Consider the following 57,671-nt stretch of genomic DNA (forward strand, 5'->3'; position numbering starts at 1 on the left):
CCATTAACGTAGCCAGTTCAGTTTCAATGGCTTGAGCTAATAACGCTTGTGCCCCTTTTTTTAATAGCTCTTCTAACGGATTGACTGGTGTCTCAATAGAAATAACATTATCATTTTTAGTCATTGCGATGTTCCTTTTGTTAATTGTTGATCGGCCAAGATCAATTAACAGGTTACATCGCAATGCTTTATCCTCATACACCAGAAACGACTATAGCTCGGTAAGGTTTCGCTATGCCCAATAACAATGGATGGGCGCATAAAATAGTAGTCTAGTCCACTTTTATAATGGGCATTGTTTTGATTATCATTCATATTAATTCCTTGAATGTAAACCGGTTAATTTATCACTAAAACAAGATAATCGAGTTTATTTCATGGGATTAACAACAGCATTGCTGTTGCATGGCAGAATCTTTATTATTAAACCCTGCGACATTAAGCATTAATTGGCTGATGACTTCAGGTTCAACGCCTGCTTCATCTAAGGTTTCCATATACCTATCTAAGGCATTTAATCTTAACGTATCGAAATCAAGGCCGATTTCTTCAGGGCCGAAGGAGCCACATTCAACGTTCATTTCGCCACATAAAGAGTCACAACCATTACGTATGAGGTTATAAACTTGGGGTAAGACTCTATCATTAACTTCATGCAATTTTTGATAAGTCACTTCTTTATTCAGGCTTAAATTTCTCTTAAGATAAGTGATGCCTGAATCGACATGCTCTAATTCATCAGCCAAAATACGCTTGCTAACTTTTGCTGTCAGATCGTCGACTTCAGAACCCTCTCCTGACATTGTTTGATATAACACGATAGCCATACTTTCTAAGACAATTTCTTGTGCGAGAAAGCAACTCATATAGTCGTTATTATTGGCTTTTTCTTGGATAAAATTGAGTATGTTTTTCCACTCAGGCTCTATGATGCGATTGACAAAGGGGACATTGAGTTGCTTAGCTAATTTTTCTAACATGTCGGCATGCATTAATTCTTCTTGGCCTTCTTTTAATAAGGCTTTCATTTCAACTCTGTCATCAGTTAAAAGAGACATTTGTGCATAGGCTTTAGCGGCAACGATTTCACCTGCGATGGCACTTGAAATAAGATATCCAATCAAGTGGCGATATTTTTCTTTTGATAACATTTCTTGTGATAATATTGCTGAATTCTCTTGGGTATTCATTTCAACCTCCAAATGACTATCTTAAATAGATATTACGAGCTTTAGCACTTTGCTATTTTATAGCTTTACTAACTCAATTAATTAGCAAAGGTAAGATATGGCTAATGTAAAAGGCATGCAGTCACTATACATTAAAATAAATGTGCAATCTTGAGTTGATATTGCTTTAATACTCATTTTAATACTTGTCTAATACTTATCTAATACTAAATGAGGGAGTGCAAACATAATAAATGTAAAAACTAATACTAAATTAATACCAAAACGATGTGGATAATTATAAAATCATACTTTATCGATGTTTTATATAAATTGTGGATATTGGTCTCTATATATTGATTCTATTAATTATTAATGTCAGTTTTGATTGTTGAGTGATAAATGATGAGGCTTGATAATATTTTCTATAAAACTAAAATGTAATATCTGTTAATACATTGCATTTATTATTCATGAAGTATTTTTTAGTGTTTATTTAATGAGTGTTTTACAATAGATGTGAGTATATATCAAGTGCTTATAGAGATGATTTCGTTCTCTTTATTTTATTGATATTGACATTCTTATATTGTAATAAGATTAAGGGGTTCATATTATGTATGAGGAAAAGAGCGATACTCATCAAAAAATCATAAAAGAAGCTTATTCTAAAGCGGTGACCTCAGATGCTCCTTATGTTAATGGAGAACAGATCATGGCGACTGACAGCGAAGCTATTTTTGCGCTGGCGGGTTATTCTCTTGAGGGATTAGCTGAGATTGATAGTCACATTTTAGAACATAATTTTGCCTGCGGAAACCCCATTGATATTGCTAGGATAAATCAAGGCGAGACCGTGCTGGACTTAGGTTGCGGCACCGGACTTGATGTTATCCTTGCTGCTGAGAAAGTGGGGTATTCTGGGCGAGTTATCGGCATTGATATGACGGATGAAATGCTGACTATCGCTCAGACAAAAGTTGATAGCTTACATCTTGATAATGTTGAACTTAAAAATGCCATGATTGAATCTATTCCATTAGAAAATAGCAGTGTCGATAAAGTGATTTCCAATTGTGTGATTAATCTTTCTTCGGATAAGCGCCAAGTGATGGATGAGGTTTATAGGGTATTAAAGCCTGGAGGCAGTATTTCGTTTAGTGACATTGTGATTGGGGATAATATTCCTAAATGGATTTTGAAACAAGCCGCATTATACGCAACGTGTGTTTCAGGGGCTACTCAGTTAGAGAATTATTTACACATAATGAAATCAGTAGGATTTAAAAATATTAAAGTGGCTGGTTTTAAAACTTATACCAAGGAGGAAATATTATCTGTTTTAGATTTAGAAGCGACAAAAATAAAAGAAGGAGTGGGTGAGTTCTTTTTTAATCGTATGCTAAATGCTGTGTCAGGCAGTATTCATAGTGTGCATCTCTATGCTGATAAATCATGATAAATATTGGACATTTATTAAGTTATATATTTATTTTATTAGTGTAGGAGGGATGATGACAATGAAACGATTAACCTTAACTATTATAACAATGAGTTTTATTATTCTAGGTTGTCAACCGAAAGATGATAGTGCGCAAGAAAAGATTATTATTACAGGTTCGAGTACGGTCGCACCTTTGATCAGTTTGATTGCTGAGGCTTATGAAAAGCAACATCCTAATGTGTACATTGATGTGCAAACGGGAGGGTCGTCTCGTGGGATCGCAGATGCGCGTTCGGGAATGGCTGATATTGGCATGGTGTCAAGGCGGTTAAAATCAAATGAAGCTGACTTAGTGGCATACACTGTTGCTCTCGATGGTATTGCGATGATTGTTCATAAAGATAATCCTATTTCATCTTTGAATGATCAACAAATTCAAGCTATTTACACCGATCATATTAATAACTGGTCGGATGTGGGTGGGAACAATCAAGCCATCACTGTGATACATAAAGCGGCTGGCCGTTCGACTCAAGAGTTGTTTCTTACCTTTTTTAAATTAAATGAAAAGAGTGTGAAAGCCGATCTTATTATTGGTGATAATCAACATGCGATTTTATCTGTTATGCAATCTAGGCAAGCGGTAGCGTATGTTTCTATCGGTGCCGCTCAATTTGAAATCAATAATGGTACGCCGATTAAGTTACTGCCTATGAATGATATTGAAGCATCAATTAGCATGCTTCAAAATCATGCTTTTCCCATTATACGAGAACTGAATTTAGTGACTTTCGGAGAGTCTTCTTTGGCAACACAGAAATTTATTCAATTTTCCCAATCATCAATGGTTATGCCGATCATTAATGATCAATTCTTTGTTGCGGCTCATTAATGAAACGGCCTTGGATGTTGACATCAATCTTGAGGAGCACTGCTTGGATATCGGGCAGTGTTCTGCTTTTTATTGTTATGTTTTTGGCATGGGAAAGCGCAAAATTATTTGTCACTATTTCTCCTTCACAGCTGTTTTCTGATGAAGGGTGGTTTCCTTCTAGCCAACATTTTAATTTAGTGCCCATGCTAGTTGGGAGCTTATATACTGCATTAGGCGCTGTATTGATTGCGATCCCTTTTGGTATCGCTCTGGCTGTTTATGTTCGCTTCTACGCGCCTAAATTGTTTGCTCATTTTTTTCGGATGGTGACCGAATTATTAACCGGTGTGCCTTCTGTTGTTTTCGGGCTGTGGGGCTTACTTGTTATTGTCCCTTTTATTAATCAAATAGCGCCTCCTGGCGCCAGCTTGTTAGCTGGGATTTTGGTTCTTGCCTTGATGATATTACCTTTGGTTGCAATAACAACGGATAGTGCATTAGAAGCGGTACCGAAAGAGTACTTCATTTCAGCTTACGCTATGGGTTTACCCCGTTACAGCATTATTCATCGCATTATTTTACCCTCTGCTTCATCAGGTATTATGTCAGGCATTATATTGCATCTTGGACGGGCATTAGGTGAAACCATGGCGGTGTTGATGGTGTGCGGTAATGTCGTGCAAATACCGCATTCTATTTTTGATCCAGTAAGAACTCTCACGGCAAATATTGCTTTAGAAATGTCTTACGCTATGGATGTACATCGCTCTGCATTATTTGTGAGTGGTTTTATCCTGTTATTGACGACCAGTTTTTTGGTTATTGTTGTGAGCAGATATAAGCATGAATATACAAAGAACGCATAAAGTCAATTGGTTAGATGTTTTTTGGACCGGCATGATTTGGTTTATGGCTGGGTTATGTCTCTTTTTACCTTTCATGCTTGTCGTGGATATTCTATATCGAGGTTTACCGTCTTTAACGCTGAATTTTTTATGGGACGATCCGATGAGTGCAGGAAGAGAAGGGGGCATTTATTCCATCATTATATCGACTTTTTGGGTTCTCTTGGTGTGTTTTTTAGTGGTCATTCCTATTGGTCTTGGTAGTGCTTTGTATTTGAGTGAATGTGTCAAGCTTAACAGTAAAAGAGGGCAGATAATCCGCTTAAGTTTGCGTATTTTATCTTCGGTACCTTCTATTGTGTTTGGGTTATTTGGTTACGCTATGTTTGCGATTTATTTAAAAATGGGATTTTCAATTTTATCCGGTGGTTTGAGTTTAGCCTGTATGGTTTTACCTTTATTTATTTTGATTTCAGAGCAAGCTTTCCAGGCTGTCCCTATTGCTTATAAACAGTCTTCACTCGCGCTTAATATTTCTCAAGGTGCTTATATGGTTAAAATATTGCTGCCGATGAGCAGTTCGGGTGTGGTGAGTGCACTGATTATTAGCATTGGCAGGGCGTTGGCTGAAACCGCTGTGTTGATCTACACGGCAGGATATGTGACGCGGATGCCGGGAACACTTTATGATTCAGGCCGGGTTTTATCTGTTCATATTTATGATTTATCGATGAATGTTATCGGTGGGCAGCAAAATGCCGCCACGACGGCGGCTTTCTTATTAATCTTATTAATACTCTTAAATGTATTGGCAAGAAGAGTGAGTCATCGATTAACGCGATATGCAAGATAAGGAGTTAGTTATGGGTTTTTTGTATCGAGTGACAAAGCATGATGAGCCTTTATATTGTCAGGCTCAAGCAGCAAGGGTTGACATTAACCAGTTATCGATTAAGTACAAAAACAAGCAGGCTATTAATAATGCTTCTTTGGTTGCTCAGCCTGGGCAGATCACCGCGCTTATCGGGCCTTCAGGTTGTGGGAAAAGTAGTATTTTGAGTAGTATTAATCGCATTCACCAGTTAGTGCCTGATTGCTGTGTTGAAGGAGAGATTAAACTGGATGGCGTTAATATCAATGAGATCCCTGATAGGTTACTGCGGCAACGTATCGGTATGGTATTTCAGCAGCCTAATCCTTTTCCACTTTCCGTAGAGGAGAATATTCGATTTCCTTTACGTCAGTATGGCATCTCAAACAAGCAAGCCTTAAAGGAGAGAGTCGAGAAAGTATTGCGGGAGGTAAACCTTTGGGAGGAGGTTAAACAAGATTTAAAAGCCAGTGCTTTTTTACTTTCAGGTGGGCAGCAACAAAGATTATGTATCGCGCGTTCACTTGCTTTAGAGCCTGATATCTTATTATTAGATGAACCTTGCAGTGCACTTGATCCTATCTCAACAGCTAAAATTGAAAGTTTATTGTTAGGGTTGAAAGACAAGATCACCATTATTATAGTGACACATAATTTGGCACAAGCTAAACGTATTGCCGATCAGATCTCTGTTTGTTGGGTGAATGATAAAGGGGGCTGTATTGTTGAAAGTGGTGGCATTGATAAAATATTTAATCATCCGACTCACCCAACAACACATTTCTTTTGTAATGGTTTACAGGGGTAGATTATGAATATTCTCGTTGTTTGTACTGGGAATGCTTGTCGTTCACAAATGCTACATGGTTTTTTAAAACAATATTTAGGTTTTAATGTGTATAGTGCCGGTATTGAAACACATGGTGTTAACCCCATAGCGATTCATGTTATGAAAGAAATAAATATTGATATATCGAGTCATACTTCTAATTTAATCCATGAATATAGTGATGTGACTTTCGATTATTTAATTACTGTGTGTGATAGGGCGAATGAATTCTGTCCTATCTTTTCTAATAATATTAAGAAAATTCATCAGAGCTTTGACGATCCGGGGTCGTGTTTAGGTACCGAGAATCAAATATTAGCGGAGTTTCGCCGAATTAGAGAGCAAATTAATCTTTTTTCAAATCAATTACACCAAGCGTTAATGCTACCGGCTTCATAATGTTATGTTGTGAATCCTATCGTGTTTTTATTTTTGTCTGTGGGATCCTTATTTACAAGGGTATGCTTATGTTGTAGGGTAAAAAATCATCTTTAAAAAATAAGATAAGGGCTGAGTCTTACTTTTTCTGGCAGGGTTGTCATGATTTGAGGGGCGCGGTCAAAATGAATACGTTTGAGTCATCGATATCTTATATCCCCAAAAAATTTAAATCTGCAGATTATCAATTATTAGATAAAATTGGCCAAGGTGGATTTGGGCAAGTTTATACCGCTATGCAAGTGAACACTGGCCAAATCGTTGCAATAAAATTTTTGACATTAAATCCTGATTTTGATGAAGATAAACGTCATCGTTATATTGCTCGCTTTCACAGAGAGACCCAGCTAAATAGTCGACTTTCCCATCCGAATATTGTTCGCTTATTGGATAAAGGTTGTGTTGATAACGATTTGATTTATGCGGTTTTTGAATATATAGAAGGACAGTCTTTAAAAGAAATCCTACTTGAAAAAGGCGCATTAAGACCAATACAGACAGTTAATGTTATGTCTCAAGTTCTTGATTCATTGGCTCATGCTCACGATCGTGGTGTTATCCATCGTGATCTTAAGCCGGCTAATATCATGTTGATGACATCTGATGTCAATCACCATGTCAAAATTCTCGACTTTGGCATTGGGGCTTTAACCAATGAGGCCCGTCAGGCTGATGACCAAAGTATAACATTAACGCAAGAAACCTTAGGAACGCCTTCTTATAGTGCGCCAGAGCAATTACGGGGAGAGCCACCCACCGTTAAAAGTGATTTATATGTGTGGGGGTTGGTTTTTCTTGAATGTTTGACGGGCCAGGCTGTGATGGCTGGGTCAAATTTAGCCTCAATTTTTCACAAGCAACTCAGTCAGTCTAATGTACCGATCCCAGCAGTATTAGCGGGACATCCTGTGGTGAGCTTATTACGCCGCGTGTTGAATAAAAAAGTACAAGACAGGGCTGGGGTTGCGATTGATGTTTATCATGAATTAAATAAATTAAATTTTTCGTCTTTAGTAGGGGATTTTAATGGATTAAATCATGACGATCGACGAGGGGAATTGACGCCGACAGTGGCACGGGTGTTTAGCAATGATGAAACGCAAATTAACCCTGATGCATTTGCTATCAGTGGATTTATTGAGCGTAAACAAATTTCAGTATTGTGTTTATCATTGAGCATTCGAGCTGTTAATGAAGGCGGAATTGACATCGATGTTATTGACGCTATTCATCGAGATCAACAATCACAATGTAGCGATATTGCGGTGAGTTATGGTGCTTTCCATGTGGGTAGTTTAGGTGACACTCAGTTATTTTATTTTGGTTATCCAAAGGTGAGTGATAATGATAGCCGCTTATGTGCCCGGACGGCATTGGAGATAAATAGTCGATTAAATAAATGTAATGCATTATTGAAATTGAGCGTTGGAATAGAAGTGCAAGTAAGAATGGGGATGAATACTGGTATCGTTACGCATTATCGGGATTCAGCACCTGAAGGTGACACGGCTAATCTTGCTATGGAATTAATGCGTCATGCCCAGCCCCAGCAGATATTATGTACTCAAGCCAGTGAGCGATTATTAGAAAATCATATCGAGTTTACCGCGTGTGCAATAACAGATAATCATTGTTTCATAAAAAGTTTACTGCTTTATCAATTTGTTGGTGAACGAAAAGTCGAAGCGTTTTGCTTTTTACGTGTTAACCGTACTCATCATGATTTTATCGGACGCAGTCAAGAACTCGAGCATTTGTTAGCTTTGCTAAAGCAGAATGAAAATAATGGCGCTTTTGTGTTTGGTGAAGCGGGTATGGGGAAATCTCGGCTCATATTTGAATTTAGACAACGTGCAAAAGGGCATCTTCACTTAATCGCTCAGTGTTTACCAGAACACCAGTTCAATGCTTTATACCCTATTCTGTCTTTACTTAAAGATCTGTACTCAGTGGAAGATTCATCTTCGAATACACTCATTGAGCACTTTACTTTGATATTAAATAAACACAGTAATATTGATACAGAGCAGGGAGTATCGGTGTTGTGTATATGGTTAAATTTACCTTTGCCTGAAGATATATCAATGATGGCCTTGATACTCGAACAGCAGAAAAAAATACTCTTTGAAGTGTTGGTTATATTGTTATTTATAACGGATGAAGACAGCGATAAAAAAAATGTGTTGTTTGTATTTGAAGATTTACATTGGATTGATCCCACCAGTTTAGAATTTGTTTGTTTTTTACTTCATCATTCACTGTTTAAGTGTGGAAAAGTGACGCTAGTCATGACCTCTAGAGTAGCCTTACCTCAACTATTGAAGGGGTTAATGATCACGCCTGTGAAGTTAATGGGATTAGCGCAAGTACAAACGTATCAAATCATTAAAAATATGTTTGAGCATCAAAATGTTGCATTGAGAGTATTAGAGTTAGTGTGTACTCGCACCGATGGTATTCCTTTATTTATAGAAGAGCTGGTAAATATGCTGCGCTATAGAAATTGGGTACAAGTGCTAAATGGTCAGGTTGATTTTGTCAGTGAAGCGGTCTTACTAGAGATCCCCAATACGTTACTTGATTCCTTACAACAAAAATTAGATGCCTTAGTTTATGCAAAAGAAACGGTGCAATTGGCGGCGTGTATTGGTCGAGAGTTTGATTATCAATTATTAGTTTCGACGTCTAATCGCACCGAAGAAAAAGTGCAGAATGATATTGTTGAGCTGCTTAGTCATGAATTGGTCTATCAACTTAGGCAAGTCAAAGGAGATCGTTATATTTTTAAACATGCATTAGTCAGAGAGGCGGCTTATGCCAACATTGAAAGTCGAAATAGAAAACTTTTTCACGGTTTAATTGCACATGAATTAGAACAGAGAGATGAACATAATGTCATGGAAGTGGCGCTTCATTTTTCTTATGCGGAGCACTTTACTCAGGCGACTCGTCAGGGGATCGTCGCGGTGACACAGCTTGCAACCGCTGGCGCGAATGCCGAAGTATTGAGCTTCGGGGAACGGTTATTGCAGTGGGTGGAAAAGATAGAAGCACCTATTATACGCGATTGTTCGGCATTGGCATTCTATCAGATGGCGATTTCTTCTGAGCTTGTTGTGAACAGTTATACCTCTGAAAGAGCCCATGAATGGAGCCAAGCTATTCGGGCTATTTTATTACGTCTTCCTGATGAGGTAAAACGCAATGAAAAGGTTTTATGCCATAAACTTAAGGTTGTGAGCGAGTTTCTCCGTTTTTTACATTTACACCATTCATCGCAATATCAAGCAGCCAGAACGTTAGGTGAAGCCCTATTAAGCCGTTATTCAAAAGAAGAATATCAAGAATATGATGTTCCCACGTTATGTTTTTTATCTCAAAATTACCAATTAACAGGGCACTTTCATCATTCGATTGAAGCATTTGAAAAAGCACTCTATCATTATGGAGTGGCTCCACAGCAATTATTCATGGAAAATAATACCGACTTTAAGCCTTATTGTTTGGGAATGTTAGCCCTATCGTATTTACATATTGATCAATTGGATAAAGCCATTGTATTAGCCCAGTCCGCAGTGAGTTTATCCGATCAAGGCCAATATCAGGTGTCTTGTATCGCGTCCCATATTTTTTATGCGCTTTGTATGAGTTTTAAAGGGGATGATGCTCAGGTGATCCGCATTTGTGAGGGGTATTATCAACAGTATTTTAATCCAGACAATCCAATATTTTATACCATTTACATTGATATTTTGCTGGAAACCGCACGCGATAACTTAGATAAGGCTAAGCAAAGAGTCATAGAGTTATGTGACTCTGATTATGATTTTGCAACCGGTTGGTATATCCATTTTATTGCCAAGAAAATGGTCAAAATGTCTCGTGTCGATGAGGCATTATCTTTAATGGAGTTGTCTTATAAAAAGTCGATTAAAAATAATGAAATGGCAGCATTACCGATAGTAAAAAATGCGTTAGCCTGGGTACTATTCGAAAAAGAAAAAAGTGCCACACCGAGAGTGATTGCGCTTTTACAAGAATCACAGACGTTAGCAAAAAAGCAAAAAGCGTATTTATTTGTCAAAGAAGCGCAGTTATTACAAGATAAAATACACGAAAATGTATAGAGCTGTAGATGTAATCTAATAATATCATTAAGTTAATATTAAGGTGGCACTATGAGTAATACAATTTTAAGTTTTAAAACGGCATATTTATCCGCGGTCGCTAAATCATGGGTTGATAAAAATTTTGAAGAAGACTTTCATCGAGAGGGTGAAAATAATCTTCTCACATTCTTGGAGGAACATTCAGGTTCCCCTAAGCAATTTATTAATCCTTGGAAAAATTTAACTATTAACTTTTTAAAGGATAAAAAGTCCGGTACTAACTTTTTAGAGGATGGTTTACATTGGGATCCGATTAAAACCGGCCGTTGGGTCGGTGATGATGATAGGCTCACTATTTATTTACCAAGGGATCCAGAGGATCCATTATTAAAAAATAATAATGTTCCAAATATGATTGATAACCGAGTTGAAGCCTTGGCTAAATATAATTTTATTTTTCCGACTTTTATGGGAAAAATAAAATCGAATTTTGAAATGTTGCTTAATGAAAAAAACCAACATGAATTTATTAAGTTACTGATTGAAAATGAAGTTCCTATTCCGAGCATATTAACCATGGGCGTGGCCGATTTTGATTTACTGGACTTTTCTGCCACAGTATTACGGGCCATATCGCTTTATTGGGAAGATGACACCTTTAAAACCAGTATTATTAATGTTGATGATAATTATTCGGATAAAACGCCGATTTTGTCGAAGTGGTTTGGTTATAATAACCCATGGAATTTTATTATTAATTTCAAAAAATGTGACTCTTTTTACCTGCTTAAAGCCAATGAGGCTCAATATCCCGCGAATGTTATTTCATTAGGTAAACCGAAAAAGCCACACAACCCCAATGGAAATCAAAATGATAAAGCTGTGCTTCCTATTGCGTTAGCGGCGTACAATGATGATGGTAATTCGTATCCTTTTACCTGCTGTTAATCATTACACCTTGAGACTCTTTTTTTGATTGAGCTTTTTGATAGAAAAGAGTCTTTTATTTGCTTTAAATCTGCTAAGTAACGATAAGATAAGGATGTTATCGCGATGAATATCTATGATGCTGATCGACATTTAATTGAGCCGATTGGAATATGGGCGCAATATGTTGATGAGGTGATATTTAAACAATTTCCGATTCATTTGATTGATGATGCATTTGAACGGATTACAGTGAAAAACGAACAAACCATGTCTGTGCTACCGACTTATGCCATCGGGCCTTTTCCTTTACTTTTTCATTGGGGTAGCGCACTTAAAATTGCCAGTAGTCAGCGCAATGCGCTGACGATGGCACAGCGAAAAAAAGCCATGACGCCGACTGAGCAACTTAAGAGTATGGATGCATCGAATATTCAGTGTGCTGCTATTTTGCCTACTTTCGCCATGTATATTGTCAATCATAGCCTTATCCCGTCCAATGTTTCTTTAGCTTATGCTGATGCTTACAATCGATGGTTAAAAGATTATTGTGGGGTGAACCCTCAACGTCTCAGGGCTGTAGGACTCATTAGTCGTCATCAACCGGATACGTTGCTTGAGCAGCTGACTAAGGTGATTGATAATGGTTGGACGTCGATTACACTGAGGCCAGAGGTGATTTCGAAGCGCAGTTTAGGACATGGTGATTACGCATCATTTTGGCAAGCGTGTGAACAGAATAATATTGCTGTCGTTATTCACGGAGGGACTAATTTACATGCATCGACAGTGGGCAGCGATCGCTTTCATTCACGATTTGCGTTACATGCTTGCTCACATCCGATGGAAGCGCAAATGGCTTTTGTCTCCTTGCTAGAGTCTGGTGTATTTGAGAGCCATCCTCAATTGAAATTTGGTTTTTTAGAGGCGGGTGCGTCATGGGTTCCGCATTGGTTGTGGCGTTTAGATAATATTTGCTTTCCCGAATTTCCATCGTTAGTCGATGACCATATTAAGATGCTACCGTCAGCGTATTTTAAACGCCAATGTTGGGTGACGGTTGAGCTAGGAGAGCCTTGTTTACGCGAGGTGATTAATGTGATCGGTCATAAAAAATTACTGTTTGGCAGTGATTTTCCCCATCCCGATCATCTGCATTTGGTCGTGTTGGATATCAAGCAGCAACTCCCAGAATTAACAGCGCAAGAATACGTCGATGTATTCGAAAATAATGCACGAGACTTCTATGATGTTGCAATTGACAATAATCGGGCTCGATATCTTGATCCCTTTGGCGTCAATGTTGCTAAAACCCCTTTTATTGATGATGAAGTCTATGAGGGGGAGTTTGATGGCGGTTGAATTAATAACGGATGAGGGACTTTTAGAATGTGAAGTGCTTACTGAATATAGTACGGAGCGAGCGCCTTTTTATTGCGTGCAATGGCATCCTAAATTTAATGTTTATAGCATCGATACTGAAGATGTTTTTCTTGTTTCTTCTCAGCAGCAATGGCGATTGACCTCGGGTCAATTTCCTTTTTTTTCTGTCATTGAAGGAGTGGTAAGCTTTGAGACAATTGTTCAATGTATTACAGCTAAAGTTTCTTCGTTATCAGTCTCTGCTGCTGTGAGTGCTTTTGTTACACAAATATATCAACTCGCCTCACAAGGCTTGTTATTGATCGATCAAGCTCCTGCTGTTTATGTTCATGCTGATTTTAACCATAATGACACTTATCTTGAGCATGAAGTGAATACGGTTCATCTCGTTAATGTATCGATTTTGCCGGAAAATGTGCGGCTTGAATGGTTTGCCAGTTTTCGAGATGAACTTATCAAAAATATGTACCTGAGTGATGAAGAGATCAGTATTGTGTTGGTTGATGATATGCTTGATCCCCGTATTATCGATTTATCATTAAGATCGCATTTTTTTGTGTTTCAAATATCGCCAGAGAGAATGTGGTTGAGCCCGTGTTTTAAGCTCACCGATCGGGAGTACTTTTTACGTTTTCAGCGACGACTACTCGTTAATCAGCCCATTAGGCAGTGGTTGATGATGATACGCCCAAATGAATGTCATTGTTATCCGATTGCCGCCGAAATATCAACGCTGAGTATTGAGGGACGCATTGACCGTTTTATACCGCAAGTAACAGCCAAAATAATCGCGTTAATACAGCAACAATTAGAACATGAAGATGATAAATTGCTCGAGTATAAGCTGGTGAGTGGCGAAGTCGAAAGTCATCTGATTAATGTTGATCTTAAAACAGCGGGTCATTTTTATCCTGATATACATACCCCTATACACATAAAAAATCGTGCGACGTGTATCCAGGTTGAAGGGGGCTTAAGAGTGGTAAAAGCCCGTCAAACCGTTGAAACATTAATGCCGCTAGTGAGTCCGATCACGGGAGTGATTAACCATTTAACCCAGCTGAATAAAATGCAGGATAAACCTATTCATATTTATAGGACGGGATTTTTTCGCGCGCCACTGATCTCTTTGATTAAAGCTGAGGAGCGATTTGTACAGATTTGTTTAGGGAAAGGGGTTAGTGTTGAGCAATCGAAGGCGAGTGGACTATCTGAAGCAATAGAGCGTTTCTGTGCTATTTATCAAAAAGAATTACCGTTATTTAAGTGTTCGGCTATTGCATTGAGAGCGGCGGGATTGCGTTATTTTTGTTTTCAAACATTGGCGCCTTTTAGTGAGTCTCAATATAGTTCATTCTTACTCTCAAAAAATGCACATCAGCAAGATGAGCATGCTGTTAAACCTTATGATGGCCGAGCCATTCATTGGTTACCCAGTTGGTCTTTAACTCAAGAAAAATGGGTGTATTTTCCGATGAGTTTGGGTGTCAGCCAATTGCCCTTTGATGATACCCAATTTGGTCAATGGCATTCCAATGGTTGCGCGGCAGGCAATATGGTAGAGGAAGCCATTTTACAAGGGTTATTTGAGTTAATCGAACGCGATGCGGTGGCGATTTGGTGGTATAACCGCTTGCACCGAGCTGAGTTTGATTTATCCCGTTTAGATGAGTCAAGATTAGCCAAGATAAGCGCGACCTTATCACCGAACCATGCTCATGAGATAGAGAATAATCGTGATGGGAAAGACGATGAGACCGGCTATGAATTTTGGGTGTTAGATTTAACTCATGATCTTGGCGTCCCTGTCATGGCGGCCATCGGTAAACACAGCGCGACGGCGAAATTTATTATGGGGTTTGGGTGTCACCTTGTGTCTGAAGTTGCCGCCGAGCGTGCATTAACAGAATTATGTCAATTACAGCTGATTGCTGATAGACATTCAGCTCCGTTTGATTTTAATGCCATCATTGATGGCGATCATCTTTACCCTCAAAGTAAAGTTAAACCGAGTCCGGATCGTTGTGAGCCCCAATCAGCATTGAAGCAAGCCATTAAGATGCTCGTGTGTAGACTCGATACGTTGGGTTTTGAAGTGTGTGTATTCAATTACAGTCAAGCCGCTATTCCGCTTAAAACTGTCAAGATTCTCGTCCCTGGTTTGTGTCATATTTGGCCGCAGCTTGCCAATGAAAGGCTATATCAACTGCCAGTGTCATTAGGTTGGTTGGATGAAGCCCTTGATGAAAACACGATAAACCCGCACTGGTTATATATTTAAGTTGAAACTGAGAGGTATGACAAGTGGACCTATACTGAGGTGTTCAGGATCCTAAATCTTCAACTGACTTGGGTATAACATGTTCATATTAGAGCTCAAGATCACCACAGTGTAATAGGATGTAATAGCATCGTTTGCCTTGCTTTGACAAAATAGAGAGTAATACTTCGGTTGATGAGGTTTACAGGTGGATTTTAACTTATGAGAGGTCATGAAGAGTTGAGACTGATTTTTGTTAATTCACATTTTTTGTTAATAAAATATAGGGGATGATTATGGCGATGATGCTTAATGAAGCCACAGGAAATAGCGTGTTACTTCAACCACAACATATTTTTGGACGTCATCCTACTGCAGCCACTCAGCTGACTAACTTAGAAGCGTCACGCACTCATGCGGTGATTATTTGGGACGGTGAATATTGGATTTTGCAAGATACCAGCAGTAATGGGACGTTTATTAATGGGAAGCGGCTTAAAAAAGGTCATAAAATACTGCTTGAAAAGGGAGATGCGATTCAATTTGGCAATATCCATACTGAAAACTGGTTTATAAAAGAGCTGACTCCTCCTGAAAGTATTTTGCTGCCGTTGACGTTAGGCTTAGAGACGATTCATTTAAGTGCCATTACTGCGTTACCCTCTGAAGACTCCCCTGAAGTGTCTATTTATCCATCTGCTCAAGGTCAGTGGTTATGTGAAACCAGTGAAGGTACAGTGATATTGAAGACAGGAGATTGCGTGGGAACAGCAGAGTTTCAGTGGCGATTTGTGGATGCCAAAGCCAGTATAGAGACCGATATTCTTAGTGATAAGAAGCCACTCTTATTTGACGATATTTGTTTTATTTTTGATGTCAGTCAAAATGAAGAGCATGTGTCATTAACGCTGACACTTGATGAGACACCGATCGACTTGGGTGAGCGTAATCATCATTATGTGTTATTGCTGCTTGCACGTAAGTCGCTTGAGGATAGTAAGCTGGGTGTGTCTGACATTGAAAGGGGTTGGCTGGATAAAGATCTTTTATGTGGCATGTTGGGGCAAAGTGAGAATCATATTAATATTCATATTTACCGTTTTAGAAAACAACTATCGGCTCTTTATCCTGATGCTGAGCAGTTATCGACGCTTATTGAGCGGCGAACAGGGGAAATTCGCTTTAGCCCGCGAGAGATTGAAATATTTGGAGGATTGACCATTGATCCTACAATCCAGCAGCAAGGAAAACCTATTCGTTTGAATTAAGTGATGGCAAGGTTAGTTATACCACTTTTAGAACATGAATTCGGATTGGAAAAAGGAAAAAAACCTAAGTGGGACTTAGGTTTTTGCAACGCATGTAAAGTTGCCCCTTGTTAAAGGCGACTCGTTTTAGGATTATTTGGCCATACGCTTGTAACGTAAACGATGTGGCTCAACGACATCTGTGCCCATGCTTTCTTTTAGCCAAGCAGAATATTCGCTGTAATTACCTTCATGGAAATTCACTTTACCTTCATCACGGTAATCGAGAATATGTGTCGCGATCCGATCGAGGAACCAGCGGTCATGAGAAATGACCATCGCACAGCCGGGGAACTCTAATAAGGCTTCTTCTAATGCCCGTAAGGTTTCAATATCCAGATCATTGGTTGGCTCATCGAGTAATAATACATTCCCGCCCGCCTGTAGCAGCTTGGCTAAGTGAACACGGTTACGTTCCCCTCCTGACAAGGTGCCGATAATTTTTTGTTGATCGCCGCCACGGAAGTTAAAGCGTCCGACATAAGCGCGACTGGGGATCTCAGTATTATTGATCCGCATAATATCTTGTCCATCAGAGATCTCTTGCCAAACGGTGTTTTTATCATTCATTGAATCACGGAATTGTTCGACTGAGGCTATTTGTACTGAGGTGCCTAATTCGACACTGCCGCTATCGGGCGCCTCAGTGCCTAAAATCATTTTAAATAAAGTTGATTTACCAGCACCGTTGGCACCAATAATACCGACAATTGCGCCTTTAGGAACAGAGAAGCTTAAGTCATCAATCAGTATCCGATCGCCATAAGATTTAGTCAGGTTGGTGACTTCAATGACTTTGTCGCCAAGACGAGGTCCCGGTGGAATAAATAGTTCATTGGTTTCATTTCGTTTTTGGTAATCATTGGTGTTCAGCTCTTCAAAGCGTGCCATGCGGGCTTTGCCTTTAGATTGACGACCTTTACTGCCTTGACGTACCCATTCGAGTTCTTTTTGAATGGTTCTTTGACGGGCACTCTCGGTGGCTGATTCTTGTTTCAAACGGGCATCTTTTTGTTCAAGCCATGAAGAGTAATTACCTTCCCAAGGGATCCCCTCACCACGGTCAAGTTCTAAAATCCAACCTGCGGCATTATCTAAGAAATACCTATCATGAGTAATCGCGACCACTGTGCCAGTATAATCTTGTAAGAAGCGCTCTAACCAAGCGACAGATTCTGCATCTAAATGGTTGGTCGGCTCATCAAGGAGTAACATGTCAGGGCGTTCGAGTAACAAGCGGCAAATCGCCACACGGCGTCTCTCTCCCCCAGACAATACGGCAATTTTTTCATCCCAGTCGGGTAAACGAAGTGCATTGGCTGCGCGTTCTAAGGCATTATCCAAATTGTGTGCATCTTGGGATTGGATGATGGCTTCGAGCTGTCCTTGCTCTTTTGCAAGGGCATCAAAGTCGGCATCGGGTTCAGCATACAGAGCATAGACTTCATCGAGTCGAGTCAGGGCGTTTTTTGCCACAGAGACGGCTTCTTCTACCGCTTCTCTGACCGTTTGCTCAGGATTGAGTTTGGGTTCTTGAGGTAAATAACCAATGTTAAGATCTTGCATCGGGCGCGCTTCACCTTCGATTTCGGTGTCGAGTCCGGCCATGATCTTTAACAGTGTAGATTTACCTGAGCCATTTAAACCTAACACACCAATTTTGGCGCCGGGGTAAAAACTCAGGGAAATATCTTTGAGAATTTGTTTTTTTGGGGGGACAATTTTACCGACCCGCAGCATGCTGTAGACAAACTGAGCCATTTGAATTCCATCATAATGAATAGTTAATCGTATAATCTTCTCATACAGACGTGTATCGACTCAAGCACAGCTTGTAAAAGAACAGCGTGTTCTTGATGAAGTCAATGGCGATGAAATGAGTTTGAAGGAATCCGATCTGCAGTACTTATGCTGGGTGATTTCTAGATGAGAGAGAAATAGTGACTTAGTATCGGTAGTTAGTGGGTTTAAAGAGTAATGCGGTACGATATTTTTTAGGCAAGACTTTGATTTTAAAGTGTCACTCAGTCATTTTTTAGTGTTATAAAGTGCGGGTCCATGGGAAAATAGGCAGACTGTTTCTAGATACGAATATTGAGTTTGTTATTTGCTACACAACTTGAATCAAAATCAGGTTAACTAAGCGGTTTTTTCATGTGTTAATACTGGGATTGTGCTCAATTGCGGAGTAGAATAGCACGCAACCCTACCAAGTGAATTGACAGCTGGAGTGAGCAATGCTGAAGAGAGATATGAATATTGCGGATTTCGACCCACAATTATTCCAAGCTATTGAAGATGAGACCCGTCGCCAAGAAGAGCACATTGAACTTATTGCTTCTGAAAACTATGCAAGCCCTCGAGTCCTCGAAGCGCAAGGTTCGCAATTAACCAATAAATATGCTGAAGGCTATCCAGGTAAACGTTATTATGGCGGCTGTGAGTATGTTGATATAGCAGAAGAACTTGCTATCTCTCGAGCCAAAGAACTATTTGGTGCGACTTATGCGAATGTTCAACCTCATTCAGGTTCACAGGCGAATGCGGCTGTCTTTATGTCGTTACTTGAAGGTGGTGATACTGTATTAGGCATGAGCTTGGCGCATGGTGGTCATTTAACCCATGGCTCACATGTCAGTTTTTCTGGGAAACTCTATAATGCCGTTCAATACGGTATTAATGCAACGACGGGTAAAATTGATTACGAAGAAATTGAACGTCTCGCTGTTGAGCACAAACCTAAAATGATCATTGGGGGTTTTAGTGCTTATTCGGGGATTATTGACTGGGCAAAATTTCGTGAAATAGCCGATAAAGTCGGGGCTTATTTGTTTGTTGATATGGCGCATGTTGCGGGTTTAGTGGCGGCAGGGATTTATCCTAGTCCATTGCCACACGCCCATGTTGTGACGACCACGACACACAAAACCTTAGCTGGTCCTCGTGGTGGACTCATTTTATCGGCTATCGATGATGAAGCGATTTATAAAAAATTAAATTCAGCGGTTTTCCCTGGTGGTCAGGGAGGTCCTTTGATGCATGTAATTGCGGCTAAAGCGGTTGCTTTTAAAGAAGCCTTGGAGCCTGAGTTTACTGTTTATCAAAAGCAAGTGGTTGTGAATGCCAAAGCCATGGCCAATACCTTCATCGAACGTGGTTTTGATGTGGTGTCGGGAGGAACTGATAACCATTTATTTTTGCTTGATTTAATTGACAAGGATATGACAGGTAAAGATGCGGATGCGGCGCTTGGTTTAGCGAATATTACCGTCAATAAAAACTCCGTTCCGAATGATCCACTCTCTCCTTTTGTGACCTCTGGTTTACGCATCGGCTCTCCTGCAATAACCCGACGTGGTTTTGAAGAAGCGCAAGCGATAGAGTTGACCCATTGGATGTGTGATATCTTAGATGATATTAGCAATGAAGCCACTATTGCACGCGTGAAACAACAAGTCATCGATTTGTGTGCAAAGTATCCTGTTTATGGTTAAATTGGTGTCATAAATAAGGTAAACTTAGGTGGTCGCATTATGCGGCCATTTTTATTTATTCGGCTGCTAAGCCGACGTATTCAGATTGAGAATAGGCAGGAGGCTTGAATGCATTGTCCGTTTTGCAGCGCAATAGACACTAAGGTTATTGATTCACGATTGGTTGCTGATGGCCATCAAGTGCGTCGTCGGCGTGAATGTGTGAAATGTCATGAGAGATATACGACATTTGAAGGGGCTGAATTAGTCATGCCTAGAGTGGTTAAGCAAGATGGCAGTAGACAGCCCTTTGATGAAGAAAAATTAAGAGCCGGAATGTTGAGATCGGTTGAGAAGAGACCGGTATCGATGGATCAAATAGAAAAATCGATTACGCAAATTAAATCCACGTTAAGAGCGACAGGTGAGCGCGAGATTAACTCTCAAATGATAGGTAACTTGATGATGGACCAGCTGGTGGACCTGGATAAGGTGGCGTATATTCGTTTCGCTTCTGTTTACCGAGCATTCGAAGATGTGTCCGAATTTGGTGATGCCATCGCAAAATTACAAAAATGAATGTGATGCCTGTCGTGATAAAAGGGAGATGACCTTTTATCATGCTCAGTGTTAAATTAACCTGCTAGCTAATCAGTTGTTTAGGGAGCATTTCTTGTCAGTGATATGGATTGAAAATGTGGTCTATTCAAGATATTAAGATGATGAATCGTGCCCTGAAATTGGCACGTAAAGGGACATATACGACGAGGCCAAATCCGAGCGTAGGTTGTGTTATCACTCAAGGTGATGAAGTGATTGGAGAGGGCTATCATATCAAGGCAGGTGGACCTCATGCTGAAGTTCATGCGCTTAATGATGCCGGTTTGGCGGCAAAAGGCAGTACGGCTTATGTCACACTTGAACCTTGTAGTCATTACGGCAGAACGCCGCCTTGTGCCTTAGGGCTTATTGAAGCGGGTGTTGTTCGTGTGGTGATAGCGACTGAGGATCCTAATCCGCAGGTGAAAGGTCGTGGCATTGCCATGTTAAAAGAGGCGGGCATTAGCGTTTCTGTGGGCTTATTAGCCGCTGAAGCGAAAAGGCTTAACAAAGGTTTTATGAAATGTATGGCCATTAGGTTGCCTTGGGTGACGGTTAAATTAGCAGCCAGTTTAGATGGAAAGACCGCATTGTCGAACGGGGTGTCTCAATGGATAACAGGGCCTGAGTCTCGCCGAGATGTACAACGCTTAAGAGCGAGACATGGCGCGTTAGTGACAGGTATCGAAACAGTCTTAGCAGATAATCCGAGTTTAAATGTTCGTCACAGTGAGTTAGGTGAGTTAAAACAGTCTTTATCTGAGACGGATATTATTCAACCTATTCGGGTGATATTAGATAGCCGAGCACGATTGCCTGTCAATATGGCCTTATTTGAGGTGGAAAGCTCGATTTTATTGGTGTCCTGTGTGCATTATCCAGAAGAGGTTCGTAATGCTTGGCCCGAGCATGTGAGCCATTTATTACTGCCTTCGATGGATGGGCGTGTTGATTTGGCGAAATTGTTGGAGCATCTTGGTTCACTTTGTCATTCAGTGCTCATTGAAGCGGGGGCGACATTGGCGGGCGCCTTTATGGCGGAAGGTTTGGCAGATGAATTAGTGTTATATCAGGCTATTAAAATCTTGGGTGACAAAGGACGCAATTTGTTATCTTTACCTGAATATGGTTCGATGGCGATGTTGCCTTCGATGACATTAATCGATGAGCGTAAAGTGGGGGCTGATACTCGATTGACGCTCAAACTGGGCTAATAAAGACGGCTTTTATGTTTATCTTCATTGTGAATTTATGCTTAATACTGAGTAATTGATATGTTTACTGGAATTATAGAGTCCGTTGGCTCATTACGATATGTTGAGCGCCGCGGTGATGATATTCGCCTTACTGTAGCCAGTGGCAAGCTTGACTTAAGTGATGTGAAGTTAGGGGACAGTATTGCTACCAATGGTGTTTGTTTGACGGTTGTTAAATGTTTAAGTGATGGCTATTTAGCTGATATTTCAGCTGAAACCGTGGCATTAACAGGCTTTTCTCATTATCAGGTGGGCAGAGCGGTTAATCTTGAAAAGGCGCTGACACCGACGACTCGTTTAGGCGGGCATATGGTCAGTGGTCATGTCGATGGCATTGCGATTGTTAAAGAGCGACAACATCGTGGTAAAGCGATAGAGTTTTGGTTGAGCGCACCTAAGGTGCTTACGCGTTACATTGCCCATAAAGGCTCTATTACTATTGATGGTGTGAGCTTGACGGTGAATGAGGTTAACGATCATCAGTTTCGTGTGACGATTGTGCCCCATACGGCAGCTGAAACGACGTTGATAACACTAAAAGTGGGTGATAGCGTTAACCTTGAAGTGGATTTAATCGCCCGTCATTTAGAACGATTGATGCTTTACACAGGGGCAAAAGATCAACCCAATAATGCCGATGGCGTGACGATGGACCTATTGGCACGTTCTGGCTTTTTACGTTAATACTGTTTTGCGTTAAGATTCTATTTTTGGAATAGATAATCTATTTTTAATGACTGGGCTGCGATGATCTGGGATTATTTTTTGTGATGACAGATAATGTCCTTTACTCAGTTAGTGGCTAAATAACGATAAGGTTCGACTAATGGCATTACACAGTATAGAAGAGATCATCGAAGATATTCGTCTCGGAAAAATGGTGATCCTCATGGATGACGAAGACCGTGAGAATGAAGGCGATCTTATTATGGCAGCAGATTGCGTGACGCCTGAAGCGATAAACTTTATGGCCACCTATGGCCGCGGGTTGATCTGTCAAACATTGACAGAGGATCGTTGTAAACAACTCAACTTACCGTTAATGGTGAGTAATAATAATGCACAGTTTTCTACCAACTTTACCGTATCGATCGAAGCGGCAGAGGGAGTTACAACCGGTATTTCTGCTCATGATCGGGCTGTCACGGTTAAAGCCGCGGTCGCTAAAAATGCGCAGGCAGTCGATTTGGTCCAACCTGGGCATATTTTTCCTTTGATGGCGCAAGAAGGTGGCGTACTGATCAGAGCGGGTCACACTGAAGCGGGATGTGATTTAGCCCGATTAGCGGGTTTTGAACCTTCTGGTGTCATTGTGGAGATTTTAAATGAAGATGGCACCATGGCACGTTGTCCAGATTTAGAGGTCTTCTCTGAAAAGCATGATATTAAAATTGGCACGATTGCTGATTTAATCGAATACCGTAACACCAAAGAAACCACCGTTGTCCGTGAAGGGCAATGTAAACTGCCGACACGCTTTGGTGAGTTTGAAATGATCACCTTCAAAGATACCATTGATAATCAGCTACATTATGCTTTGATAAAAGGTGAGGTAAAGGAAGGTGTCTTGGTTCGAGTTCATCTTCAAAATACCTTTAATGATCTTTTATATTCAGAAAGAAATCAGCAACGTAGCTGGCCATTAGATCAGGCTATGCAACGTATTGCGGAAGATGGTGGCGTATTGGTTTTACTCGCAAACCATGAAAATAATGATGATATTATTGCGAAAGTCAAAGCTTTTGAGGCTGAAGATAACGGACAAGCGCCGAGTGCGGCTAAATGGACGGGCACGTCAAGACGTGTGGGGGTAGGATCACAAATTTTAGCCGAGATCGGCGTGACTAAAATGCGTTTGTTGAGTTCGCCAAAGCGTTATCATTCCCTATCGGGCTTTGGTTTAGAAGTGACGGATTACATCGCTGACTAATTTTTCCCTTGGTGAGTTGTTGATGTCAGTGTCAGATGTTCCTTACATCATCAAGCCCCTTAGGTAGGGTAGCAGTAAGTTATCACATTTCTTATCAATTGCATGGGGATCAGAGAAGAGTGCTGTGGTATCATAGCGCCTCTTCCGCCCTGATGCTGGGTAATTAAGCTAATTTAGGTAAGATGATGAACGTAGTGCAAGGTAATATCGAAGCAAAAAATGCCAAGGTTGCGATTGTAATATCGCGTTTCAACAGCTTTCTAGTTGAAAGTTTACTTGATGGGGCGGTGGATACCCTTAAGCGCTTTGGACAGGTCGCAGATGAAAATATCACTGTTATTCGTGTCCCTGGCGCTGTTGAACTGCCTCTGGCTGCTCGTCGTGTTGCGGCAAGCGCTAAATTTGACGGTATTATTGCACTGGGTGCAGTGATCCGTGGTGGCACACCTCATTTTGATTTTGTTGCAGGTGAATGTAATAAGGGATTATCTCAAGTGGCACTTGAATATGATCTTCCGGTTGCATTTGGCGTGTTAACGACCGATACCATTGAACAAGCGATTGAACGTTCGGGTACTAAAGCAGGCAATAAAGGTGGTGAAGCTGCTTTGAGTTTGCTTGAAATGGTTAACGTTCTGCAAGAACTTGAAGCACAGTTGTAATATTAGGAACCCGTAATGAAGCCTTCTGAGCGCCGTAAGGCCCGCCGTTTAGCCGTTCAGGCTATTTATTCTTGGCAATTAAGCGGTAATAATATTGCCGATGTTGAACATGAATTTTTAACTGAACATGTTGTAGACGGCGTCGACGTAGCGTATTTCCGTGAGTTATTCGCGGGTGTTGCTACTAAGAAAAGCCAATTGGATGAGCTTATTGCTCCTCATTTGGAACGTCCACTTGAAGAAGTGGATCCGGTTGAGAAAGCCGTTTTGCGATTAGCCACTTTTGAGTTAACTTATCGTAAAGATGTCCCTTATAAAGTTGCCATCAATGAGGCCATAGAGCTCGCAAAAGCTTTTGGCGCTGAAGAGAGTCATAGATTTGTCAATGGTATACTTGATAAATTAGTGGGACGTAAAAAATAAACTGGAACGGTATCTTAAGGATACCGTTTTTTTTAGCTGTTTGATTCCAATATTTTAAATATGTGATTGCTATTGTGAAAGAATTTCAATTGATTGAACGCTTTTTTACCGGTAGGTCGTCACCGCGTCGAGATGTGAGTCTTGGCATTGGCGATGACTGCGCATTAGTCGAGGCGACTGATAATAAGTCGATTGCGATTTCATGCGATACATTAGTTGAGGGCGTCCATTTTTATAAAGAGATCCCTGCACATGCTTTGGGTTATAAGTCCTTAGCGGTAAATTTATCGGATTTAGCCGCGATGGGGGCAGAGCCTGCATGGATGACGTTAGCACTGACTTTACCTGAAGTTAATGAGTCATGGCTCAGCGAATTTAGTGACGGATTATTTGAGGCGGCGCAATACTATGGTGTGTCTTTGGTTGGGGGAGATACCACTCGTGGCCCCAGAAGTATTACTATTACCATTAATGGTAAAGTGACCAAAGATGAAGCCTTGACTCGAAGTGGTGCTCGAAATGGTGATTGGATTTATGTGACTGGGACCTTAGGGGATTCAGCGTTGGGTTTAGATATATTACGAGGGAAAGTTGAAGTGAATGCAGCTGACAAAGCTTATTTCATTAAACGGCATTATTATCCGACTCCTCGCGTGTTAGCAGGTCAGTCTTTACGGCAATTGGCGACCAGTGCTATTGATTTATCTGACGGCTTAGTTTCTGATATTAATCATTTAATAAAGAGTTCTCACGTGGGTGCTATTATTGATGTTGATGCATTGCCTTTATCATTGGCTTTAAAGAATGCTGTCCCGATCGATGAAGCGTTGGGTTACGCCTTAACTGGTGGTGAGGATTATGAATTGCTCTTTACCGTTCCCGAAGCCCAAAAAGGTGCGTTAGAAACGTCGTTAGCTCATACTGGAGTGACATTTTCTAAAGTTGGCCAAATAACGACAGGCGAACAATTGAAATTGCAAAGCAATGGTGCGGCCTTTGAAGCTATTAATTGTGGATTTGAGCATTTTTAAATGAATTTATTATCAAAAGATAAAGCGTTATCACGCTTATCCTTACGCAATCCTATTCATTGTTTAGCTTTAGGTTTTGGTTCTGGTTTAGTGGCCAAGGCTCCAGGTACCTTTGGTACCTTAGCGGCGATTCCTTTCTATTTACTGATGATGCATTTAAGTTTTCCACTCTATTTAATGTGTGTTGCAATCGGCGCCATTGTGGGGGTTTATATTTGCGGTAAAGCGGCAAAGGACATGCAAGTACATGATCATGGAGCCATTGTATGGGATGAAGTCATCGGCTTGCTGATCACTATGATTGCGGCGCCTGCTGGTCTGTTGTGGCTGGGAGTGGGATTCGTATTATTTCGGTTTTTTGACATTATTAAGCCTTGGCCAATAAGTTGGTTAGATAAGCATGTTCATGGTGGGTTTGGCATTATGATTGATGATGTCTTAGCTGGAATATTAGCCCTATTTTGTATGCAAGTGTTAGCCTTTAATTTTGCTTGATATGGCTTTTATTATATTAATAACCAATACAGTTATTGGCAGTGGTAGATAACCATACTTTGCTTTTTAACTCTATTTCTCGTTTTCATTTAGCCGTTAATGGTGCTTGTTATTCATTATTCGTTAGCGCATCAGATTGGCCCCAATATTGTGCAAAGGCCTCGACAGTTAATCCCGATTTATTGGTGAGGCTTTCATCACAGCTCTGGTTGTAAAGCAAGCGTGTGATTCGTACTTCAGCTTTTATCAAAGCGCCCATGATGGCTGTGTTACCTCGTTTATCTTGTAAGCATGCATTGGCACCTCTTTGGAGTAATAGCGCTGTGGTTTCGTATTGTCCATTATAAGCGGCGACCATTAATGCTGTGTAGCTTTGCTCATTGCTTTGATTAATGGGGAAACCGGCATCAAGGAAACGATTAATGATTTCATTATCACCCAGTCTCGCAGCAGCAAAAAAATAGTCGACCAGCTCAGCTATTTTGTCCTTATTATCGATTGTGTTTGCTTGAACGATATTGGCAATACTGAAGAATATAAGGTTAATTAAAATGAGTATCGCGAAAAACATTCTCATTAGAGATGATCTCTTTGAGCTGAGTGATAGGGGGTTAGAGTAAAAAAATCATGGGGTTAAACAGATTTTTTACTCGTTTCGGCTGGGTTGATTATTTTGCCATTACTTTGACTTTTGATAAATCGGCATTAACGGCTTTTGTCAGGCGTTGGCCAAATTGGTTATCGGCTAAATAGAAATAACTTAGCATGGTGTATTTGACTTTTTGATTAGCGACTTGCCCTAGATCGCCCGCTAAGTTCGAGATCAAATCCTTTTTATCTTGCTTTGTTAAACTTCGATATAAGACACCCGCTTGAGAGAAGTTATCTTCTTTTTTTATGGGTAATTGTTGAACCGTCCCATTTAATTGGGTATTTGTATTTTTATATTGTGGATTACCCGCTAAAGGTACTTGCTGACTTGGCTGGTAATTTATATCGGATTGTGTATTGCCGTTATCTGATTGTCCATCTTGATCGTAATTAGCTATGGTTACTTTAGCTCGATTAATAGGTAATTGGGATAGGTTAGCCCCTAAGCGATATAATTGTGTGTCAGCATAAGAAAATATCCTTCCTTGCAATAATCGATCTTCAGAAGGTTCAATACCAGGGATTAAATTCGAAGGTGCAAAGGCGGCTTGCTCAGTTTCTTGGAAAAAGTTATCTGGTACGCGATTAAGCGTCATGGTACCCACTTTTACTTCTGGGATATCGAGCCACATTTTTGTTGCATCAAGTGGATTATAATCAAAGTTATTCAAATCTTCAGGTTTCATGATTTTGATATATAGATCCCATTTAGGATAGTTTTTCTTGCTGATTTCACTGTAAAGGTCATCGGTCAAGTGGTTAAAGTTTTTTCCTTGGATCTGACTGGCTTCTTCAGCTGTTAAGCCTTTTACCCCTTGCTGACTTTTCCAATTAAATTTGACATATTTGACATCTTTTTGTTTATTAACCCATTTGTAGGCATGGACTCCCCAGCCATTCATTTTTCGATAGCTTGCCGGGGTGCCTAAATTGGTATAAAGCCAAGTGAGCATATGTGTTGAACCGGGCTCATTACTAAAGAAATCAAAGAATCGGTTGGGATCTTGTATATTAGTGATTGGTGACGGTTTTAAAGAATGCACCATATCGGGAAACTTAATGGCGTCACGAATGAAAAAGACAGGTAAATTGTTACCGACTAAATCCCAGTTACCTTCATCGGTGTAAAACTTCGTAGCGAAGCCTCTGGGGTCTCTTAAGGTTTCCGGTGAGCCTTTAGAGTGAATGACCGTTGAAAAACGAACAAAAACAGGGGTTACTTTACCTGCTTGAGAGAAAGGGCTTGAAAGGGTGAGTTCACTGAAATTGCTATCGGAGACAAACTCTCCGTAAGCGCCCGTTCCTCTAGCATGAACCACTCGCTCTGGTATGCGCTCTCTGGCAAAACGTTGCAGTTTCTGGATCAAATGAACATCTTGAAGGAGAACGGGACCTTGACTGCCAGCTGTCATTGAATTTTGATTATCGCCAATAGGCGCACCATTATCTCTAGTCATAGTTTCTGCTTGTACACATAATGAGAATCCTATTGATAAACAGGTTATGCCTTTAGTCAGTTTCATTACGAGTCTCCATGTATTAACTAAGTGTTTGGGTTATGGTCTCCGTATTTTAGTATAGTAGGATTAAGATCTAGTGGACTTAATATTAGCGAGTGTTATTTTTAATAAAATGAAACATGCATTTTCATTAATTTGGATACGTTGCATGAACTACTTGAGGGGAAAGGCATCTGATTGCCCCCAGTATTGTGCAAAAGCTTTGACGGTTAAGCCTGATTTATTAGTGATATTTTCATCACAACTTTGATTGAAAAGTAAACGCACAATATTTAACTCTGCTTTTATCAAGGCTCCCATGATGGCTGTGTTGCCCCGTTTATCTTGTAAGCATGCATTGCACCTCTTTGGAGCAATAGTGCTGTGGTTTCGTATTGTCCATTATAAGCGGCGACCATTAATGCTGTGTAGCTTTGCTCATTGCTTTGATTCATGGGGAAACCAGCGTCAAGGAAACGATTAATGATTTCATTATCACCCAGTCTCGCAGCAGCAAAAAAATAGTCGATGAGCTGACTGGCTTCTTGTTTATGATCCACTTCTTTGGCTTGTACAATATTACTCAGACTGAATAATATCAGATTAATTAAGATGAGTACGCTGAAAAATATTCTCATGAGATATGACCTCTTTAAACAGAATGATGTGAAGTGAGAACAAAGAGTCATGAGGATGACACTTTGTTCTGTTTAGGCGGACTTTATTGAGTTATGACTTTTACTTTTGATAAATCGGCATTAACGGCTTTCGTGAGTCGTTGACCAAAATCTTTATCGGCTGAGTAGAAGTAACTGAGCATGGTATATTTCACTTTTGGGTTAATGACTTGTCCAAGATCGCCAGCCAAGTTTGAGATTAAATCCTTTTTATCTTGCTCGGTTAAACTTCGGTATAAGACACCCGCTTGAGAGAAATTATCTTGTTTTTTAATCGCCAGCTGTTGAATGGTGCCATTAAGTGACGTATTCACACTTTTATATTGTGGATCATCGGTTAAAGGCACTTGCTGACTCGGTTGATAATTAACATCTGATTGTGTTAGATCGCTATTGCCTTGTCTGTCTTGATTATAATTAGCCGATACGACTTTAGAACGATTGATTGGCAGCTGTGATGCATTAGCGCCTAAGCGATATAATTGTGTATCAGCATAAGAAAAAATCCGACCTTGTAATAAGCGATCTTCAGAAGGCTCGATACCCGGAATTAAATTTGAGGGGGCGAATGCTGCTTGCTCGGTTTCTTGGAAAAAGTTACCGGGTACTCGGTTAAGCGTCATGGTACCCATTTTAACTTCAGGGATATCGAGCCACATTTTTGTTGCATCTAATGGGTTGTAGTCAAAGTTATTGAGGTTTTCAGGTTTAAGTACTTTGACGTATAGATCCCATTTAGGATAGTTCTTATTGTTGATTTCACTATACAGATCATCGGTTAAATGATTAAAGTTTTTTCCTTGTATTTGGCTGGCTTCTTCAGATGTTAAGCCTTTTACCCCTTGCTGACTTTTCCAATGAAATTTGACGTATTTAACTTCATTTTGTTGATTAATCCATTTGTAGGCATGAACTCCCCAGCCATCCATTTTTCGATAGCTAGCGGGTGTCCCTAAATTGGTATACACCCAAGTGAGCATATGCGTTGAACCTGGCTCATTACTAAAGAAGTCAAAGAAGCGGTTAGGATCTTGTATATTGGTGACTGGGGAAGGTTTTAAAGAATGCACCATATCGGGAAACTTAATGGCGTCACGAATAAAGAATACCGGTAAGTTATTGCCAACCAGATCCCAGTTACCTTCATCGGTGTAAAATTTGGTTGCAAAGCCTCTTGGATCTCTTAAGGTTTCTGGTGAGCCTTTAGAATGAATAACCGTTGAGAAACGAACAAATACAGGGGTGGCTTTACCCGCTTGAGAAAAAGGGGCTGCGCGGGTGAGTTCACTAAAGTTACTATCGGAGACAAACTCGCCATAAGCGCCCGTTCCTCGAGCATGAACCACTCGTTCAGGAATACGCTCTCGAGCAAACCTTTGTAGCTTTTGAATTAAATTAACATCTTGTAAGAGGACCGGCCCTTGGCTACCCGCAGTGGTTGAGTTTTGATTATCACCGATTGGTGCTCCATTGTCTCGAGTCATTATTTGTGCTTGTGCGCTTAATGAGAGTCCTATTGATAAACAGGCAATGCTTTTAGTTAGTTTCATGGTTAGTCTCCATTGATGTATTCGGTTATAGCGCTCAGTATTATCGATAAATCGAATTAATTGCAGTGGCTTTTATCGATTATATGAATTAATAAAATCGATTAGTGCGCTCAGTATATGGCTGTGGATCAGGGAGGGAGAATGTGAATAGAGATATATTGGGTGTTGATATAAACATTGAATAAATATTTTAATCGATATTTATTAGTGAGTTATGTTTTTCGTGTTAATTTAGAGTGAAAAGAGGCGAACGGTAACAATTTAGGTTAAGGCAACGAGTTGTAAAACGATTAAGCGATGGAATAGTCAGAGAGCGGCTTGGTTGTTTGTGTTTATCTTGTGTTATTTCTGTTGTTAAGGTGAGTTGTATTCTAATTAAATATGTTTTTTGTCAGCCTTGCTAAGTCGCCAATCATGATAGCATCTTGAACTTGGACATGATTGTGGGGCGTGTCAATGTTCAAACAAGCCCGTTGTACTCAGTATCTGGACGGGCTAGGGTATGATTGGCCATTATGACACTTAGGTATAACCCACATTTTATTGCAACAGTTCTTTTGCGTTGGCGAGTGTGTTATTGGTGATCATATCGCCCCCTAAAAGACGGGCGAGTTCTTCAATACGGCTAGGTTTGTCTAATGGAACCATGCTTGTTTCTGTATTGCCAGCTTTGGTATGTTTATTCACGAACATGTGTTGATGACCATTTCCTGCAACCTGAGGGAGGTGAGTGACACAAAAGACTTGGGTTGAGTTACCTAATATTCGCAGCATTCGTCCAACAACAGCGGCAGTAGGGCCTGAAATACCCACATCGACTTCATCGAAAATCAGGGTAGGGGTGGAGACTTTTTTGGCGGTAATGACCTGGATCCCTAAGCCAATTCTGGATAGTTCACCACCTGACGCGACTTTCGCTAAGGCTTGAAGTTCTTGACCGGGATTGGTTGATACGAGAAATTCAATATGATCGCAACCATTACTGGAGACGCTTTCAGCATTAAATTGGATATCAATGGTGAACTTGCCTTTAGGCATATTTAATTCATGTATAGATTGGGTCACTTTTTTATCAAGTTCTTTTGCATAGCGGCTACGACTTTGATTGAGCTTTTTAGCGTGTTGTAGATAGTGTTCTCTACACTGGAGCAATTGTAATTGAACTTCTTCAAGTTTGTCCTCATTAGAACCTAGCTCATTGAGTTCACTTAATAACGCTTGGTGATGAGTATAAAGTTTATTAGGTTGGACTTGGTGCTTTCTTGAAAGCTGCATGACTTTAGATAATCGCTGTTCTAAATAAGCCAAATGTTCAGGATCGAGTTCGAGTCCATCCAGGTAATGGGTGAGTTCATTAGTGCTTTCTTGGACTTGAATAAAAGCATCATTGAGCATAGCGGTGATGTTGGTTAATTTGGGATCATAGCCTTCGAGCACTTGGGCTTGCGAAATGGCATTGTTTAATAAGTATTCAATACTACCTTGATCGTTTTCTTGTAATAAAAATAATTGATTTTGACAAGATTCTACCAGTTCAGTGCCATTGGCGAGCTTTTTATGTTCGGCTTCAATTTGTTCAAACTCATTTTCTTCAATGGAAAATTCATTGAGTTCTTCAACTTGGTATTGGAGTAACTGTTTACGGGCGAGTCTTTGTTGTTGAGACATTTTCAGTTGCTTGAGTTCTTTTTCGACTATTTTGCAGCGTTGATAACCATTACTCACCGCGTCTAACAATAATTTATGATTGGCATAGTTATCCAACAATGTCAGTTGGTGCTCACTTTTAAGCATGGCATGATGGGCGTGTTGACCATGGATACCAACGAGAAGTTGCCCAAGAGACTTCAGTTGAGCTAAAGGCACTGGATTGGCATTAATATAGGCTCTAGAACGGCCATCTGTGCTTATTGTACGCCTAAGAATACATTCATTATCGAGCTCGAGATCATTGTCTTCTAGCCAACGTTTGGCTAACGGCACATCAGCCAAAGCAAAGCGGGCACTGACTTCTGTTTTACTGGCACCAGCACGCACGGTATTGGCATCGGCTCGATTACCTAAGCATAGTCCTAGTGCATCAATCGCAATGGATTTACCGGCACCTGTTTCACCAGTAATACTGGTCATTCCCGCTTTGAAATCTAATTCGAGAAAACGCACAATAGCAAAATTATTGATACTCAGTTGGCAAAGCATAATGATGTCCTGTTCTCTAAATACTGTATTGATAGACAGTGGACTGTATTTTTATACAGTATAGACTGTTTTTTTATACAGTAAATACTTTGTCAGTATCAAGTGGTGTTTTTTCACCCTGTTGAAGAAAAATAATTTTCTACGCGGCGATTGTTTTTTAAACTTGTGCCAATAATTTTTCAATAACAGGTAAAGTAATAAAGCTGATGATGGTGCCAACTAAAACGACGTATGCGCTGCTTAACGTATTGATTTGGTAACGTTGAGCGAGTAAATAGACACTGGCAGCAGTCGGTAGAGCCGTTAAGATGACCCCCATGAATAGCTGTTGATGATCGACGTTAAAATAGATAAGAAAACAGTAAGCTAATATTGGTTGAAGCACGAGCTTTACGGCATTGATTGTTAATAGCTCAGAGAGTTTTATTTTCTGAGGATTAGCGGCCCCCGATTGTCTTGGAGCCTTGGCAAGTACCATCCCTATGGCGAATAATGCACAAGGGCTTGAGGTTGCCCCGATTTGAGTGAGCATTAAATCGATGGGCGTGTAGAGTGGTAATGACAAACTGGATAAAGCAATACCGATGATGCCTGCGATAATGATAGGATTAGTACTCAGGGCGCGAGTGATAATCATGATACCTGAGCTCTGTTGTCTATTGAGTTGGAGCTCTATGGTGACTAAAGCAATCAAACATAAGGATAGAAATTAAACTGGCGATGGCGGCTGAGGTGAACGCTGCAGGTTGTTGTGGAAATAACAACATCATCACAGGAATACCAATGAAGGCGGTATTACCAAAAGTGCCATTGAGCGCTCTGATGGCTGCCAGTGCCTGTTGTTTGGGCTTGACGATTAATGACACTATAATGCATAAGCTGTAAGACACGAGCATCGCCAGAGTCAGACCATTATAAACCCCATTGCAAAATTTCATTAATGGGTGTGTTTGACAGCGCGGTAACGATGATGGCGGGCAGGGCCACATAGTACACATATAAATTGAGACTTTGATCGGCATTACTTGGCAGTATTTTGAGCTTTTGTACCAGCGTGCCGAGTAACATGATGAAGAATATGGCCATTAACGGGGTTAAAATAAGCGGCATAACGTTAACCTAAAGCGATGAGCTAAGTCGTTTCAATTCGAAAGGCTTGGCAAGAGAGACTGAATGTTAGTTGAAAGATAGGTACTTATTCCTTTGAATAAGTATAGATGAGTAGAGTGTTATTTAGGGGATAGCCATTTTAGCGGCCATCACCTTGTTATACTTTTTGGGTCTATATCCGTGATACTTGAAGATGCATGTTTTCAGAGTTCGAAAAAGTGCGTAATTCAAGATGTATTATTGCAGGAATGCTTATTGCCTTTTAAGATAATGCAACGCAGAAGTAGGTGTTTTTACGAACTCCCCAGGGCTGGTTTAAAAGCTTTTTATACTGTGTTACTGAACATCAGCTTAGAATCATCACTAGGCTCTCTGTTCAAAGCCTTGCCTAAAAGGCTTTTAATTCCAGCTGAATCCTGCATCTTCAAGTATCACGGGTATCGTGCTTATTACTCTTGTATGGGCGAACTGATCCCTATGTTCGAAATTCCTACGGCGACGATATCGCGGCGGAAATCTTTGATGAAGTTTGGGGTGATGTTAGCTTGTGCTTCGATGATGTCTAATAAGGTATTTTGTACCTCTTTCTCTGCTTGCATGACGGCATGTTCAAAGATGTAATCGTCTAATGCCGACTCCTTATCAAATTCAATTTCACAGGTTGCTTCTATGTAGTTAGCGACAGTACTTGATGATAACTTACTGATATTAACAATGTCGTCTTCGATTTTACTTTGCATGGCACTGAGGAGAGAGGTTAATGCCACTGCTGTATCCATTGCTGGATAAACACCGTACATGTCAAAATCTGCAGGTTCAGGTGTGTTGGCTTCAAGGCGATCTAAATGGAGATCAATATTCAACTTAAGTTTTGTGTCATACATGGATTGCCATAACAAATTAAGTAAAGTATCGAGTACTTGAGGATCGCCAAATTCACATACATCAGAGAATAATTGGTAATTAGGCAGCATTCGCTGGCAAAGTGCGATTGCAAATAATTTCTTTTGTGGTAGTTCTAACGCTTTGAGACGTTTAAAAAATCCCAGTTTTTTTGTCATCTTATGTCCGAAGATAGCTGTGATATCAATTGATCTGCTGCCGATTCTACCTTAGTTAGCTCATCAAGTAACTCAAGGATTTCAGGTTCAACGTCATCAAGGCTCTTGCTTTTTTTCAAGGCTGACTCAATTTCATGGCAAAGTTTTTGTGTTCTGGGGACGCCGCAATAGCAACTTGCGCCATGGAGCTTGTGAACATGACTGAGCATTGAGGGGCTGTCGCTTTTATCAAGGGCCTGCTGGATATTATCCCGTGTTTCAGGTAATGAATCTAATAACATTTTCATCATGTCTAATGCTAAATCAGGCTTGTTATTTGCTTGCGATAAACACAGATCCCAATTTAAGGTATTTTGGTCAAAATGCGTAAAAGTGGGGCGTTTCTTCCACTTTTGAATGATATCTTTAAGGGCTGACTCGTCGATGGGCTTCGGTAAGTAGTCATTCATGCCGCATGCATTAATGTGTTCTCTTTCTTCTGCAATAGCATGGGCGGTGACCGCAATAATAGGGGTATTGCGGTTAAGTGAATCTTGACGAATTTGTTTTGTGGCACTGAGTCCATCCGTGCCAGGCATTTGGATATCCATGAAAATGAGATCGAAACGACGTTGTTTGGCCAGCATAACGGCTTTGTCGCCACTGTCGGTGACGGTGACATGGCTGACGACTTCTTTCAGTAAAGTATCAATTAATTTTAAATTTGCAGGATTATCATCGACGGCAAAGACACTCAATTTTTCTCGACTTAAGGGAGGGGTTACCATTGCTTGAGCAGGGAGATATTGCTGTGAATGACTATGTGGATAAATGAGGCTTTTTGCTAAACTGCGTTCACTTAACGGTGCGGGTAGCATCTTGTCAACGTAAGGATGAAATTGTGATAAGGTTTCTTGCTGATCAAGGCCATGAGCGATCACTAATACATAATCTGATTTGTCTTTAACTTGCTTAATCATATTTCGAGAAAGTTGGGGGGTTAACAAACCGATACTGCTTAACAGTGCATAATCAAAATGTCTATCAGTGTGTATTAATAAACTGCTTAATTCTTCTTGAGTGCGCACGTGACGAACCTGTAGTCCCCAAAGTTGTAAAAGTCTGTCTATGGCCGAATGGGATAAGTCTCTTGGTTCGAACAAGAGTAAACTCTTGTTTTTTAATTCTTGTATATTATACGGAATATTAATGGGGTATTGACTTTGTTGTAGGTTAAAAGTGAACCAAAACGTTGAGCCTGAATGAGGGGATGAATCACAGCCTATTTCGCCTCCCATCCGGTTTACGAGGCGTTTAGTAATAACCAATCCTAAACCAGTGCCCCCAAAACGGCGAGATATTGATGAGTCTGCCTGACCAAAAGCCTGAAATAGACAGGCTTGTTGATTGAGATCAATCCCAATGCCGGTATCACTGACCTCACATTTTAAACAGATCTGATGATCGATCAGTGTCGTGAGCTGAATTTTTAACAGAATGCTACCTTTATCAGTAAACTTAATGGCGTTACCGATTAAGTTGGTAATGATTTGCCCAAACCGCATGGCATCCCCTGACACATCTTCGGGAATATTGGGATCAATGTCGATGACCAGCTCGAGATCTTTTTCATAGGCACTGTTGGCTAATAAGATGATGGTTTCATCTATGGTTTCTCTTAATGAAAAAGGCATGTTTTCTAAGGCCATTTTTCCGGCTTCTAATTTAGAAAAATCGAGAATATCATTAATGATGCCTAATAAATTGGTTGCACTTCGTTCGATGGTGGTGATGTAGTCTTGTTGACTGGAATGTAGAGGGGTTTTAAGCAGTTGCTTAGCGAAACCGATCACGCCATTTAATGGCGTGCGCAACTCATGAGACATGTTTGCCAAGAATTCTGACTTAATGCGGCTCGCCTCTTGAGCGCGTTTTTTCGCTAAATCTAATTCTACATTTTGAATTTCAATTTGTTCTAATGTTTCCCTTAAATCCAACGTTGCTTGATCAATATTTTGCTGCATTTCTTCATGATATTCGGATAAGGATCCCGCCATGGCGTTAATGCCGCGTTTGAGTAAATCTAGCTCACCGATTAAATTACCCGTTAAGCGAGTATCAAGTTTCCCTTCACGAATTTTAGCGACAACCCTTACCATTTCTGTAATGGGCTGAGTGACGTTTTTAACCAATCTAAAAGTGAACAGAAGATTGAGCTGAACACCAATTAATACAATGATGAAGGCGGCAACAGCCGCCCGGTGTTGCTCTAATAAGGCATTTTCCTTATTGATCAGAATGGCGATATAACCTAATTTTTTTTCGTTATATTGCGGTTGCATCGAGTGACTATTGTAAGACTGGATTAAATTATTTCGAGTTGAAAAAATAGGGCTGCGTAGGATTAAGCTATCGCCTAAATGCTCTATCTCGGTTTCTTTTAAGCGATCGGTGGCTTGTTCAAAGCGCATGAATTCATGATTTTTATAATGATGTGAGGTGACTATTACCCGATTATCATTATCAAAAATAGCAATAAATTGTACCAAAGATGGCTTATTCAGTTGGGCTGAGGTAATGAGTCTTTTAGTGGTTTCAAAATCGTTATTTTCTAATCCAGCTTCGGCAGCAATGGCTAAAGGCTCGATGATATTGCTCGCTTGTTCTGTGAGCGTTTCTTCAAGCTCATAGAATCGATTTATGGTAAAATAGCTTCCTAATAATATACCGACTAAAATTGTCGGCGCTAATGCCAGTACCAGAACCCAAGAGCGCAGGCTGTATTTGGCCATGTTATTGGCATTGTTCATTGAGTCGTAATTTACCGTAAGTTAGTGAAATTATTTCATATATTGCCAGAAGTAGGGTCCTGTTGGCCAGTTTTTTATCAATTTAGAGGCCTAAATGGCACAGTTTTTTAAAGCAACACCCAATAAAAAGAAGCAATTGTCGATCAAGCTTGCACTCGAGGTGAGTCAATTAGACCATCTCGGTGCTGGGATTGCTCATCATCAAGGTAAGATTGTTTTTATCCCTGAGGCCTTGCCGGGTGAGAGTGTGACGGTGCAATTAACAGAGCAAAAAAAGAATTTTTCTCGAGCTAAGCTGATTAAAATTAATCAAGTATCGACTCAACGTGTTGCGCCACGTTGTGAGCATTATCAGCATTGTGGTGGCTGTGATTTACAACATTTAGCGATGAGCGAGCAAAGAGCGCATAAAGAACATGCTTTAGTGGATTTGTTAACGCGATTTACTGGTTCTCGTGTGTGTCATCCGCAAATGAAGGGAATGACGCATAAAGAGCCAAAGCTTAATAAAGGAGCGAAAGCATCGATGAGTAAAGTGGACCTGTCTGCTTTACCTGAGGGCTTGTTAGCGGCATCGTTACTCGATGAAGATTGGCATTACCGACGTCGTGCACGCTTAGCGACGGGGTATGATTCCAAAACGAAACACGTCAGCTTAGGATTTAGGGCCAATAGCAGTAGTCAAGTGGTTGAAATTCAATCGTGCTTAGTGTTGGCTAAAGCCTTATCGATTTTAATTCCTTTATTTGCTAAGTTATTTAACCAGCTAAATGCCAAAAAATCACTCGGTCACCTTGAGTTGACTGAAGCAGATAATGGTGTTTTTGCGGTTATTCGGATCACTACCGTGTTATCTGATAAAGATAAGCTGAAGCTCATCACCTTTGGCGAAGCACAAAACATTAGTCTCTTATTGCTTGATAATGAAGGAATATGTGAATCATTAACAGGACGCTCTGCGCCTTTTTATGCTTTAAATGAGGATAAACTGCACTTTTCTGCTGGTAATTTTATACAAGTGAATCGAACGGTTAATCAGGCTATGGTTTCTCAGGCGATTGATTGGCTTGCACCAAAGACTGGTGAGCGTGTATTGGATTTGTTTTGTGGTGTCGGTAATTTTAGCCTGCCATTGGCTCGGTCTGGGGCTGAAGTGATAGGGGTGGAAGGCGTGCCTGAAATGGTTAAACAAGCCCAGATAAATGCACAACACAATGGCTTAGAAAATGTGTCTTTTTATCATGCCGATTTAAGCAGTGATTTATCCAAAGAGCCTTGGCTGGGCAAAGTGGATAAAATATTGTTAGATCCTGCTAGAGCAGGTGCTTATGAAAGTCTTAAGTGGCTAAAAAAATTGCAACCCCGTGCACTGGTTTATGTGTCTTGTAACCCCGCAAGTTTAGCAAGAGACAGTGAACTGATTTTACAGCAAGGTTACCAATTAAAAAAAATGGGTATGGTTGATATGTTTCCACAAACACATCACCTTGAGTCTATGGCTCTATTTGAATTGAAATGCTGATAATACATAGAATGTTCAGCTCCCATTTATTGACAATGTAGAGTGAATTTTGAAGATAAACGGCCTCTAGGAAATACCCCTAGGCAATAATGTTATTTTTTGAGCACAATAAAGGGATCTCATCGATGGTATCTGTTCGTGAAGCACATTTTAGCGATCCGCATTTTCAACTTGAAGAGTGGGTGAATCGTTATATCAGTGATAGCGATGAAGCGCAAATGTTACTCACTTTGCTCATCAACGTTGAGCAGTTACTGGCAAAGAAAAGTCAACAGGCTGGTGATGTTCTCAAGCGTAGCCGCGAAATGATTGAAATTCTAGCCCCGCTTAATATGGATATTGAGACGTTACAGGCGGCCATTATATTTGTGGCATTTGATGCAGGTTTAGTTGAAAAGTCCGATCTTGAAGATGAGTTTGGGGTGTCTCTTGCCAATCTGGTGAGCAGCGTTGAAATAATGAATGCTATTGGTGCATTAAAAATAACAGAGCAATCACGCGGTAATGCGCCTCAAATTGATAATATTCGGCGTATGTTGCTGGCCATGGTGGAAGATGTCCGAGCCGTGGTGATCAAATTGGCCGAACGAATTTGCTTACTGCGGGAAATCAAAACGGCGGATGAAGAGACTCGAGTGTTAATTGCGCGAGAAATTGCCGATATTTATGCGCCACTGGCAAATAGGCTAGGAATTGGGCAACTCAAGTGGGAATTAGAAGATATCTCATTTCGTTATTTGCATCCACAGATCTATAAAGATATCGCTAAACAACTCGATGGAAAACGCTTAGACAGAGAAACCTTTATTGAGGACTTTGTTAGTCAGTTACAAGTGCGGCTCGATAGCGATCATATTCGCGCGAAAGTGTATGGTCGCCCTAAGCATATCTATAGCATTTGGAAAAAAATGCAAGGCAAGCAACTTAAGTTCGATGAGTTGTTTGATGTACGCGCGGTGCGTATTGTCACCGATAGACTGCAAGATTGTTATGCCGCTTTAGGGGTGGTGCACACCTTATGGCACCATATCCCTAAAGAATTTGATGATTATGTGGCGAATCCAAAACCCAATGGTTATCAATCCATTCATACCATCGTTGTGGGGCCTGAAGGTAAAACGGTTGAAATACAAATTCGAACTGAGCAAATGCATGAAGATGCTGAACTTGGGGTTGCGGCGCATTGGAAATATAAAGAAGGCGCTAATACGAGTAAACAAAGTGGTTATGAGCAAAAAATCAACTGGCTGCGTAAAATTTTGCAATGGCAAGAAGATGTCGCAGAAAGCGGCAATTTAGTGGAAGAAGTCCGTAGCCAAGTTTTCGAAGATAGGGTCTATGTCTTTACCCCAAGTGGTGAAGTGATTGATTTGCCTCAAGGGGCGACGGTGCTGGATTTTGCTTATTATATCCATTCTCAAGTGGGCCATAAATGTATAGGGGCTAAAGTGGATGGCCGTATTGTGCCTTTTACTTATCAAGTTGAAACCGGTCAGCGCATAGACATTATCACCTCAAATCAGCCCAATCCCAAACGAGATTGGTTAAACCCTAATTTGGGGTATATTCGCACTTCTCGTACTCGTTCTAAAATTCAGCATTGGTTTAAGCAGCAAGATAGAGATAAAAATATTAGTGCTGGGCGAGAAATGTTAGAGACAGAATTGGCGCGGATTAATTTAAAAATTAAAGATGCGCAATCAGCCGTAGAGCGTTTCAATATGGTGGGAATGGATGATTTACTCGCTGGTATCGGTGGCGGTGATGTGCGTCTTAATCAAGTGGTTAATCATGTTCAAAGCCAACTAAAGCCTCAAGAGCTGTCTGATGAAGACGTGGTTGAAGAACTCGTTAAAAAGAGTATCAATAAGCCGAGTGCTAAAGGAAAAGGCCAAGTTGAAGTGAATGGCGTCGGTAACTTAATGAGCCATATTGCAGGTTGCTGTCAACCGGTACCTGGAGATGAAATCTTTGGTTTCATCACCAAAGGACGGGGTATTTCGGTTCATCGTTCTGACTGTGAACAGTTAAAAGAATTGATGAAAGAACAGCCTGAGCGTGGCGTCGATGTGGTGTGGGGGGAGAATTATGCGGGCGGCTATAAAATCAGCTTGAAAGTGATTGCTAATGACCGATCTGGGCTACTTCGTGATTTAACTTCAGTATTAGCAGCCGAGAAATCTAATGTATTATCAATGAGCTCATCATCCGATGTGAAAACACAAACCGCCGTTATTGAACTGCAACTGGAGCTTTATAATCTGGATGCATTATCGAGAGTGATTGCAAAATTGAGTCTAGTGGAAGGGGTGAGTGAGGCCCGAAGATTGTGATGTTGAGTGAGGAGACAGAGATGAACAATGAGCACAATATTCAGCCGCTACTCGATATTATGGCGAAGCTAAGGGATCCTGAGACGGGGTGTTCATGGGATCTTGCCCAACAATTTGACACCATCGTGCCGTTTACGATTGAAGAGGCCTATGAAGTTGCCGATACCATCGAGCGAATGGCTTTAGATGAATTGCCCAATGAGCTGGGGGATCTGTTATTTCAAGTGGTATTTTATTGTCAGCTTGGGAAAGAGCAAGGGCTATTCGATTTTGGTGTAGTGGTCAATAAAATTTGTGACAAGCTTATCCATCGCCACCCTCATGTTTTTGGTGATAAAGAGATCCAGAGCAGTGCTGAAATCAAACAGAGTTGGGAGTCTTTAAAAGCCAAAGAACGTGCGCAGAGGCAATTGCATTCTGCTGTAGATGATATTCCATTGACCTTACCCGCCCTGACTCGTTCAGTTAAAATACAAAAGCGGGTGGCCCAAGTGGGATTTGATTGGGATACACTGGCGCCTGTGGTGGCAAAAGTTCACGAAGAGATAGAAGAAGTCCTTGATGAAGTCAATCAGTCCATTATCGAACAAGAAAAAGTGGCAGACGAAATGGGTGACTTGTTATTCGCTGTGGTCAATATGGCCAGACACTTAAAGGTGGATCCTGAACAGGCATTAAGGCAGGCTAATCGTAAGTTTGAAAGACGCTTTAGAGGGGTAGAAGCTAAAGTGGTGGCGTCAGGAAGTCTCATGACGGAGCAAACGTTATCAGAACTTGATGCCTATTGGGACGCGGTTAAACAAGAAGAAAAAGTGTAACAGAGGTATTAAGTTGCATAAAAATCAAAATATCCTGATTTAAAGTGAATTCCCATTTGTCGAGTCGGGCTAACTTTGCTATAATATCGTCCCGTCCTAGTGCTTTTTTACAAGCACATATTTCCAACTTTAACTCTCAGGTTCAGCATGACTACAAGGTATATCTTCGTTACTGGTGGCGTGGTTTCATCGCTAGGTAAAGGCATTGCAGCGGCATCGTTAGCGGCAATTTTAGAGGCCCGAGGCCTAAATGTAACCATTATGAAGCTGGATCCTTACATTAATGTCGATCCAGGCACCATGAGTCCGACTCAGCACGGTGAAGTTTTTGTCACAGAGGATGGTGCTGAAACTGATTTAGATTTAGGTCATTACGAGCGTTTTATTCGCACAAAAATGAATCGTCGTAATAACTTCACCACGGGTCGTATTTATGAGGAAGTGTTACGTAAAGAGCGTCGCGGTGATTATTTAGGCGCAACCATTCAGGTTATTCCGCACATTACCAATGCGATTAAAGAAAAAGTACTGGCAGGTGGTGAAGGTCATGATGTGGCCATTGTTGAGATTGGTGGTACGGTTGGTGACATTGAGTCCTTGCCTTTCTTAGAGTCTATTCGTCAATTAGGTGTTGAATTAGGCCGTGAGCGTACTTTGTTTATGCATTTAACCTTAGTGCCTTTCTTGGGTGCTGCAGGTGAAGTTAAAACCAAACCGACCCAACATTCAGTGAAAGAGCTTCGCTCTATTGGTATTGCACCCGATGTATTGGTTTGCCGCGGTGATAGAGCCGTGCCAGCGAATGAAAAAGCTAAAATATCATTGTTCTGTAATGTAGAAGAGCGTGCGGTTATTTCGTTAAAAGATGTCGACAGTATTTATAAAATCCCAGCATTATTACGTTCTCAAGGTTTAGATGAACTGGTGATTAAGCGCTTCCATCTTGAATGTGGTGAGGCTGATCTGCATGAATGGGAAAATGTGATTTATCAAGAAGCTAATCCAAATGGGGAAGTGACCATTGGTATGGTGGGTAAATATATTGAATTACCTGATGCGTATAAGTCAGTGAATGAAGCCTTAAAACATGCGGGTCTTAAAAAGCGCGTATCAGTGAATATTAAGTATATTGATTCACAAACCGTTGAAGCGATAGGTGATGAAATTTTTGAAGGCTTAGACGGTATTCTTGTGCCAGGTGGATTTGGCGAACGTGGTGTTGAAGGTAAAATTCAAGCGGCAAAATATGCCCGTGAAAATAATTTACCTTATTTTGGGATCTGTTTAGGGTTACAGGTGGCGTTAATTGACTTTGCCCGTAATGTGGCAGGTTTAGACGGAGCCCACTCAACAGAGTTTGACCCAGACACACCGCATCCCGTTGTGGGCCTTATCACCGAGTGGATCAATGAAGAAGGCGATGTTGAGTTACGTGATGCGGCTTCCGATCTCGGTGGCACCATGCGATTAGGCGCACAATTATGTCATCTTGTTGAAGGCTCTAAAGCGGCAAATGCTTATGGCGGATTAACCTGTGTTGAACGTCATCGTCACCGTTATGAAGTGAATAATCATTACCGTGAATGTTTAGAAAAAGCGGGCATTATTTTTAGTGGCTTGTCATCAGATCGTCAATTAATTGAAATGATTGAGTTACCTAACCATCCTTGGTTTGTAGCGGGTCAGTTTCATCCTGAATTTACCTCGACTCCCCGTGATGGTCAGCCATTATTTGAAGGCTTTATTGCCGCGGCAGATGCACATCAAAAACGCGACTTAGCGTAAATCACTCATTAAGAAGGCCAGATCCCATTAAAAGGAGCTGGCCTTTATTTTTATGTTGCAAACAATTTTATTTTAAAACTTAAATCGAGGATGTTATGGCTAAGATTATTAATGTGGTTGGTCGCGAGATCATGGACTCTCGTGGTAATCCGACTGTAGAAGCTGAAGTGCATTTAGACGGTGGATTCATAGGAATGGCGGCTGCGCCTTCTGGTGCATCGACTGGGAGTCGTGAAGCACTTGAGCTACGTGATGGTGATAAAGACCGTTACATGGGCAAGGGCGTGCTAACGGCAGTGGCTAATATCAATGGTCCTATTCGTGAAGCATTAATCGGTCAAGATGCGAATTTACAAGCAGAGCTTGATCAAAATATGATTGCGCTGGACGGTACTGCTAATAAAGATAAGCTGGGTGCGAATGCGATTCTGGCGGTTTCTTTAGCTGCGGCGAAAGCGGCTGCAGCATCAAAAGGGATGCCTTTATACGCACATATTGCTGAATTAAACGGTACGCCTGGTGTGTATTCAATGCCTGTTCCTATGATGAATATCATCAATGGTGGTGAGCATGCTGATAATAATGTCGATATTCAAGAGTTTATGGTTCAGCCTGTTGGTGCTAAAAACTTCCGTGAAGCATTACGTATGGGCGCGGAAATCTTCCATAGTCTAAAGAAAGTGCTGCAAGATAAAGGGTTAAGCACCGCTGTGGGAGATGAAGGTGGATTTGCACCGAACCTTGCCTCTAATGCTGATGCTTTAGCGATTATTAAAGTGGCGGTTGAAAAGGCAGGCTACGTATTAGGAACGGATGTCACATTGGCTTTAGATTGCGCCGCTTCAGAGTTTTACAAAGAAGGCCAGTATAATCTTGCGGGTGAAGGTAAAGTCTTTAGCGCTAATGGTTTTTCTGATTACTTGAAATCATTGACTGAGCAATATCCTATCGCTTCAATTGAAGATGGTCTTGATGAGTCTGATTGGGATGGTTGGGCTTACCAAACTCAAATTTTAGGTGATAAGATCCAATTGGTGGGTGATGACTTATTTGTGACTAATACTGAAATTTTAAAACGGGGTATCGACAATAATATCGCGAACTCTATTTTAATTAAGTTCAATCAAATTGGTTCATTAACAGAAACTCTTGCGGCTATTCGTATGGCGAAAGAGGCGGGTTATACTGTGGTTATTTCACACCGTAGTGGTGAAACTGAAGATGCCACAATTGCAGATTTAGCTGTGGCAACGGCTGCTGGCCAAATTAAAACCGGTTCTTTATGCCGTTCAGATCGTGTTGCTAAATATAATCAGTTATTGCGTATTGAAGAGCAATTGGGTGAAAATGCCCCTTACAATGGGTTAAGTGAAATTAAAGGCCAAGGTTAATTTCATAAAACTTTTAAAAGGCCGCCACTAGGTGGCCTTTTTTGTTGTATTATCTCACTATTCTTAGGCTGAGTTCTGTTTAAATCATCATGAAACGCTTATGCTTTGTTTTAACACTATTATTGCTTATTCTCCAATACCGACTTTGGTTTGGTGGAAACAGTTTGTCTGAATCTTATCAATTGCAAGATCAGATCCAAGCACAGCAGGACAGTAACGCCAAATTGATCGCGCGTAATCAAATATTAAGGGAAGAGATTAATGATTTACGCAGTGGTACAGAAGCGATTGAAGAGCGAGCACGTAATGAATTGGGTATGGTCAAAAAAGGAGAGACTTTTTATCGCGTGGTTGAAAGTGAATAGTGTTTTTTTTCAAAATGAAGTAGAAGGTGGACATGGGTATTCAAAGTGAGGCTGTCATCGCTGTTGTTCCGGCTGCTGGGATTGGCCGTCGTATGGGGGCTCAAATACCGAAGCAATATTTAATGTTAAATGAGCAAAGTATCTTGGCGCATACGCTAGACTGTTTATTATCTCACCCTCAGATCTGTCAAGTTGTCGTGGCGTTACATCCAGACGATAACTATTTTCATACCTTGCCTCAGTCTCAACATCCTCAATTATGCCAAGTAGTCGGTGGGGGCGAACGAGCCGATTCGGTATTAGCCGCTTTACATGAGGTGGATGAAGGCGCTTGGGTATTAGTACATGATGCTGCGAGACCTTGTTTGAGCCATGATGATATTGATAAATTATTGCTTGCAAGGCAGCAATTCCCGCAAGGGGTGATTTTAGGCTCACCAGTGAGAGATACGATGAAGCGGAGTACTGGGAGGCAGCAGATCTGTGAAACTGTTTCTCGTGATCATTTGTGGCACGCATTAACACCTCAGTGTTTCAGGGCGGGGAGTTTAAAGCGTAATATCACCTTAGCTTTATCTCAGAAAATTGCCATTACCGATGACGCTTCTGCAATGGAATGGGCTGGGACTTCACCTGGGATCATTGAGGGACGAGCGGATAATATTAAAGTCACTCATCCTAATGATTTAGCTTTGGCATCATTGTTTTTAGATAACTTATTGAAATAAGTTATTCGGATAACGTTTTTAGATAGCGTATTAGGATAGTATCGCGTCACTAATCGACACTGCATGTAACCTTGGTGGATAGAAAGTGAATATAAAAATTGGACATGGATTTGATGTGCATAAATTTGGCGGTGATACCCCTTTAATACTGGGTGGCGTTAATGTGCCTTATGAGACAGGCTTAATAGCCCATTCTGATGGTGATGTTGTGTTGCATGCTATTACTGATGCCATTTTAGGCGCGATGGCCATGGGAGATATCGGTAAACATTTTCCGGATACCGATGCCGAATTTAAAGGTGCGGATAGTCGTATGCTGCTTAAGCATTGTTATGCACTTGCCGTAGAAAAAGGTTACTTCTTAGGTAATCTTGATGTCACTATTATCGCTCAAGCCCCCAAAATGTTGCCTTATATCGATGCGATGAGACATGTGTTGGCAACAGATTTGGACACTGAGTTGTCTAATATTAATGTAAAGGCAACAACAACGGAAAAATTGGGCTTTACGGGACGAAAAGAAGGTATTGCGGTTGAAGCTGTGGTATTGATGAGTACAAACAAGAGATAAAATTAACTTCATGAGTGAATTACATTATTTATATGGTAAACCGGTATCTCGAGCTGATTTGAGAACCCAAAATAGCGACTTTATGGTACAGGAGATTTTACCTTTTGTGCCAACAGGTGAAGGCGAACATCATTTATTGCATATTCGTAAAAATGGATTAAATACCGCAGATGTGGCAAAGATTCTGTCTGGTTTTGCCCATGTTCATCCAAAAGAGGTGACTTACGCAGGCCAAAAAGATAAGCATGCGATTACTGAACAATGGTTTGGGGTGCGTATTCCTGGTAAAGAAACACCCGACTGGGCGAGTCTTGATAATGACCAATTAACAATATTGTCATCGAGTCGTCACGGTAAAAAGTTAAGAGTAGGTGCACTGGCCGGTAATCGTTTTACGTTGACGCTGCGCAATATTACCGATATGGATGATGTGTTATCGCGTTTGACTCAAATTAAAGAAACGGGTGTGCCGAACTATTTTGGTGAGCAACGTTTTGGTCACGACGGTAAAAACCTCATATTTGGTAGACAAATGTTTGCTGGCCGTAAGGTGAAAGATCGTAATAAGCGTGGCATGTACCTTTCGGCGGTGCGCTCATATTTATTTAATTTAGTCGTATCGGCTCGCTTGGCTGAGTATGGCTTAACCCCGTTAAAAGGGGATAGTGTGATGCTTGCAGGCAGTAAAAGTTATTTTGTTGCAGAAGAATGGGATTTGAGTCTACAAAATCGCTTGGCAGAGAAAGACATTCAATTGTCTGCGCCTTTGTGGGGCCGAGGGCTGCCTCTTGCTCAAACGGATGCGGCGGCTTTTGAGGCGAGTGTGCTATCGAGCCTAGAAGATGACCGTGACGGTTTAGAACATGCTGGATTGAATCAAGAAAGGCGAATGATGCTGCTTGAGCCTCAACATATCAGTCATGAAATTAACGATGATGTGTTGGTGTTAAAATTTGCCCTTCCAGCAGGGTGCTTTGCGACGTCTGTATTAAGAGAACTCTTTCTTTATGAAGATGTAATGGAAAAGCAGCGACGCGAACGTTATGCTGAGCAGCCTATTTCAGGGCAGTCATGATATGAAAATTCTTGTGAGTAATGATGATGGTGTACATGCTGAAGGGATTGAAGCATTAACGGCTTCTTTGTCACGTTTAGCACAAGTTATGACTGTCGGGCCCGATCGAAACTGCTCTGGTGCGAGTAATTCGCTGACACTCATCAACCCGCTACGGATCCAAACATTGGATAATGGCTTTATCTCTGTCAATGGAACACCGACAGACTGTGTGCATTTAGCCATTAGAGAGCTCTATACTAATGAACCTGATATGGTGGTTGCAGGTATTAATGCGGGTGAAAACATGGGGGATGATACTCTCTATTCGGGTACGGTTGCTGCTGCAATGGAGGGGCGGTTTTTAGGATTACCGGCTATTGCCATTTCACTTGTTGGGTCTGAATTAAAACATTATGACACGGCCGCAGAGTTTGCTTATCGTATAGTCAAAGCATTGAGAGAGCGGCCCATAGCGCAAGATCAAATTTTAAATATTAATGTGCCCGACCTTCCTATTGAGTTTATTAAAGGAATGAAGGTCACTCGATTAGGTGCAAGGCATCGAGCTGAAGGCATGGTAAAAACAACAGATCCTGCCGGTCGAGATATTTATTGGTTGGGGCCTCAAGGAGAAGAGTTAGATGCGACAGAAGGGACAGATTTTGATGCTATTGAGCAGGGTTATGTCTCTATTACCCCTCTCACTGTCGATCTGACTGCATTTTCACAATTATCAAAATTGGAACAATGGATAACACAAGTATGAAGAGGGTGGCGCCTACATTAGCAAAAAATCTTGCAAAAGCGTTATTGGAAGCAGGGATAAAAGATGAGAGGGTATTATCGGCGGTGGCAAATACCCCTCGAGAGCGCTTTCTTGATCCAGCATTAGGACATAAAGCCTATGAAAATACGGCACTCCCGATAGGGCAAGGTCAGACGATTTCTCAACCTTATATCGTCGCAAGAATGACGGAACTGTTGTTAAGCCATGGACCTGAAAAAGTATTAGAGATAGGGACGGGATCGGGGTATCAGGCTGCGATTTTAGCTCAGTTAGTACCAGAGCTTTGCACTGTTGAGCGTATTAAAAGTTTGCAAATACAAGCAAGGCAGAGATTAAAACGATTAGACTTACATAATGTGGCTTTTAAATATGGCGACGGTTGGCTCGGCTGGGGAAATAGAGGCCCTTTCGATGCGATTATGGTAACAGCTGCAGCCAGTAGTGTACCAGAGGCATTGTTAAAACAACTTGCCGATGGCGGGGTGTTGGTTCTTCCTGTCGGTGAGCAATCGCAGCAATTATTAAAGGTTGTTCGCTTAGGTGATAAATTTACTTCTGAAGTTATTGAAATTGTTAGGTTTGTACCGTTGGTGCATGGTGATCTAGCCTAAGTAAATGTAGTGTATAAAGTACATGGATGTACTGTGAGGTTACCATTGAAATATAGAAGTAGATGAAAGTGAGAGGTTTATATCATTAATTGTTTTACGTATAAAAATAATAAAATATAGCATTTCTATTACATTAGCATTTTTTTAGTCGCCTTCTGTCAATGTATTTTCAGTTTTTCAGTGTCATTTGGTGTTATCACTATATTTTCAGCTTAGGTTCAATGTTTGCTGTTAAGATTAACGATGTCACTTCTGGTTTTTATATTGGTTTAAAATATTATAAATACAGCAAATTAGATGTTTCACTATAATAATTTTAAAAGTTAATATTTGTTTTAGTTCAGTAGGGAGTCGTTTTGATTAATATACTGAGGGCACATGGTAAGATTAGTCTTCTTTTCAGCCTTCTTGTTTCATTAACCGCTTGCAGTTTTCAAGCACAGCATCCCGCCCCCGTTGTTAATATTTCATCTCATTACCAGCCTACTTATGTAAAAGGTTCTATTAAAACGCAATATTATCGAGTGAAGAGGGGGGATACGCTCTACTCCATCGCTTGGGGAGCTAATCGAGATGTTACCTACATTGCTAAGAATAATTTACTGACTAAACCCTATACCATTTATCCTGGACAGATATTGAAATTGACTATTTCGGTTAAAAATCAAAGTGGTCGTACCAGTATCTCGTCAGTGGTTACTACGCCTGCAAAGCCTGTAAAATCGTATGTTAGTAAAAAGAATCAAGTGGTTACCTATAAACGTGAGGTTAAAAAACAAACAGTCGCGGTGGTTAAAAAATCACTTGATCAACCGAGCAAGTCGGCGTACCCTTTAACAGGTAGTCAACAAACTATCAACGGGGTTATCCACAAACCGACAACGGTTTTACCGAATAAAGTGAGTTTGTGGCAATGGCCCGTAAAAGGGAAGTTGATAGGAACCTTTTCTGCTAATGAGCAAGGTAATAAAGGGATTAAAATTGCTGGGGTTAGAGGTCAGCTAATTAAGGCGGCAGCGGCAGGACGAGTGGTTTATGCTGGTAATGCGCTACGGGGCTATGGCAATTTAGTTATCATTAAACATAGTGATAATTATCTGAGTGCTTATGCTCATACTGAAAAAATATTAGTCAAAGAAAAACAGTTTGTTAAAGCAGGTCAAAACGTTGCCAAGATGGGCAGTACAGGGACGGATAGGGTCATGTTGCATTTTGAGATCCGTTATCTTGGTAAGTCAGTAAACCCGCTTAAATATTTACCTAAATCGTAATGATTTTGGTGCCATTTTGGCAATCGGAGGATAACACATTGAAGTAGTTTAAAATCGTGAAATATGGGAGATCCATTATGGGCCGAACTAGAAACGTAGCACAGACGCAGCCACTTGTTGATTTATCGAAAAATGAATCTGATCTAGCATTAACCAGTAAGGAAGGTGAAAAGAAAGATGTCGATCTTGATCAACAAGTTCAAGATGATATTCAAAAAAACTTAGATGCCACACAACTTTATCTAGGTGAAATAGGTTTTTCTCCCCTACTGAGTGCGGAAGAAGAGGTTTATTTTTCACGTAAATCCCTTAAAGGGTGTGAAAAGTCTCGTAATCGCATGATTGAAAGTAATCTGAGACTTGTCGTCAAAATTGCCCGCCGTTATAACAATAGAGGTTTAGCCTTACTTGATTTAATTGAAGAAGGGAACCTTGGGCTTATTCGTGCTGTTGAAAAGTTTGATCCAGAAAGAGGATTTCGTTTCTCGACTTATGCGACTTGGTGGATCAGACAGACCATCGAACGCGCAATTATGAATCAAACTCGTACTATCCGTTTACCTATCCATGTTGTCAAAGAATTGAATGTTTATCTCAGAACGGCAAGAGAGTTAGCCCATAAGCTTGATCATGAACCGACAGCGGAAGAAATTGCTGAAAAACTGGATCTGTCGAGTGCCGATGTGAGTCGTATGCTGAAATTAAATGAGAGGATCACTTCTGTCGATACACCTTTAGGTGGGGAGAGCGATAAAGCCCTGCTTGATGTGTTAGCCGATGATGATAATGTTGGGCCCGATTATAAGGTCCAAGATGAGGATATGTCTAAATCAGTCGTTAAATGGCTTAACGAACTGAATACCAAACAAAGAGAAGTTCTTGCTCGGCGTTTTGGTCTTTTAGGCTACGAGCCTTCAACATTAGAAAATGTGGGTAAAGAAATTGGATTGACGAGAGAAAGAGTTCGTCAGATCCAGGTTGAAGCGTTAAAACGTTTGAAGGATTTATTAGGTGCTCAAGGTTTGTCTGTTGAGGCTATCTTTAAGGTCTAATTTTTTCTTATTATTGTTAATCAATTAAGCCCACTTGATGTGGGCTTAATTGATCTTACTATTGAGGTTAACCTTACTTGAGGGCTAACACGAAGATGAGTGCTGTAGCTGTTTTAATTGATATAAACATTCTAAGGCTTGTTTGGGACTAAAATCATCTGGATTAATATTGGCCAATGTTTCAAACAGTAACGTTGGTTTAAGCTCTGCTAAAGGGGGGAGTATTTGCTTAGCAGCGGGATAGGGAGCATGATCGCGACTTTCTAATTGGTGTAATTTGTGTTTCGCCGTATGGATCACACTGGCTGGTACGCCAGCAAGTGCCGCTACTTGTAAGCCGTAACTTCGACTCGCAGGCCCTTCTTGTACTGCATGCATGAACACAATGGTGTCTCCATGCTCAACGGCGTCTAAATGTACATTTTCTACAGTTTTAAGTTGCTCTGGTAATTGGGTTAGCTCAAAATAATGGGTTGCGAATAAGCTCATGGCTTGAATGGTTGTTGCTAAATATTCAGCTGCTGACCAAGCAAGAGAGAGCCCATCGTAAGTAGATGTTCCTCGGCCTATTTCATCCATTAATACTAAACTTTGTGGTGTTGCATTGTGTAAGATATTGGCGGTTTCCGTCATTTCAACCATAAAGGTTGAACGCCCTGAAGCGAGATCGTCAGATGCTCCAATACGCGTAAAAATACGATCGATAGGCCCTATTTGTGCCATTTGTGCAGGGACATATGAACCAATATAGGCAAGGAGTGTTATCAGAGCAACTTGACGCATATAGGTGGATTTCCCCCCCATATTGGGGCCCGTCACGATTAACATTTTACGTGCATTATTTAATGTAACAGGATTGGCTATAAAAGGATGATGGCTGACTTGCTCAACAACAGGGTGGCGTCCTGCTTCGATATGAATGCCAGTGCTTTCTACTAGTTCAGGACAAACATAATCAAGTGTTTGTGCTCGCTCTGCAAAGTTGTTTAATACATCCAGTTCTGCGGCGGCTGTAGCGAAAGCCTGAAGTTCATGAATTTTAGGTTGTAATAGGTCAAATAACCCTTCCCATAATTGTTTCTCAATGGCTAAGGCTTTGCCTTGGCTTGAAAGGACTTTTTCTTCATGCTCTTTGAGCTCAGGAATTATATAGCGTTCAGTATTTTTGAGTGTTTGCCTGCGTTGATAACTAAGTGGTACTAGAGCAGATTCACGTCGACTGACTTCAATGTAGTAGCCATGGACGCGATTGTAGCCCACTTTTAGCGTTGAGCTGCCTGTTTGTTCTTTTTCTCTGGCTTCTAATTGTGCTAAGTAGTCTGTTGCCCCTTCACTCAAGTGTCGCCATTCATCTAAGTCGGCATTATAACCCGTTCGGATAACCCCACCATCACGAATGAGCATGGGAGGATTATCAACGATGGCCTTTTCGAGTAAAGCGAGCTCTTGAGGAAATTCGCCAATGGTGCAACTTAAATATTGTAGGTGTGATGCATTGACTTTTGTGAGTGTTTTTTGGATTGCCGGCAGTAACCTTAAGGCTTCTCTTAGATGAGAAAAATCACGGGGTCTGGCATTTCTTAATGCTAAACGTGCTGTAATGCGTTCAATATCACCTAAGGTTTTTAATTGTGAAAACAGCTCGTCAGAGAGTTGATGCTCCATTAATTCAGCGACAGCATTTTGTCGTGATTTTATGGCACTGTGATGACGTAATGGTTGGTGAATCCAGCGTTGTAACATACGACTACCCATGGCTGTCGCGGTATTATCAAGAATTGACGCGAGAGTGTTTTCTTGACCACCTTGCAAGTTTTGAGTGAGTTCTAAATTACGTCTAGTCGCAGCATCGAGTATGATGCTGTCATCTTGATTAAAACGAATAATGGCATTGATATGAGGCATGGCAGTACGCTGAGTGTCTTTTACGTATTGCATCAAGCAGCCTGCAGCTTGTAGTGATAATCTTGCTTCTCCTAAACCAAAACCGTGTAAGTCTTTCGTTTTAAATTGTTCTAGTAATAATCGATGGCAGGTATCAAATTCAAACTCCCATTCTGGGCGTCGGCGGGTGCCTTTGTATTTTTCTATTAGGCTGAGCTCAGTAAAATCTTCACTGTAGAGTATTTCTACAGGACCCGTGCGTTGCAGTTCAGTCTCTAATGCGGCGTGATCGGCTAATTCGGTGATCACAAATCGTCCCGATGCAATATCGAGTGTGGCATAACCGTAGCCTGATTTTCCTTGGTATAATGCAGCGAGTAAATTATCTTGTTTTTCTTGGAGTAAAGCTTCATCAGTTAATGTACCCGGTGTGACAATACGAACGACTTTTCGTTCCACAGGGCCTTTTGATGTAGCAGGATCGCCAATTTGTTCACAAATGGCAACCGAAGTGCCTATTTTTACCAGTTTGGCTAAATATCCTTCAATGGCATGATAAGGGATCCCTGCCATCGGGATGGGATCCCCACCACTTTTACCTCTCGCGGTTAACGATATTCCCAGTTGTTGCGATGCATTTTTAGCATCATCATAAAATAGCTCATAGAAATCACCCATTCGATAGAAAAGTAGCATGTCAGGGTGCTGCGCTTTTAATGTGAGATATTGGCGCATCATTGGCGTGTGTTTTTCTAAATTTTGAAGATTAATTGCAGTCATTTTTAATCACTTATGAATATGCTGGAAGGGTAGAGTTAATGGTTTTATAAGTTAAAACATGATATTAGGAGCTAACCTAAGCGGTTATACCAAATGAAAATGGCAAATGAGAAAAAGTAAATAATCATGTTGTTACTTTGTATTATTGGAGTACACCAAATTGTTATTATTGAAGGCTGGTTGTCCTACCGCTGGAAGATGTCGCTAATATTACCAATATTTTTATGCTTTGCGGGGGATTTATTAAAGGAAATAATCATATCCTATAAATTACAGTCTTTAGTCTCTCTATCAATAGGGGTTTTTAAAATGAAATAGAAAAAATAATGAACAGGACTTGATACTGTATGATTGTACAGTATACTAGATCACATATTGAGGCTCGTAAGGCAAAAATGAGTGCTCATGAATTAATTTAACCCGCATTAGCTAGATGGTAAGGATGATAAGCATGAAGATAGATCCGAATAAAGAAAAAGCACTTAATGCCGTATTAGGACAAATAGAAAAACAATTCGGTAAAGGCTCTATCATGAAGCTGGGAGAAGATCGTTCAATGGATGTTGAAACGATCTCTACAGGTTCACTTTCATTAGATGTCGCCTTGGGCGCTGGCGGTTTGCCTATGGGACGTATTGTTGAGGTTTATGGTCCTGAATCTTCAGGTAAAACGACGTTAACGCTAGAAGTCATTGCTTCTGCGCAAAGATTAGGTAAAACCTGTGCTTTCATTGATGCTGAACATGCACTTGATCCTATTTATGCTAAGAAATTAGGCGTCGATATTGATAACTTATTGTGCTCACAACCGGATACGGGTGAGCAAGCATTGGAAATTTGTGATGCATTGACACGTTCTGGCGCCGTTGATGTGATTGTTGTTGACTCCGTTGCAGCACTCACTCCTAAGGCTGAAATTGAGGGGGAAATTGGTGATTCTCATATGGGGCTTGCCGCTCGTATGATGAGTCAAGCAATGAGAAAGTTAGCAGGTAACTTAAAACAATCCAATACATTACTGATTTTCATTAACCAAATTCGTATGAAAATTGGTGTGATGTTTGGTAATCCTGAAACAACCACTGGTGGTAATGCGCTTAAGTTTTATGCTTCGGTTCGTCTTGATATTCGCCGTACAGGGGCCATTAAAGATAGAGATGAAGTGATCGGGAATGAGACTCGCGTTAAAGTGGTGAAAAATAAGATAGCAGCTCCCTTTAAACAAGCTGAATTTCAAATTTTATATGGCCAAGGCATCAACAGTACAGGCGAATTAGTGGATCTCGGTGTTGTTCATAAACTTATCGAAAAATCAGGTGCTTGGTATAGTTACAAAGGAAGTAAAATTGGTCAGGGCCGCGCCAATGCAGGCAAGTTCTTGATTGAAAATTCCGATATTTCTGCTGAAATTGAAACGAGTTTACGTAATATGTTGTTGCGTAAAGGTGACGCTGTAGATACGGCTAAAGTGGTTGAGCCAACGGGTGATAATGTTGATTTAGAAACGGGTGAAGTCTTCTGAGTCGCAGTGCTAAACAGGTCGCGGTTGCGCTATTAGCACGCCGCGATCATTCTCAATTAGAGATTAAAACTAAATTAGCTCAAAAAGATTTTACCCATTGCGAAATTGAAGCGTGTATTCATTTTTGCCTTGAAAATGGTTATTTAAATGATGAGCGTTATGCGTACCTTGTGATCAAAAGCCATGTGAATAAGGGGCACGGAGTCAACCGTATTCAGCAGGTATTGATACAAAAAGGTATTGATAGATCGATCTGCCAGCAAGTCTTACTCAATACCCATCATGATTGGTTTGAACTTGCTAAGCATAAAGTGTTTAAAAAGTACGGTGAGCATCCAATTGCAGACTTTAAAGATAAAGCAAAACGGATCCGCTATCTACTCGGGCAAGGCTTTAGTTATGAACAAGCTAACTATGCTTTAGATGAAAAGACATCGACTCATGTTGATGATTAGCTTTATGATGATGGATTTTATGTGTGTTTAGGTGTAATAATTGTTTTACTGCCATTCTCTCTAGGTGTCTAAACACCTAAGTATAAATATTAATTATTTGTTTTCATTGAAGTTAGAACTCATATTCTAAAAACAACAGGATTGAGTGCACCTTTTCATTATCTATTTTTCTTTATTACTTCTTACTTTTATATGTATAGCTAAATCAGAATAATATGCGATAATACTCGAATGCCATATAGTATCGACTTAAGGCGTAAGGTGTTCGTCTACAAAGAAAAGCACCAACTGACATTTGAGCAGACAAGTCAACATTTTGAGATTAATATAGCCACTCTTTTTCGTTGGAAAAATAAGATGGAACCTTGCTCAAAACGTAATAAACCCGCAACGAAAGTAGACATGATGGCACTGAAACGTGATATTGATGATCACCCCGATGATTATCAATGGGAACGTGCAATCCGCCTTAATGTCGGTCAATCAACAATACACTATGCGCTAAAACGGCTCAAAATCAGCTATAAAAAAAACACTAACACATCCTAAAGCGTGTGATATTGCCAGAAAAGAATTTATTGAGCGTATCTGTCAATATGAGAACCAAGGCAAATAAATCATCTATTTAGATGAACGTGGCTTTGCTCAAAGTATGCCTCGTGAATATGGATATTCAGAAAAAGGAACCCGATGTTACGGCACTCACAACTGGCAAGCCAGAGGAAGAGTGAATGTGATTGGCGCCATTGTCGGTATGACGTTTCTCACGCTAAGCCTATTTTTTTCCTATATAAACTCAGATGTCTTTTATGCGTGGTTGACTCAAGATTTATTGCCAAAGGTTAAAACGGGTGCCGTCATCGTGATGGATAATGCC

At 40.7% G+C, this 57,671-nt stretch carries 47 protein-coding genes and 1 pseudogene (1 of these 48 running past the window's edge); 37 read left to right on the forward strand and 11 right to left on the reverse strand.

Annotated elements, in window-relative coordinates:
- Positions 1–383: 383 nt before the first annotated feature.
- Positions 384–1,190 carry a ferritin-like domain-containing protein gene (locus L2764_RS05500; RefSeq protein ID WP_248939235.1) on the reverse strand — a complete coding sequence of 269 codons (807 nt, stop codon included), beginning with the start codon at positions 1,188–1,190 and terminating at the stop codon, positions 384–386.
- A gap of 595 nt (positions 1,191–1,785) precedes the next feature.
- Between L2764_RS05500 and L2764_RS05505 the strand changes: the two genes are divergently transcribed.
- The 11 genes from L2764_RS05505 to L2764_RS05555 all read left to right on the forward strand — a co-directional run bounded on the left by L2764_RS05505 (position 1,786) and on the right by L2764_RS05555 (position 16,417).
- On the forward strand, positions 1,786–2,628 hold the full coding sequence (locus L2764_RS05505; RefSeq protein WP_248939236.1) for a methyltransferase domain-containing protein: 843 nt from the start codon (positions 1,786–1,788) through the stop codon (positions 2,626–2,628).
- A 61-nt stretch (positions 2,629–2,689) separates the two neighbouring features.
- Positions 2,690–3,505 (forward strand): phosphate ABC transporter substrate-binding protein, encoded by an 816-nt coding sequence (locus tag L2764_RS05510; RefSeq protein WP_248939237.1) that lies wholly within the window; start codon positions 2,690–2,692, stop codon positions 3,503–3,505.
- 14 nt (positions 3,506–3,519) lie between these two features.
- Positions 3,520–4,353, forward strand: a complete 834-nt coding sequence (pstC, locus tag L2764_RS05515; RefSeq protein ID WP_248939238.1) for a phosphate ABC transporter permease subunit PstC — start codon at positions 3,520–3,522, stop codon at positions 4,351–4,353.
- A complete protein-coding gene (gene pstA, locus L2764_RS05520) occupies positions 4,331–5,185 on the forward strand; it encodes a phosphate ABC transporter permease PstA (protein ID WP_248939239.1) in 855 nt (284 codons plus the stop codon). Before pstC ends, pstA begins: the two co-directional genes overlap by 23 nt.
- A 10-nt stretch (positions 5,186–5,195) precedes the next feature.
- Positions 5,196–6,011, forward strand: coding sequence for a phosphate ABC transporter ATP-binding protein (locus L2764_RS05525; protein ID WP_248939240.1), 816 nt, complete (start codon positions 5,196–5,198; stop codon positions 6,009–6,011).
- 3 nt (positions 6,012–6,014) lie between these two features.
- Positions 6,015–6,431: an arsenate reductase ArsC gene (locus tag L2764_RS05530; protein WP_248939241.1), complete on the forward strand. Its 417-nt coding sequence runs from the start codon at positions 6,015–6,017 to the stop codon at positions 6,429–6,431.
- A 164-nt stretch (positions 6,432–6,595) separates the two neighbouring features.
- Positions 6,596–10,597 (forward strand): TOMM system kinase/cyclase fusion protein, encoded by a 4,002-nt coding sequence (locus tag L2764_RS05535; protein WP_248939242.1) that lies wholly within the window; start codon positions 6,596–6,598, stop codon positions 10,595–10,597.
- A 51-nt stretch (positions 10,598–10,648) separates the two neighbouring features.
- Positions 10,649–11,527: a BMA_0021/BMA_0022 family TOMM bacteriocin gene (locus tag L2764_RS05540; RefSeq protein ID WP_248939243.1), complete on the forward strand. Its 879-nt coding sequence runs from the start codon at positions 10,649–10,651 to the stop codon at positions 11,525–11,527.
- Between the two features lie 105 nt (positions 11,528–11,632).
- Complete coding sequence (locus L2764_RS05545) at positions 11,633–12,868, forward strand: amidohydrolase family protein (protein WP_248939244.1); 1,236 nt, start codon at positions 11,633–11,635, stop codon at positions 12,866–12,868.
- On the forward strand, positions 12,858–15,170 hold the full coding sequence (locus L2764_RS05550) for a YcaO-like family protein (protein WP_248939245.1): 2,313 nt from the start codon (positions 12,858–12,860) through the stop codon (positions 15,168–15,170). The genes L2764_RS05545 and L2764_RS05550 overlap by 11 nt, the downstream gene beginning before the upstream one ends.
- Before the next feature lie 275 nt (positions 15,171–15,445).
- Positions 15,446–16,417 (forward strand): FHA domain-containing protein, encoded by a 972-nt coding sequence (locus L2764_RS05555; protein WP_248939246.1) that lies wholly within the window; start codon positions 15,446–15,448, stop codon positions 16,415–16,417.
- 132 nt (positions 16,418–16,549) lie between these two features.
- Here the strand turns inward: L2764_RS05555 and ettA are convergent, their stop codons facing one another.
- Complete coding sequence (ettA, locus tag L2764_RS05560) at positions 16,550–18,217, reverse strand: energy-dependent translational throttle protein EttA (protein WP_248939247.1); 1,668 nt, start codon at positions 18,215–18,217, stop codon at positions 16,550–16,552.
- Positions 18,218–18,693: 476 nt separating this feature from the next.
- Between ettA and glyA the strand changes: the two genes are divergently transcribed.
- From glyA to L2764_RS05605, 9 genes are all read left to right on the forward strand, one after another.
- A complete protein-coding gene (glyA, locus tag L2764_RS05565; protein WP_248939248.1) occupies positions 18,694–19,950 on the forward strand; it encodes a serine hydroxymethyltransferase in 1,257 nt (418 codons plus the stop codon).
- Positions 19,951–20,058: 108 nt separating this feature from the next.
- Positions 20,059–20,508 (forward strand): transcriptional regulator NrdR, encoded by a 450-nt coding sequence (nrdR, locus tag L2764_RS05570; protein WP_248939249.1) that lies wholly within the window; start codon positions 20,059–20,061, stop codon positions 20,506–20,508.
- 116 nt (positions 20,509–20,624) lie between these two features.
- Positions 20,625–21,743, forward strand: a complete 1,119-nt coding sequence (gene ribD, locus L2764_RS05575; RefSeq protein WP_248939250.1) for a bifunctional diaminohydroxyphosphoribosylaminopyrimidine deaminase/5-amino-6-(5-phosphoribosylamino)uracil reductase RibD — start codon at positions 20,625–20,627, stop codon at positions 21,741–21,743.
- A gap of 60 nt (positions 21,744–21,803) precedes the next feature.
- Entirely contained in the window at positions 21,804–22,469 is a 666-nt protein-coding gene (locus L2764_RS05580; RefSeq protein WP_248939251.1) for a riboflavin synthase, read from the forward strand.
- A gap of 142 nt (positions 22,470–22,611) precedes the next feature.
- Positions 22,612–23,715, forward strand: coding sequence for a bifunctional 3,4-dihydroxy-2-butanone-4-phosphate synthase/GTP cyclohydrolase II (gene ribBA, locus L2764_RS05585; protein WP_248939252.1), 1,104 nt, complete (start codon positions 22,612–22,614; stop codon positions 23,713–23,715).
- Between the two features lie 185 nt (positions 23,716–23,900).
- Complete coding sequence (ribH, locus tag L2764_RS05590) at positions 23,901–24,377, forward strand: 6,7-dimethyl-8-ribityllumazine synthase (RefSeq protein WP_248939280.1); 477 nt, start codon at positions 23,901–23,903, stop codon at positions 24,375–24,377.
- 15 nt (positions 24,378–24,392) lie between these two features.
- On the forward strand, positions 24,393–24,800 hold the full coding sequence (nusB, locus tag L2764_RS05595) for a transcription antitermination factor NusB (protein WP_248939253.1): 408 nt from the start codon (positions 24,393–24,395) through the stop codon (positions 24,798–24,800).
- Positions 24,801–24,874: 74 nt separating this feature from the next.
- Entirely contained in the window at positions 24,875–25,831 is a 957-nt protein-coding gene (gene thiL, locus L2764_RS05600; protein WP_248939254.1) for a thiamine-phosphate kinase, read from the forward strand.
- Positions 25,832–26,326: a phosphatidylglycerophosphatase A family protein gene (locus L2764_RS05605; protein WP_248939255.1), complete on the forward strand. Its 495-nt coding sequence runs from the start codon at positions 25,832–25,834 to the stop codon at positions 26,324–26,326.
- Between the two features lie 109 nt (positions 26,327–26,435).
- On the opposite strand, the gene L2764_RS05610 is transcribed toward L2764_RS05605, so the two are convergent.
- The 8 genes and pseudogenes from L2764_RS05610 to barA all read right to left on the reverse strand — a co-directional run bounded on the left by L2764_RS05610 (position 26,436) and on the right by barA (position 37,862).
- Positions 26,436–26,903, reverse strand: a complete 468-nt coding sequence (locus tag L2764_RS05610; RefSeq protein ID WP_248939256.1) for an ankyrin repeat domain-containing protein — start codon at positions 26,901–26,903, stop codon at positions 26,436–26,438.
- A gap of 91 nt (positions 26,904–26,994) precedes the next feature.
- Positions 26,995–28,500 (reverse strand): catalase, encoded by a 1,506-nt coding sequence (locus L2764_RS05615; RefSeq protein WP_248939257.1) that lies wholly within the window; start codon positions 28,498–28,500, stop codon positions 26,995–26,997.
- Positions 28,501–28,784: 284 nt separating this feature from the next.
- A complete protein-coding gene (locus L2764_RS05620) occupies positions 28,785–29,114 on the reverse strand; it encodes an ankyrin repeat domain-containing protein (RefSeq protein ID WP_248939258.1) in 330 nt (109 codons plus the stop codon).
- Between the two features lie 83 nt (positions 29,115–29,197).
- Entirely contained in the window at positions 29,198–30,703 is a 1,506-nt protein-coding gene (gene katE1 / locus L2764_RS05625; protein ID WP_283106917.1) for a catalase KatE1, read from the reverse strand.
- A 540-nt stretch (positions 30,704–31,243) separates the two neighbouring features.
- A complete protein-coding gene (gene recN / locus L2764_RS05630) occupies positions 31,244–32,902 on the reverse strand; it encodes a DNA repair protein RecN (protein ID WP_248939259.1) in 1,659 nt (552 codons plus the stop codon).
- Positions 32,903–33,059: 157 nt separating this feature from the next.
- Positions 33,060–34,012: pseudogene (locus L2764_RS05635) on the reverse strand (AEC family transporter).
- A 449-nt stretch (positions 34,013–34,461) separates the two neighbouring features.
- Positions 34,462–35,073 carry a YjaG family protein gene (locus tag L2764_RS05640; RefSeq protein WP_248939260.1) on the reverse strand — a complete coding sequence of 204 codons (612 nt, stop codon included), beginning with the start codon at positions 35,071–35,073 and terminating at the stop codon, positions 34,462–34,464.
- Positions 35,070–37,862: a two-component sensor histidine kinase BarA gene (gene barA, locus L2764_RS05645; protein ID WP_248939261.1), complete on the reverse strand. Its 2,793-nt coding sequence runs from the start codon at positions 37,860–37,862 to the stop codon at positions 35,070–35,072. The genes L2764_RS05640 and barA overlap by 4 nt, the downstream gene beginning before the upstream one ends.
- Before the next feature lie 94 nt (positions 37,863–37,956).
- On the opposite strand from barA, the gene rlmD reads away from it, so the two are divergent.
- The 13 genes from rlmD to rpoS all read left to right on the forward strand — a co-directional run bounded on the left by rlmD (position 37,957) and on the right by rpoS (position 52,153).
- Entirely contained in the window at positions 37,957–39,384 is a 1,428-nt protein-coding gene (rlmD, locus tag L2764_RS05650) for a 23S rRNA (uracil(1939)-C(5))-methyltransferase RlmD (protein ID WP_248939262.1), read from the forward strand.
- A gap of 125 nt (positions 39,385–39,509) precedes the next feature.
- A complete protein-coding gene (gene relA / locus L2764_RS05655) occupies positions 39,510–41,717 on the forward strand; it encodes a GTP diphosphokinase (protein WP_248939263.1) in 2,208 nt (735 codons plus the stop codon).
- Positions 41,718–41,737: 20 nt separating this feature from the next.
- Positions 41,738–42,535 (forward strand): nucleoside triphosphate pyrophosphohydrolase, encoded by a 798-nt coding sequence (gene mazG, locus L2764_RS05660; RefSeq protein ID WP_248939264.1) that lies wholly within the window; start codon positions 41,738–41,740, stop codon positions 42,533–42,535.
- Between the two features lie 147 nt (positions 42,536–42,682).
- Entirely contained in the window at positions 42,683–44,320 is a 1,638-nt protein-coding gene (gene pyrG / locus L2764_RS05665; protein ID WP_248939265.1) for a CTP synthase, read from the forward strand.
- 95 nt (positions 44,321–44,415) lie between these two features.
- Positions 44,416–45,711 (forward strand): phosphopyruvate hydratase, encoded by a 1,296-nt coding sequence (gene eno, locus L2764_RS05670; protein ID WP_248939266.1) that lies wholly within the window; start codon positions 44,416–44,418, stop codon positions 45,709–45,711.
- An 89-nt stretch (positions 45,712–45,800) separates the two neighbouring features.
- A complete protein-coding gene (ftsB, locus tag L2764_RS05675; protein WP_248939267.1) occupies positions 45,801–46,076 on the forward strand; it encodes a cell division protein FtsB in 276 nt (91 codons plus the stop codon).
- A gap of 32 nt (positions 46,077–46,108) precedes the next feature.
- Positions 46,109–46,804: a 2-C-methyl-D-erythritol 4-phosphate cytidylyltransferase gene (ispD, locus tag L2764_RS05680; RefSeq protein ID WP_248939268.1), complete on the forward strand. Its 696-nt coding sequence runs from the start codon at positions 46,109–46,111 to the stop codon at positions 46,802–46,804.
- Between the two features lie 85 nt (positions 46,805–46,889).
- The gene (ispF, locus tag L2764_RS05685) at positions 46,890–47,375 is read left to right on the forward strand and encodes a 2-C-methyl-D-erythritol 2,4-cyclodiphosphate synthase (RefSeq protein WP_248939269.1); all 486 of its coding nucleotides are present in this window, start codon (positions 46,890–46,892) and stop codon (positions 47,373–47,375) included.
- A gap of 10 nt (positions 47,376–47,385) precedes the next feature.
- Positions 47,386–48,450, forward strand: a complete 1,065-nt coding sequence (truD, locus tag L2764_RS05690; RefSeq protein ID WP_248939270.1) for a tRNA pseudouridine(13) synthase TruD — start codon at positions 47,386–47,388, stop codon at positions 48,448–48,450.
- A gap of 1 nt (position 48,451) precedes the next feature.
- Positions 48,452–49,198, forward strand: a complete 747-nt coding sequence (gene surE / locus L2764_RS05695) for a 5'/3'-nucleotidase SurE (protein ID WP_248939271.1) — start codon at positions 48,452–48,454, stop codon at positions 49,196–49,198.
- Positions 49,195–49,830 carry a protein-L-isoaspartate(D-aspartate) O-methyltransferase gene (locus tag L2764_RS05700; RefSeq protein WP_248939272.1) on the forward strand — a complete coding sequence of 212 codons (636 nt, stop codon included), beginning with the start codon at positions 49,195–49,197 and terminating at the stop codon, positions 49,828–49,830. The genes surE and L2764_RS05700 overlap by 4 nt, the downstream gene beginning before the upstream one ends.
- 365 nt (positions 49,831–50,195) lie before the next feature.
- The gene (locus L2764_RS05705) at positions 50,196–51,101 is read left to right on the forward strand and encodes a peptidoglycan DD-metalloendopeptidase family protein (protein ID WP_248939282.1); all 906 of its coding nucleotides are present in this window, start codon (positions 50,196–50,198) and stop codon (positions 51,099–51,101) included.
- 77 nt (positions 51,102–51,178) lie between these two features.
- Entirely contained in the window at positions 51,179–52,153 is a 975-nt protein-coding gene (gene rpoS, locus L2764_RS05710) for an RNA polymerase sigma factor RpoS (protein ID WP_248939273.1), read from the forward strand.
- Between the two features lie 84 nt (positions 52,154–52,237).
- Here rpoS and mutS read toward each other — a convergent pair whose 3' ends face one another.
- On the reverse strand, positions 52,238–54,817 hold the full coding sequence (gene mutS / locus L2764_RS05715; protein ID WP_248939274.1) for a DNA mismatch repair protein MutS: 2,580 nt from the start codon (positions 54,815–54,817) through the stop codon (positions 52,238–52,240).
- Between the two features lie 451 nt (positions 54,818–55,268).
- Between mutS and recA the strand changes: the two genes are divergently transcribed.
- From recA to L2764_RS05735, 4 genes are all read left to right on the forward strand, one after another.
- Positions 55,269–56,339 carry a recombinase RecA gene (gene recA / locus L2764_RS05720; RefSeq protein WP_248939275.1) on the forward strand — a complete coding sequence of 357 codons (1,071 nt, stop codon included), beginning with the start codon at positions 55,269–55,271 and terminating at the stop codon, positions 56,337–56,339.
- On the forward strand, positions 56,336–56,794 hold the full coding sequence (locus L2764_RS05725) for a regulatory protein RecX (RefSeq protein ID WP_283106919.1): 459 nt from the start codon (positions 56,336–56,338) through the stop codon (positions 56,792–56,794). Before recA ends, L2764_RS05725 begins: the two co-directional genes overlap by 4 nt.
- A gap of 231 nt (positions 56,795–57,025) precedes the next feature.
- On the forward strand, positions 57,026–57,343 hold the full coding sequence (locus L2764_RS05730) for an IS630 transposase-related protein (RefSeq protein WP_248939276.1): 318 nt from the start codon (positions 57,026–57,028) through the stop codon (positions 57,341–57,343).
- Positions 57,344–57,413: 70 nt separating this feature from the next.
- A protein-coding gene (locus tag L2764_RS05735; protein ID WP_312018338.1) for a transposase crosses the window boundary here: on the forward strand, positions 57,414–57,671 show its 5' portion. 195 nt of this gene lie beyond the right edge of the window; only the first 258 of its 453 coding nucleotides appear in the window; it begins with the start codon at positions 57,414–57,416; its stop codon lies off the right edge, out of view.

Source organism: Shewanella surugensis, from assembly GCF_023284005.1.
GTDB classification, from domain to species: Bacteria; Pseudomonadota; Gammaproteobacteria; order Enterobacterales; family Shewanellaceae; genus Shewanella; species Shewanella surugensis.

Bases quoted from the DNA above. Each gene is read 5' to 3' on its own strand.
- L2764_RS05500 (WP_248939235.1), bottom strand. From the start codon at position 1,190: ATGAATACCCAAGAGAATTCAGCAATATTATCACAAGAAATGTTATCA.
- L2764_RS05505 (WP_248939236.1), top strand. From the start codon at position 1,786: ATGTATGAGGAAAAGAGCGATACTCATCAAAAAATCATAAAAGAAGCT.
- L2764_RS05510 (WP_248939237.1), top strand. From the start codon at position 2,690: ATGAAACGATTAACCTTAACTATTATAACAATGAGTTTTATTATTCTA.
- pstC (WP_248939238.1), top strand. From the start codon at position 3,520: ATGTTGACATCAATCTTGAGGAGCACTGCTTGGATATCGGGCAGTGTT.
- pstA (WP_248939239.1), top strand. From the start codon at position 4,331: ATGAATATACAAAGAACGCATAAAGTCAATTGGTTAGATGTTTTTTGG.
- L2764_RS05525 (WP_248939240.1), top strand. From the start codon at position 5,196: ATGGGTTTTTTGTATCGAGTGACAAAGCATGATGAGCCTTTATATTGT.
- L2764_RS05530 (WP_248939241.1), top strand. From the start codon at position 6,015: ATGAATATTCTCGTTGTTTGTACTGGGAATGCTTGTCGTTCACAAATG.
- L2764_RS05535 (WP_248939242.1), top strand. From the start codon at position 6,596: ATGAATACGTTTGAGTCATCGATATCTTATATCCCCAAAAAATTTAAA.
- L2764_RS05540 (WP_248939243.1), top strand. From the start codon at position 10,649: ATGAGTAATACAATTTTAAGTTTTAAAACGGCATATTTATCCGCGGTC.
- L2764_RS05545 (WP_248939244.1), top strand. From the start codon at position 11,633: ATGAATATCTATGATGCTGATCGACATTTAATTGAGCCGATTGGAATA.
- L2764_RS05550 (WP_248939245.1), top strand. From the start codon at position 12,858: ATGGCGGTTGAATTAATAACGGATGAGGGACTTTTAGAATGTGAAGTG.
- L2764_RS05555 (WP_248939246.1), top strand. From the start codon at position 15,446: ATGGCGATGATGCTTAATGAAGCCACAGGAAATAGCGTGTTACTTCAA.
- ettA (WP_248939247.1), bottom strand. From the start codon at position 18,217: ATGGCTCAGTTTGTCTACAGCATGCTGCGGGTCGGTAAAATTGTCCCC.
- glyA (WP_248939248.1), top strand. From the start codon at position 18,694: ATGCTGAAGAGAGATATGAATATTGCGGATTTCGACCCACAATTATTC.
- nrdR (WP_248939249.1), top strand. From the start codon at position 20,059: ATGCATTGTCCGTTTTGCAGCGCAATAGACACTAAGGTTATTGATTCA.
- ribD (WP_248939250.1), top strand. From the start codon at position 20,625: ATGTGGTCTATTCAAGATATTAAGATGATGAATCGTGCCCTGAAATTG.
- L2764_RS05580 (WP_248939251.1), top strand. From the start codon at position 21,804: ATGTTTACTGGAATTATAGAGTCCGTTGGCTCATTACGATATGTTGAG.
- ribBA (WP_248939252.1), top strand. From the start codon at position 22,612: ATGGCATTACACAGTATAGAAGAGATCATCGAAGATATTCGTCTCGGA.
- ribH (WP_248939280.1), top strand. From the start codon at position 23,901: ATGAACGTAGTGCAAGGTAATATCGAAGCAAAAAATGCCAAGGTTGCG.
- nusB (WP_248939253.1), top strand. From the start codon at position 24,393: ATGAAGCCTTCTGAGCGCCGTAAGGCCCGCCGTTTAGCCGTTCAGGCT.
- L2764_RS05605 (WP_248939255.1), top strand. From the start codon at position 25,832: ATGAATTTATTATCAAAAGATAAAGCGTTATCACGCTTATCCTTACGC.
- L2764_RS05610 (WP_248939256.1), bottom strand. From the start codon at position 26,903: ATGAGAATGTTTTTCGCGATACTCATTTTAATTAACCTTATATTCTTC.
- L2764_RS05615 (WP_248939257.1), bottom strand. From the start codon at position 28,500: ATGAAACTGACTAAAGGCATAACCTGTTTATCAATAGGATTCTCATTA.
- L2764_RS05620 (WP_248939258.1), bottom strand. From the start codon at position 29,114: ATGAGAATATTTTTCAGCGTACTCATCTTAATTAATCTGATATTATTC.
- katE1 (WP_283106917.1), bottom strand. From the start codon at position 30,703: ATGAAACTAACTAAAAGCATTGCCTGTTTATCAATAGGACTCTCATTA.
- recN (WP_248939259.1), bottom strand. From the start codon at position 32,902: ATGCTTTGCCAACTGAGTATCAATAATTTTGCTATTGTGCGTTTTCTC.
- L2764_RS05640 (WP_248939260.1), bottom strand. From the start codon at position 35,073: ATGACAAAAAAACTGGGATTTTTTAAACGTCTCAAAGCGTTAGAACTA.
- barA (WP_248939261.1), bottom strand. From the start codon at position 37,862: ATGAACAATGCCAATAACATGGCCAAATACAGCCTGCGCTCTTGGGTT.
- rlmD (WP_248939262.1), top strand. From the start codon at position 37,957: ATGGCACAGTTTTTTAAAGCAACACCCAATAAAAAGAAGCAATTGTCG.
- relA (WP_248939263.1), top strand. From the start codon at position 39,510: ATGGTATCTGTTCGTGAAGCACATTTTAGCGATCCGCATTTTCAACTT.
- mazG (WP_248939264.1), top strand. From the start codon at position 41,738: ATGAACAATGAGCACAATATTCAGCCGCTACTCGATATTATGGCGAAG.
- pyrG (WP_248939265.1), top strand. From the start codon at position 42,683: ATGACTACAAGGTATATCTTCGTTACTGGTGGCGTGGTTTCATCGCTA.
- eno (WP_248939266.1), top strand. From the start codon at position 44,416: ATGGCTAAGATTATTAATGTGGTTGGTCGCGAGATCATGGACTCTCGT.
- ftsB (WP_248939267.1), top strand. From the start codon at position 45,801: ATGAAACGCTTATGCTTTGTTTTAACACTATTATTGCTTATTCTCCAA.
- ispD (WP_248939268.1), top strand. From the start codon at position 46,109: ATGGGTATTCAAAGTGAGGCTGTCATCGCTGTTGTTCCGGCTGCTGGG.
- truD (WP_248939270.1), top strand. From the start codon at position 47,386: ATGAGTGAATTACATTATTTATATGGTAAACCGGTATCTCGAGCTGAT.
- surE (WP_248939271.1), top strand. From the start codon at position 48,452: ATGAAAATTCTTGTGAGTAATGATGATGGTGTACATGCTGAAGGGATT.
- L2764_RS05700 (WP_248939272.1), top strand. From the start codon at position 49,195: ATGAAGAGGGTGGCGCCTACATTAGCAAAAAATCTTGCAAAAGCGTTA.
- rpoS (WP_248939273.1), top strand. From the start codon at position 51,179: ATGGGCCGAACTAGAAACGTAGCACAGACGCAGCCACTTGTTGATTTA.
- mutS (WP_248939274.1), bottom strand. From the start codon at position 54,817: ATGACTGCAATTAATCTTCAAAATTTAGAAAAACACACGCCAATGATG.
- recA (WP_248939275.1), top strand. From the start codon at position 55,269: ATGAAGATAGATCCGAATAAAGAAAAAGCACTTAATGCCGTATTAGGA.
- L2764_RS05730 (WP_248939276.1), top strand. From the start codon at position 57,026: ATGCCATATAGTATCGACTTAAGGCGTAAGGTGTTCGTCTACAAAGAA.